This window comes from Anaerolineae bacterium (assembly GCA_013178165.1).
Classification (GTDB): domain Bacteria; phylum Chloroflexota; class Anaerolineae; order Aggregatilineales; family Ch27; genus Ch27.
Genome location: JABLXG010000019.1, coordinates 1 through 57671 on the forward strand (window position 1 = coordinate 1; position 57671 = coordinate 57671).

The following is a 57671-nucleotide window of genomic DNA, read 5'->3' on the forward strand; positions in this document are numbered from 1 at the left end:
AGCCGAGTGCGCTGAGGGCATGCATCGCTGGGCGGATCAGCATCGTATCGCGCGGGCTTACAAGAAGAACGAACAGGCTTTCATTGAAGCCTTCAACGGCACGCTGCGCCGTGAGGAGTTTGGCGCTCTCAAGTTCCGGGGCGATGAATTGGAGCTGGCCCAGCAGTATGCCGATGCTTTTCTCGACTACTATCACCACCGGCGCCCCCATCTCTCACTCGGCATGCTCACGCCCGCTCGTTTCGCTGAGTCGCATTTGCCTTGAGAGAATGCGCCTCCTTGTCGTTTGGCTGCCATTGTCCTACATTAGAGTTTCACATGCGATTGCCCTACTGCTTGGGCTGCTTAGGCCGTGTTTGATCGTACTTGCATTACGATGGTATAATTTTGACGTTGCCCGATTCCGCCCCTGGAGTGTCGTATATGCCTGAGAATCTCGCCCCGTCGAATGACGTGTCATCAGTCCCTGATCTTGAACCGGTTCAGCCGGAGGCTGATGTCACCAGCGAAGTCCCCGCGCAGCCTGAGGAGGAGCCAGCTACCGCGCCAGTTGAAGAGATGCCACTGCCGCAGCCTGCTGAGCCTGAGTCCAGCAGTGCGGAACCTGCCGAAGCCACGGTCGCCACTGAAGCAGGCGCCCCCGTACCGGAAAGCACCCCGGCTGACGAGGGAGAAGCGGCTGAGGCAGAGCCAGGGGAAGCTCCCTCCGGCGAGGAGGAGGGCAAGCTCAAGCGTGGCGATATCGTGGAAGGCCGGGTAATCCAGCGCTCGCCGACCGAGATCATTGTTGAGCTTGAGGATGGTGTCATCGGCATTGTGTCCGGCCGTGAGCTGGGCCGTATGGATCGTAAGGCGCTGGACGATCTGGAGATCGGCAAGAATGTGCTGGTCTATGTCCTCAACCCGTCCAATCGCAACAACCAGGCCGTTCTCTCCCTCACCCGCGCGCTGGAGGAACATGACTGGCGTGAGGCTCAGGAGTATGCAGAAAGTCAGCGCCTGTACCACGGCAAGGTTTCCGGCTATAACAAGGGTGGCCTGATCGTCCGCTTTGGCCGCGTGCGTGGCTTTGTCCCGGCCAGCCAGGTCAGCGAAGAGCGTCGTCAGGCTGCCGCGGGCGAAAGCCCGATGGAGCGCTGGGGCAGCATGATCGGCGATGATATCGTGGTCAAAGTGGTCGAGGTTGACCGCGCCCGCAACCGCCTGATCCTCTCCGAACGATCGGCCATCAAAGAGTGGCGCGACCAGCGTAAGGCTGACCTGCTGGATAAACTGGAAGTGGGTTCGGTACGGACGGGTCGCGTGGTGAGCCTGACTGATTTTGGCGCCTTTGTCGATCTTGGCGGGGCTGACGGCCTGGTGCACCTGACGGAGATGTCCTGGAAGCATGTCACCCGCCCGGACGAGATCGTCAAGGTGGGCGATGAAGTCCGGGTGAAGGTGATCAGTCTAGACCGGGAGCGCCGTCGCATTGGCCTGAGCATGAAGGCGCTGGAAACCGATCCCTGGGATGAGGTGGTCAAGAACTTCCGGGTCGGCCAGCTGGTCAGGGGCACGATCACCAAGCTGACCAAATTTGGCGCCTTTGCCTGCCTGGAAGGCGCGCCAGAGATCGAGGGCCTGATCCACATCTCCGAACTGGCCGATCACCGCGTGGGGCACCCGCGCGAGGTCGTCAACGAGAATGAGGTGCTGACCCTGCGCATCGTCAAGATCGACCGGGCGCAGCGCCGCATGGGCCTCAGCCTCAAGCAGGTCAACGCGGTGGATTACCTGGAAATCGACCTGGCCACGTACAACAATGATCAGACTCCTCCGGTGGCGGATACCCCGGCAGACGAAGCCACCGGGCCGGAAGAGGACACGGAGTCCTGACGTTTCCTGAGCGCGTGATGGGCGCCGGCTTAGAGTTCGATAAAAATGGATAACCCTGCTCGTAAAAGCGGGGTTTTTCCCGTTCTTTGTGTATAATGGTGGTGACAGTGATGGGGTTCCGGAGCGAGGTTCATTGGCACGGTGTGGTGCTGTCGCAAACATGGGCCGCCCTTGCCTGGGGAGATAAAGCCGGTTGCTGCGTGGTGCATCGCTCCTGAGCTGCTCTGTCGTTTTCTGCCGCGTTTCTTTCACAATATCTATGGTGTTGATCGCTGTGATGGGGTAAAGTATACGATCCAATCCCGGCAGTGATGGGGATGGATCAGATCGGTCGTTATCGCACGTTTCGGGTTTCAGGTGTTGAGGTAACAGGTGACCAGGCGCTGCCAGCAGTAAGCAGGATGAGGGGATGGAGGACAGACCATGTCCAAGAATAGTATGGAACGTTTTACTCAGCGCGCCCGCCGTGTGCTGAGTTTGGCCCAGGATGAAGCTGAGCGGATGCAGCACAACTATATCGGCACGGAGCATTTGCTGCTGGGCCTGATCCGCGAAGAGGGGGGAGTGGCCGGTCGCGTCCTGCGCGACCTGGGTCTGGACCCGCGCCGGGTCGAAGACCTGGTGATGCGGATGACCCAGGCGGGCAAGCGTACCAGCCCGGATGAACGGCTGGACCTTTCACCGGGGACCAAGCGCGTGCTGGAACTGGCGGTGGACGAGGCGCGCCGCCTGGAACATCATTATATTGGCACGGAGCACCTCCTGCTGGGTCTTGTCCGCCAGGAAGAAGGTGTGGCGATTGACGTGCTCAAGCGGCTGGGCGTTAGCCCGGAGGAGATCAAGCGCCACACCCGGCGGGTGTTGCAGGATAGCTCCTCCCCGTCGTTGCCCCGCCGTAGCTCCTCTGAAAGCGCCGGCAGCGCCAGCAGCAGTTCCGCCAGCACACCGCCCGGTCTCAATGCCCCCGAAACCCGCCCGGCCAAGCGGCGTAGCGGGGAGAGCAAGACCCCGCTGGTGGACCAGTTGGCTACCGACCTGACGGCCAAAGCCGAGGCCGGGGAACTGGACCCGGTGATCGGGCGCGATATGGAGATCGAACGGGTCATCCAGATCCTCAGCCGCCGCAACAAGAACAACCCCGCCCTGATTGGCGAACCGGGCGTCGGCAAGACGGCCATCGTTGAAGGGCTGGCTCAGCGGATCGTCAACCACGAGACTCCGCGCTCGCTGGAAGGTAAGCGCGTCCTGCAGCTCGATGTCGGCAGCCTGGTGGCCGGCACGATGTACCGCGGCCAGTTCGAAGAACGGCTCAAGCGGGTGATCGAGGAACTGAAGTCCTCCGATAGCATCCTCTTCATCGATGAGGTGCACATGCTGGTTGGCGCTGGCTCGGCGGGCAGCAGCGTTGACGCGGCCAACATCCTCAAACCGGCGCTGGCACGCGGCGAACTGCAATGCATTGGCGCCACGACATTCGACGAGTACCGCAAGCACATCGAGAGCGATGCGGCGCTGGAGCGGCGCTTCCAGCCGGTCAACGTGGATGAGCCGACAATTGAGGAGACGATCAGCATCCTGCAGGGCCTGCGGCCCAATTTTGAGGAGCATCACACCGTCGAGATCACCGACGAGGCGATCAGTGCCGCCGCGCACCTAAGCGCCCGCTATGTCACCGATCGCTTCCTGCCGGACAAGGCCATCGACTTGGTGGACGAAGGCTCGGCCCGTGTGCGGATGTACAAGAGTCCGGAATCGATGCGTGTGCGCAAGCTGGAAGCGCGCATCAATGACCTGCGGGAAGACCTCAACTACCCGGACGATTACACGGAAGAACAGCTTGCCGCCATGCGCAAGGAACTGGCCGACCTGGAGAAGGAATATGAAGGCTACCGCAGCCACTGGAATCCGGAAACCGGTCGCTCCCGCCTGACGGCGGAGGACATCGCCGAGGTGGTCTCTATGCTGACCGGCATCCCGGTCACACAGATTGCTGGCGAGGAAAGCGAGCGTCTGCTGCACATGGAAGACGCCCTTCGTCAGCGGATCATCGGCCAGGAGGAAGCTATCCAGGCGATCAGTAAGGCAGTGCGCCGCGCCCGCGCCGGGCTGAAGGATCCGCGCCGCCCGATTGGGTCGTTCATCTTCCTGGGTCCGACGGGCGTCGGTAAGACCGAGTTGACCAAGGCTCTGGCCCAGTTCCTCTTTGGCAGTGAGGACGCCCTGATCCAGCTCGACATGAGCGAGTTCATGGAGCGCCACAATGTGGCCCGTCTGGTCGGAGCGCCGCCCGGCTATGTCGGCTACGAAGAAGCCGGTCAGCTGACGGAAGCCATCCGCCGCCGTCCCTACAGCATCGTCGTCTTTGACGAGATCGAAAAGGCGCATCCAGAAGCCTTCAACATGCTCCTCCAGATCATGGAAGAAGGCCATCTAAGCGACGCTCGCGGGCGCACGGTGGACTTCCGCAATGCCCTGATCATCATGACCAGCAATATCGGTGCAGATACGATCAAGAAAGGCCCGTCGCTGGGCTTTGGCCTGCCAACGGCGGACGAGCAGAAGGAAGCAGAGCAGGGCTACGAAGCTATGCGCAAGACGCTGATGGAGCAGCTCCGCCGCGCCTTCCGCCCCGAATTTCTCAACCGCCTTGATGCGGTGATCGTCTTCCGTGCCCTGAGCAAGGAAGACATCACCAAGATCGTCGATCTGCGGCTGGACGAGGTGCGCCAGCGCGTGAAGGAACACGCGCTCAACCTGGAAGTGACCGACGCCGCCAAGGCGTTCCTGGCCCGCGAGGGCTTTGACCCGGAGTATGGTGCGCGGCCCCTGCGGCGGGTGATCACCAACCTGGTGGAAGACCGTCTGTCCGATTTCATTCTGAGTGGGCAGTACACCCTGGGCGGCACGGTGCTCATTGACTACGATGAGCAGGCTGGCGAGCTGACCTTCCGCGAAGTACAGCCGGAAAGCGCGGGCGAGCCGCAACCTTCCACCTGACCGGCCAGATAAGACTGAAGAGAATAGCAGCGGCTCCGGAGAGGCCAAACCCGGAGCCGCTGTTGTTTGCTGGCCTGTTGGCGCCTTGTTTTCCTGTTGGGAGCGTGAGGGCATACCGTGAGGAAGCAGAGGGCGGGTAACGCTCGCCAGCGATCCGTTTGCCTGGCATCCCTGCCCTTGCCCCTGGCTTCCTGATCTCCTGGTCTTCCGGCCTCCCGTCTCTTTTTCTGCCTCTGGCGTTCACGGCCGTTAGCAAGACCTGCCCCTTTCCGCTACAATGGGAAACCGCACTCCCTCGCTGTCAGCCTGTGGCTGCGCGTGCCGGGGGGCTGCCGAATGCGCCTGTGATCGAGCGCGTGGCCCCGGGCGCATTCTGCGCCTCTGGCCCGGTGTGATAGCGATCTATGACCCAGGATTTTGAAGCGTTAGTCAGCCACCTGCATTTTGTGGGCGGGCGGCCGGTCAATGCGCCGCCGCCCGGCGCCCTGATCCAGCTTGCTCCACGCAACACAGCCCGCAACCGGGAGCGGGATGCGTTTTTTGTGCTGGTCTTGCCCCAGAGCGGGCGGGCAGCCCGCCCGGTGTTCTACGAGCAACTGGCCCGCTGGGCGGCAGCTCGCTATTTTGAGAGCGAGGGCGGCGTGACTGTCGGGCTGCAGCGTGTGTTAACGACGCTCAATGATAATCTGCTGCAACACAACACCCGCCACCCGGAACAGCCGTTTTACGCGCATGCGATCTGCCTGGTGCTGCGTCAGCAGGAGGTGTACGTCGCCCGCACGGATGGGGCGGCGGCGTTGCTGTGGCAGGCGGGCGGCCTGCGTGCCTTTCCAGAGGATGTCCGCGCGGCCAGCGGGGCGCAGCCGCTCGGCCAGGCGGCGCAACCCTTCTTTCAGGTCACCCGTTACGTGATTGAAGCGGGCGATGTGCTGGCGCTGGCCAGCAGCAGCGTGCTGCACCTGGGCCGGGAAGCGCTGGCCGGGGCCGGGCAGCGCGGCAACGTTCAGGCCACAGTCAACCGTCTCAAGGAGCATACCCTGGTGGAGGCGGCGGCGATGGTCCTGCAGTTCGTGCCGCCGGGGGAACCGGTCCCGCTGGCGGTCGAAACTGCGCCGGTGGAAGAGCCACCGCCGGGTCCTGTAGCGGAACCTCCGGCGACCGGGCGAGGGTCGTCCCGCCTGTGGCGGCGCAGCCGTGCGCCTCAGGACTCGCTGGTGGAAGCGGCGGCGGCAGTGCGTCCGCGCCTGGATGAACTTCAGCAGGAAGGACGTACCCTGCGCCTGCGGCTGGGCCAGCGCCTCCTGCGCCTGTTGCAGCGGGGTATGGTGAAGATCGTGGCCGCCCTGCATGCCCTGCGCCGCGCCCTGAACCACCTGTTGCCGGAACCGGAGCCGGGCCGTCCGCCTTCGCTGCCGACGCCGATCGCGGCCAGCGCGGCGGTGCTGATCCCGGTGGCGGTGGTGCTGCTGGTGGTGGCTTATTCGCTCAATACCCGCGACGAGACAGCCTTTGAGCGCTGCCTTTCCCAGGCGCAGGAAGCCGCCGGTGCAGCAGAGCTGGTGGAGCAGAGCAGCCCGGAGCGCGCTCAGGAAGCCTGGTTTGGCGTGCTGGAGGTGACCAACCGTTGCCTGCCGCGTCGCCCGGATGACCCGCTGCTGGTCAGCATCCGGGAGAAAGCGCAGCGGCGGCTGGATGCCTTCGGCCAGATCGTGCGCTGTCCGATGGTGCCGCTGCAGCGTTACGAGCCGGGGGCGCGGTTGCGTGGCCCGATCCTGCGCAGTGATGTCGATCTGTACGTGCTGGACGCCACCCGCAGCATCCTTTACCGGGAGCGGCTCAACCAGGCCGGCAACGCTGTGATCGGTGATAGCGAGATTCTGGTGCAGCGCAACGCGGCGGTTGGCCAGTACATTGTGCGGCAGCTTGTGGATATTGACTGGCTGACGGAGACCGGCGTAGCTCGTGGCAGCGTACTGGTGGCCCTGGACAGGCAGGGGCTGCTGGTTACCTACTCGCCGACATTCCCGCCGGCGACGGCTCAGGCGCTGGTGGGGGCTGACCGCTGGGTTGACCCAGTGGCTATCGCGACCTGGCAGGGCCGCCTGTACATCCTGGACCCGGTTGCCAATCAGATCTGGCGTTACCAGCCGGAAGGCGGTACCTTCCCCGCCGCGCCGGAGGAATACTTTGTCGGCGATAACCGCCCTGATCTGCGCAATGCCGTTGACATGGCCATCGACCAGACCGGCAATGTCTACGTCCTGCGGTCGGATGGTACCCTCAGCAAGTATTACAGCGGCGAGGCGCAGTTCTTCCAGTTTTCCAACCTGCCCAGTGGCGCGGTCGGTAGCCTGGGCAGCGCCAGCAGCATGTACCTGGACACCGGCCTGATTTCCCCTGGCTTCTACATCCTGGATGCGCCCAACCAGGTGATGTACGAAACCACCCTGGGCGGGACGTTCATCCGCGGCTATCGCGCTCCATCCGAGTTCAGCTTCCGCGACCTGAGCGGTCTGGTAGTCGACTCTGCGGCGGAAAACCTGTACCTGCTGGCCCGCGAAACGCTGTACCATGTCCCCAAGTGCCAGTGAAGGAGCGGGGTGATGCGCGGGGGCGGCGTGCTGATGACCTGTTCGGTCTGGCTGATCGGGCTAGGCTTGCTGGCTGCTGTCTTTTACTATGGCGCGATTCTGCTGGGGTTCTACAAGGATTCGATGATGGCGCACTTCCGCGAGTATGGGGAGGAGCGCCGCGTGTACCCGCTGGCCCGCTTTCTGCTGGCACTGGGGTTGCTCTGCCTGGTGCTTTCGCCCCTCCTGCCGGGGAGTATGACCGGGCTGACCTTCACGGCGCTGGCCCTGATCATCATCGTCAGCAGCTATGCTGTCACCCGTGTGGAGCCGTTACAGGCGTCGCTGCCGCGCTGGTACTACCGCCTGCTACGCGAATTGACGCGGGAGGAACGGCGGGCCATCGCCTATGCCTGGCTGCGCCTGCCGCTCCGGACTCGCCTGCGCCTGAATGGCGATGATCATGCCTTCTGGATCTTTATCGATGAGGTGCGCCTGACGGTGATCTACGGGGCGCGCGACCCGGACGACCCCTGGGCGGCCTGGCAGTGAAGCTGCATAGCGTCAGGCGGGCGTAAGGCAGGCGTGTAGGGCGGCCAGGGCCGGCGCGGTATAATCGCGGCGGATCAACGACATTTCAGGTTCATGAGGCAATAATCGTATGCGACTTTCCCCACCGCTGGCGCTGGCCGGCGTTGTCTTGCTGATGATCTTCACTGTTGTGGCTGCCGTCGCCGTCTATGGCGGCGTCCGCCTCCTGACCATCCAGGCGGGCGATATTGCCGCACTGCCGGCTTTTGACCCGCTGCGCCTGCGTCCCAGCCCAACGCCGATTGGTGTGGTGAGCGTGGCCCAGGCCACGCCTACGGCCATCGCTGCCGCCATCCCGACAGCGGTTGGCGGTGAGCCGGAACCTACCGCCGAAGTGCAGGTCGACCCTGCCGCTGGCTACAGCGCCTGGTCTGACCCGAACCGGGTCAACATCCTGCTGTTGGGGATCGATCAGCGGCGGGGAGAACAAGGCCCGTTCCGCACGGACACTATGATTGTGCTTAGCGTGGACCCCGTCCGCCGCAGCGCTGTGATGCTCTCCATCCCACGCGATCTGTGGGTGAGCATCCCCGGCTTTGCGCCGGGCCGGATCAACACTGCCAATTCGCTGGGCGATTCGTATGACTTTCCGGGTGGCGGCCCCGCCCTGGCCGCCCAGACGGTGGAGCGCAACCTGGGCATCCGCATCCACCATACGATTCGCGTCAATTTCGACCTGTTCCTGCGGGCGGTGGAGGCGATCGCCCCGGTGGAAATCTGCGTGACTGAGACGATCCACGACGAGGCCTATCCTGACGGTAGCTACGGCATCATGACTGTACACTTTGACCCCGGCTGCCAGCCGATGAACGCCGAACAGCTCCTGCAGTACGCCCGTGTCCGCCATACGCAGGGCGGCGATTTCGACCGTGCTCGCCGCCAGCAGCAGGTGATCACCGCGGCTCGCGATCGCATTTTGAGCCTGGGCGGGGTGCAGGCCTTGCTGGCGCAGGCCCCGGCTCTATGGGAAGCAGCCCGCCAGGACATTCAAACCACGCTCTCATTTGAGCAGCTGGTCAGTCTGGCCCTGCTGGCTCAGGATATCCCACAGGAGAACATCACCCAGGCCGTGCTGGACGCCAATTACGTCTACTTTGAAACTACCGCCAGCGGCGATCAGGTGCTGCGGCTGCGCGGGGACGCCATGCGGCGGCTGGTCAGCGACCTGTTCAACCCGGTGAAGATGGAGCAGGAGGACCTGCGTGCTCTGGCTGCTTCGGAGACGGCAACGCTGAGCGTGGTGAACGGCACCACGACGCAGGGCCTGGCCGCGGAAGCACGTGACTGGCTTCAGGCGCGGGGCTTCAACGTCGTCGAGATCGGCAACGCTACCAGTTCTGGTTATGCGCACACCGTGATCAAGGACTACACCAACAAGCCTTATACCGCCCGGTTGCTGGCTTCCCTGCTCGGGTTGCCGGTGACCGCTGTCCAGCCCGGCAGCGATAACGCAACAGTGCAGGACATCCAGATCGTGGTGGGCGAAGACCTGATCCCGTTGCTGCGCGGCCAGTAGCCGCCCGGCAGGAGCCAGGATCAGAGGAACGGGGCGCTTTCCGGCACAGGAAGCGCCCCGTTGGTGATGTCTCAAGCAGTAGGCTAGCGGACAGTCAGGCCGCCGACGCCGCCTTGGAAGATGATCAGGATGCGCTGCGTAGCGGTGGCGTAATCGGGGGTCTCCCAGACCTGGTTGTTGTCATCATCCCGAATCTGGGGCACATTGCCCGCGATACTGACCTCACCGAGGCCGGTATCAGCTTCCAACCGCAGGGCGACGCCCTCCGGCACGTCCACGGTGAAGCCGCCCACGCCGCCCTTGATCCGGATTGTCGGTGTAGCGCCCTGCGGCACGTTGACGCGGAATTCGCCCACACCACCATTCAGTGTGACCTCATAGGCGTCGCCGGTCGGCAGATCGATGGTCATTTCCCCCACGCCGCCATCGACAGTCAGGGCGCTGATCTGCAGGCCATCCAACGCCAGGCGGGCTTCCCCGACGCCGCCATGAACGGTGATCGCCAGCGGTACTTCCGGGCTGAGGCGGATATCCCAGCGTAACTCCAGCGAGTCGTCGCCGGGGAACAGAGGAGCGAACGGCCAGGTGCTGATGTTGGTGACCTCCCCCGTCTGGCTCAGGCTGATGCTCTTGCGCGTTGTGCCCTGAGCGCGGAAGTCGATCTCGCCGACGTAGTTGAGATCAGCTTCGATCAGGTTGGTGGAATCGCTCAGGGTGTCGACCGTCACCTTGCCCACCGACAGGTTGAGCTGAATATCGGCGGCGGTGGCCTCCCCCAGCGGTTCGCTAAAGGACGCCTGCTTGATCTCCGGCAGGGTGACCAGGCCCAGCGACGGCCCGGCGAACATCAGGACGACGGCCAGGGCGATTGTGCCGAGGGCGATTGCCGCGCCAACGACGGGCGACCCACGGCCAATCAGCAGATCAAGGCCGATAGCGATCACGAAGATCGGCCAGATACGGAACAGCACTTGCAGATTAGCGGCTCCCAGGACGCCGATGTTGCCCAGCAGCCAGATCAGGCCCACGCTGATCAGCGCGATCGGCCAGAAAAGTGAACGGTAGCCGCGTTGTTGGTTAGCCATGGATTTCCCCCACTTGATGAATTGGCAGCCTGATGATGCCCGACTGCGCATGTCGGTACATTATGCTATACGCCGCAGGTGGTCAGAAGTTGCAGACGGTATCCCCCTCTAGCGACCCGGAAAAACCGTTCCAACGCTAACTCCAGGTGGGCTGGCCGGTTCCAGCCAGTAAACGCCTGATGTGCCTTCCGCCGCCCAGCCGCTTACGCCCGTTGGTAACGCCAGGCGGTACCAGTAGTAGCCGGTGTTGCACAGCGGGCCATCCAGAACGGTGAAGGTTGCCCCGGAACGCAGCAGACCGATCTCGCCAGCGCCGATTGCTGGCAGCAGGCGCAGCCGTAGACCGTCGACAGCCGTAGATACACGGCCTTCCTGGCCGGGGCGCAGCCGGGGAGGAGGGACAGTCAGGCACAACGTATCAAGCGTCGGAGAGGGCGTGAGCGTCGGGCGGGCGGTGAGGGTTGGCCGGGGTGTTGGGGTGACCGAGGGTGTCGGTGTGGCGGTCGGGCGGGGCGTTGGGCTGGGTGTTGCTGTGACGGTAGCGGTGAGTGTTGGGGTGGCAGTAGCGGTTGGAAGTGGTGTTGGGGTTGGCGTTACGACTGCGACGTAATGCTGCACGCTATCCCCGGCAACGATCCAGGCGGGTTGCCCATCCGGCTGGATGATGCGCCACCACCAGCTTCCGCCACGGCAGAGCGGTCCGGCCACGATGGTAAGCAGGCTGTCTGCCTCCCAGCGCCCGCGCAGGGCCGCCCCCGCCTCCGGGAGCACCCGTGCTGCCAATGGGGCGCCGACATGGGTTACACGCAGTTGCTTGCCAACTTCGCCCGGCGGGGGCAGAGCCAGGGCACAGGTGATATCCGCCGGGTCAGGGGAGGGGGCGGGCAGACGTACCGGTTCCAGGTAGTAAACACGATCCTGACCTTCCGCTGCCCAGCCAGTCAGCCCTTCGGTTGCCGCAACCTGCCACCAGCGGAAGCCGTCGGCGCAGATCGGCCCGGCTATCACCCGTACCTGCGTATCACCGGCCAGCCGCCCGACACTGGCCGCGCCCAAGCCGGGTGTAACCCGCAGGCGCAGGGTCTGGCCTTCGGCGGCGGTGGTGCGGGCGTAGGTGCCGATCGCCAGGCGAGGCGGAATCATCCCGCACGGATCGCCCTGAGCTGTTGTCATCCCTGGCAGCAGCGCCAGGATCAGCAGGATCAGCGGCAGGAATCTCCCAGGGCAGCAAAGGGAACGGGCTCTAACCATCCGGTGAACCTTTCTCCGGCAACGGTGTTCTCAAGTGTGTCATAGTAGCGCCATCGTGGTTATGATTATCGGACAAAACGACCCTGGTGGCACGAATCTGATTGCTTCGATGGGGAGCGATTCGGGGTACGGCAACTTGCTGGTATTCTTTTGACAGGCAGTGGCGCACGGATTCTTCAGGCACGGATCAGCACAAATGAAAGGTGCATTTTTAATCCGTGAGAATCGGCGAGTCGTCCGTGCTCCATTAGAATTGCGAACTAGAGGGGCTGGCAGGGGGACGCGATGCGCATCAAACTGGCTTACGGTGTCGATGGCCTGTGGCTTGATCTGCCGGACGCGCTTGACGTGACTGTGCTGGAGCCACACTTTGTCCCGGCCCTGGCGGAGTCGGAGGCGGCGCTGCGGGCGGCGCTGGCCGCGCCGCTGGAATCGCCGCCGCTGCGAGAGTGCGTCCGGGCCTCTGACCGCGTGGCGATCATCTTCAGCGACATCACCCGCCCGACGCCCAATCATCTGATCCTTCCGGCAGTGCTGGAGGCTATCGCCCATGTCCCCCCTGAGCAGATCGTGCTGTGTAATGCGCTGGGTACGCACCGCCCCAATACGTCGGAAGAACTGGTGCGCTTGCTGGGGCCGGTGATCGTCAGCCGCTACCGTATTATCCAGAACAATGCCTTTGATCCGTCGACCCAGCGTTACCTGGGGCAGACCTCGCGCGGACACGAGTTGTGGATCAACCGGGAGGTTGTAGCTGCTGATTTCAGAATCCTGACCGGGTTCATCGAGCCACACTTCTTCGCCGGGTTTTCTGGGGGCGGCAAGGCGCTGATGCCCGGTATGGCTGGCTTGCAGACCGTCCTGGGTAACCATGACGCCGGGATGATTGACGATCCGGGTGCCACGTGGGGTGTCAGCTACGGCAACCCGATCTGGGAGGAAGCGCGGGAGGCCGCGCAACGGGTGGGGCCGAACTTTCTGCTCAATGTGACACTCAACCGCGATCAGGCCATCACCGGAGTGTTCGCCGGGGCGCTGCCCACCGCCCATGACGCCGGGATCGCTTTTCTCCGCCAGTCGGCGCTGGTTCCGGTGGCGGCTCCGTTCGATGTCGTCATTACCACCAATGCCGGTTATCCACTCGACCAGAGCCTTTACCAGTCAGTCAAGGGTATGAGCGCGGCGGCCCGGATTGTCAGGCCGGGCGGGGCGATCATCATTGCCGCGGCTTGCGCGGATGGCATCCCCGATCATGGGCTGTACGGCGAACTGCTGCGCTCGGCGGGCAGCCCGGCGAATGTGCTGGCGATGGTGCGCGCCTTCGACCCGCCGCGTCAGGATCAGTGGCAGGCTCAGATTCAGGCACTGGTTCAGCTCAAGGCCGATGTATACGTCTACTCAGACGGCCTGACCGATACGCAGGTGCGTGACGCCCTGCTGCAACCCTGCCATGACATCCCGGCGCTGGTGAGCGACCTGGCGGCCCGCTACGGGCCGGGCGCACGCATCGCCGTCCTGCCGGAAGGCCCGCAGACGATCGCCTGTGTCGGCGCGGTCTGAAGAACAGGCGGGGGGCAGGTCGGCGTGTGCAATTCGGCACCCGATAGAGGATAATCTGTATACCTTTTGAAGCCATTGCAGCCACCCGCAGGGTGGTCCTGACCGGATGAGGGTACCCGTGAGCGCCGGATTTGATCCCGATTTTGACGACGCCGTATGGACGCTGGACTGGCTGCGCATCCCCGTGCGGCAGGTGCCGGTGGGCGACTATGAAAGCGGCTACCGGGTGGTGCGGGAGTTTGTCGAGCAGATCGATGTCTTCGGGCAGTCTTACCAGCTGGACCCGCCGCTGGACGTGCGTGGCCTGTTTGATCCGGCAGGCGTGCTGTGGATGTCCGACACGCCGCAGGAACGGATGATGATGTACAACAACGCCAGGCGCTCGCAGGGACATATACTGGTCGGTGGGGCAGGGCTGGGCCTCTACCCGCAGTATGTGACTGGCGCGGCTTCTTTCACCATCATCGAGCGTAGCCCGATCGTCCTCAAGGTGGTTGGGCCGATGTTGCAGGAAGTTATGGCCGAGCGAGGGGTACAGCTACGCTTTCTGGTGGGTGATATCGAGACTTTCCTGGCCAGGGCCGAACCGGGCGGCTACGACACGATCTTCCTCGATACCTGGGAGCGCCTGGACGCCGCCCTGCTGCCATCGATCAACCGCCTGCGCAACCTCTCCCTCCGCCATCTGGCTCCGGGCGGGCAGGTGCTATTGTGGGGGTACCGCTGGATGGTGCGCCTGTTTGAGGAGGCATGCGCTACCTTGCTGATTATGCCGCCGGAGGAGCGCGAGCTGTGGCTGGCGGAACAGCGTCCCGCTAACCCGCGGGCGGCGGTCCTGCTGACCCCGATCGCCGATGCCTTCCGGGGGCGGACGATCCAGCGCTGGGAACTCGATGAGGCCGTGCGTTACTGCCGCGAGTGGGTCCGGCAGGTCACGGTCTAGGAGTGGGATGGATGGCGACGACCAGGCCCGGATCGCTGCAGACACCTTTGAGCGCCGACATTCATCTGCTCGGCGACCTGCTCGGCCAGGTTATCCGCGAGCAGCACGGTGAGGAAGCTTTCGCCCTGGTAGAGCGGGTGCGGCTGGCCGCCAAGGCCCGCCGCACCGACGATCCGGATGCGCTCCGAATGCTCACAGCGACCATTGAAGCCCAGTCCCCGGAAGCGCTGCGCATCCTGATCAAAGCCTTCAGCCACTACTTCCAGTTGATCAACATCGCCGAAGATCAGCAGCGTATTCGCGTCCTGCAGGCACGGGAGGCGGCGGGTAGCCTGCACGAGTCGGTGGAGGAGGCCATCGGTGTTTTGCGCGGGGCCGGGCTGGAGGCGGACGCCGTGCGCGAATTACTGGGGCGGCTGCGGGTGCGCTTTGTGCTGACAGCTCATCCTTCCGAAGCCAAGCGTAAGGAGGTGTTGCTCAAGCTACGCCAGATCGCCGGGCTGATGGCCTACCGCGACCGGCAGCGGCTGCTCCCCCGCGAGGAGCGCACCCTGGAAGCGGCGCTGGTTGAGGAGATCGAGGAACTGTGGCAGACCCGCCTGACGCGGGCGATTTCCCCGACGGTCATGGACGAGGTGGATTTTGGCCTGTACTTTCTGACCGCGGTGATCATGGATGTGGTGGTCGAGGTGATGGCCGACCTGCGGGCGGCGCTGGCGGCGGCTTACCCCGGCGCAGCCTGGGACGACCTGCCGCCGATCCTGCGCTATGCTTCATGGATCGGCGGCGACCGGGACGGCAACCCCAACGTCACGCCGGAGGTGACTCTGCGCACGCTGGCGGCGCTGCGGGAGGCGGCGCGGAGCGTCTACCTGGGCGAGATCGCCTTCCTGCGCGACCACCTGACTCAATCCACCGATGAAGCCCCGGTCTCCACGTTTCTGCGCTATTCTATTCCGGTCAGCGACACCCTGGAACGTCGCTATCCCGGCGAACTGTACCGCCAGAAGCTGACCCTGATCCACGATCGCCTGGCCGCCGACGGGTACCCCTCCGGCGCGGCGCTGCTGGATGACCTGCGCCTGTTGCAGGAAAGCCTGCGCCAGAATCGGGGGCGGCATGTCGCTTCCGGCGCGTTGCAGCGCCTGATCGAGAAGGTGCGCCTGTTCGGGCTGGGGCTGGCCCCGTTGGAGGTGCGCCAGGATGCCCGCCTGCATCGCGCCGCACTGGCTGAGATGTTCCGCGCTTATGGCATCAGCGCCGACTACGAGACCCTGCCAGAGGCGGAGAAGCAGGCTTTGTTGACGCGGGAGATCGCCAGCGGGCGACCGCTCTTCCCGCCGGAACCGGCCTTTTCGCCGGAGACCAACGATGTGATCGCCACCTGGCGCATGATCGCCCAGGCCCAGCGCCGCTATGGCCCAGAGGCGATCGACACCGTGATCGCCAGCCGTTCGGAAGCGCCCAGCGACGGGCTGACCATGCTGCTATTTGCCGCCGAGGTTGGCGTGGCCGGGCAGGTCGATCTGGTTCCGCTGTTCGAAACGATCGACGATCTGCGGGGCGCGGCGGAGGTTGTGGCGGCGTTGTTCGACAACCCGGCCTACGCCCGCTATCTCGAGGGACGCGGGCGCCGTCAGCAGGTTATGCTCGGCTATTCCGACAGCAACAAGGATGGTGGCTACTTTGCTTCCAACTGGCAGCTGTACTCCGCCCAGCGCGCTCTGGCGGAACTATGCCGGGAGCGCGGCGTGCTGCTGGAGTTGTTTCATGGGCGCGGCGGGAGCATCGGGCGGGGCGGCGGGCCAACCAGCCGGGCCATCCTTTCCCAGCCGCCAGCGGCGATGCGTGGCCCGATTAAGATCACCGAGCAGGGAGAGGTCATTGCCTACCGTTATAGCAACGCCGCAATCGCTCGCCGCCACCTGCACCAGGTGTTGCACGCGGCATTGCTGGCAACGGGCGGCCAGGCCCAGGTGGAAGTCAGGCCGGCCTGGGCGGCGGCGATGGACACTCTGGCGGAGGAGGGCCGCCGCGCCTATCGCGCCCTGGTTTACGAGACGCCCGGCTTCCTGGACTACTGGCGGCAGGCCACGCCGATCGAGCAACTGCCCCACCTGCCAATTGCCTCCCGTCCGGTACGGCGGACGCCAGCCGGCGGCTTTGAGGCTATCCGCGCCATTCCCTGGGTGTTCTCCTGGATGCAGAGCCGGGCAATCATCCCCAGCTGGTATGGCATCGGGACGGCGCTGGAAGCTTTCTGTGCCGGAGAGGAGGGCGGGCTGGCGTTGCTGGTGGAGATGTACCGCGAGTGGCCGTTCTTTGCCGCGCTGCTGGACAACGTGGAACTTGACCTGGCCAAGGCTGACATGGGCATTGCCGAGCGGTACGCGGAACTGGTGACCGACGGCGCTCTGCGGGCGCGGGTATTCAGCGCGATCACTGCCGAGCATGAGCGCGCCTGCCAGTACGTCAATCGCATCATCGGGCAGCAGCGCCTTCTTGATCACTCGCCGGTGATCCAGCATAGCATCGAGCGCCGCAACCCGTATGTGGACCCGCTGAACTTCATCCAGGTGGCGCTGCTGCGCGCCCTGCGCGACCCGGCGACGGAATCCGGCCAGCGCAGCGCCCTGCTGGAACTGGCGCTCTCCACGGTTAACGGCATCGCGGCGGGGATGAAGACAACGGGATAGACGGATCGATGGACGGCAGTAGTGTGGTGAATGGCGATGGGTGAACTGCTTAAGGGTACGGTTGAGCGTGTCACTTACTACAACGCGGAAAATGGCTACACGGTCCTGCGCATGAAGCCGGAGCAGCCCCGGCTGGGCATGTCCCGCGATGGCCTGATCACGGTGGTCGGGGAATTGCCGGAACTGCAGCCCGGCGAGTCGGTGGAGTTCGACGGCCAGTGGGTGGAAGATGCCCGTTACGGTCACCAGTTCCGGGCGGAAAGTGTGCGGCAGATCATGCCCGCGACCATCGAGGGGATGCGCCGTTACCTGGGCAGCGGCCTGATCAAGGGCATCGGGCCGCGCACCGCCGAGAAAATCGTCGATTACTTCGGGTTGGACACGCTCAGCGTACTCGACCGCGATCCGGAGCGTTTGCTGGAAGTGCCAGATGTGGGCCAGAAACGGATGCAAATGATCGCCCGCGCCTGGGCGGAACAACAGGCGATCAAGGAGGTCATGCTTTTTTTGCAGGGCCATCGTATCTCCACGGGCTTGGCGATCAAAATCTACAAAACCTACGGCGATGAGGCCATCCACAAAGTGCAGGAGAATCCCTACCGACTGGCCCGCGACATCTGGGGCATTGGTTTCCTGACCGCCGACAAGATTGCTCGCGATCTGGGCCTGCCGGAAGATTCGCCGCACCGCATGGCGGCGGGCGTGATCTATGCCCTCAACGAGGCCACCAATGACGGGCATGTCTTCCTGCCGCGTCCGGAGCTGGTCCGGCTGGCGGGCGAATTGCTGCGGCTGGAGGGCGCAGCGGATGGCATCGAGGCGGCCATCGACCGCCTGCACGCCGCTGACGAGATCGCGATCGACATGGTCCCGGATATGGCTGGCCGGGAGAAGGAGGCCGTCTACCTGCCGGCGCTTTACCACGCCGAAGTGGGCGTGGCCCGGCGGCTGCGCCAGATGCTTGATGCGCCGGATAGCCGCCTGGCCGATCTGGGTTCGGTACACTGGGGGCCGTTCCTGGCGGCGCTGGGGGCGGAATCACCGCTGGCGCTGACCGGGCAGCAGCGCGGCGCTGTCCGCCAGGCGCTCAGCAGCAAGGTCAGCATCCTGACTGGCGGCCCCGGTACGGGTAAGACCTTCACCATGAAGACGGTCATCGCCGCCCTGCAGAGGACCGGCCACAACTTCCTGCTGTGCAGCCCGACTGGCCGGGCGGCCAAGCGCCTGAGCGAAACGACCGGCCAGCCCGCCCAGACCATCCACCGTCTGCTGGGCTACAGCCCGGCGGAAGGCTTTGCCTATAACGAAGAAAACCCGCTTGACGCCGACATGATCATCGTGGACGAAGCATCCATGATCGATCTGCCGCTGTTCTACCACCTGCTCAAGGCCATCGCTCCGGAAACGCACTTGCTGCTCGTTGGCGATGCCGACCAGCTTCCCAGTGTGGGGGCGGGGGATGTCCTGCGCGATCTTATCCGTAGTGGCGCGATCCCGGTCACGCGACTGGAGACGATCTTCCGCCAGGTGGGCGGCAGCCTGATCATCCGCAATGCCCACCGGATCAATCACGGCGAGCAACCCGATACGCGCAACGAGGGCGAAGACTTCTTCTTTTTTGGGGCTGAAGACCCGGAAACCGCGGCGGCGCTGGTGGTGGACATCGTGCGCAACCGCCTGCCGGAGCGCTTTGGCTTTGACCCGCTGGAGGATGTGCAGGTGCTGGCGCCGATGCATCGCGGATTGGCTGGCGTGGCGGCACTGAACCAGGCCCTGCAGGAGGCGCTCAATCCACGGGGCCGTCCCGCCGAACGCTGGATCATGGGCCGCCTGTTTCGTGCTGGCGACAAAGTGATGCAGGTGCGCAACAACTACGACAAAGAGGTTTTCAACGGCGATATCGGGCGGGTGCAGGCCATTGACTTCGACGAGCAGTCGCTGATCGTGCGCATGGAGGATCGGCTGGTGACTTACGACTGGTCGGAGTGCGATGAACTGGTGCACGCCTATGCGATCTCGGTGCATAAGAGCCAGGGCAGCGAGTATCCGGTGGTGGTCATGCCCATCCTCACCCAGCACTACATGATGCTCCAGCGCAACCTGCTCTATACCGCCGTGACGCGGGCGCGGCGGATGGTTGTCCTGGTCGGGACGCGCAAGGCAATTGCCATCGCTGTGCGCAACGGCCACATCGCGCAGCGCTATAGCGCCCTGGCCTGGCGGCTGGGGGCGGGGCGGCTGAGGCTGTGAGCACTCCTCCGAGTTTGTTCGACCTGGCTGAAGCGTTCAGGAAGCCGGGCTGGCCGGTGTGCCGTTGGCACAAAGCGAGTTTACTATGGGCACTCCTCTGAGTTTGTTCGACCTGGCTGAAGCGTTCAGGAAGCCAGGCTGTCCAGTGTGCCGCCGGCACAAAGCGAGTTTGCTATGAGCACTCCTCTGAGTTTGTTCGACCTGGCTGAAGCGTTCAGGAAGCCAGGCTGTCCAGTGTGCCGCCTGATGCGCCGTGACGTGGAGAAGTACATCCACTCGCTGCTCTTTGAGGGCTACAAATTCCCGGAGAGCCACGAGCGTTTTCAGGCTTCGCGCGGGTTGTGCAACGCCCATGCCTGGCAGATGGCCGAGAGCTTCAAAGGGGCGCTGCTGAACATCGGCACGTACTACGCCGGGGCGCTGCGCCAGTTGTTACGCGACCTGGACGCGTCTGATCCGGGCGGGGCGGCACGTTCCGGTTTGGCTCGTCTGCTGGGCGGGGGGGCGGGCGGGCCGGTTTCCGCGTTGGCCGACCGTCTGGAGCCGCGCGGGCCGTGCATCGCCTGCACCATTCATCAGACTTCGGAGCAACTCTACACCCGCACCATAGGCGAGCAGATCGCCGATCCCCGCCTGGCTGAGGCTTACCGCGCCTCAGAAGGCGTTTGCCTGCCGCACTTCCGCATGGCCCTGCGCCAGGCGTCGGCGGCTGGCCAGCGCGAGTTGGTCGCCATCCAGCGGGGCGTCTGGGAGGCCCTGCTGGCCGACCTGGACCTGTTCCGCGAGATGCACGATCACCACCACACGGGCGAGTTCATGGGCGAGGAGGGCGATAGCTGGCTGCGTGTCCTGCGCGGCATGGCCGGTGAGGAGGGCATGTTCGGCGTTGGCGATGGGAGGAAGAAGTAGGAACCCCCTTCTTGACTCATACAGAGGAAAAGTGGCGACCCTCGCCAGGTGGTGAAGGTCGCCGCTTTTCATGTGAAGCTATCATCGCTAGGGATGGTTGCCAGTATTTTCGGTGACGTACAGTGTCCCGCCTACGGATGTGCCCTGGGCGAAGCTGCCGATCCAGATGTCGTAGCGGCCCGAAGCCGGGCTGTTAAAGTCGATCGTGGGATGCAGGGTGCCAAAGGAATCGTCCACGCAGACATATGATCCGCCTGGCGTATTGATGACCATTGTGCTATCGACGTTGCCAATGAAGTAGAAGCGGAGGGTCGGGAAGGCCCCGGCGGTGTAGTTGACCGAAAAACTGGGTGCGGACGTGGCGAACCCGGTGCAGCCGCCGCCCAGGTAAGAGACATTCGCATTGCCGCCGCCGGTGATCCCAACGGTGAAGGGATCCGGTACGAAGCCCGACGTGAGGGCAGTACTGCCGTAGGTAGGTGGCAGGGAGAAGTTCAGGGTCGCCACTACCGGGCTGGTCGGGGTAATGGTTGGCGTTGCAGTGGCGGAGGGTGTTGACGTGTAGGTTGGGAGCGTCGTCGGTGTACCGGTGGGGGTGACCGTCGCAGTGGGCGGCGGCGGGAAGCTGGCCTGGGGAATGGCGCTGCAATCCCCCTGCGTCACCACCGCGGCGATCTGGTTGGAAACCCAGGCAGCCAGACCATTATAGTTGACCTGCCACCAGGTGCTGTCAATGTTGCGCCCAATGACGTTGAGCACCATCCCTGGTGTTCCTCCGCCGAGGATGATGTGGGCGGTGCTGGGGCCATTGCGGATGTTTGCTGCGCTGGCAAAGGAAACCTGGCATGGCCCGGCGGCGATCGGAGTCACCGGTGTGCCTGTGATCGCGGCACTGACAGACGGAGATGTGGGGAGTTGAACACTCGGAACCTGGCCTGTCTGCGGCCCGCTATCCGCTGCGTGGCCCCAGTGAAGGCGTAACACCAGGGGCATGCTGGTTGGCTGAAAAGTGAGGATAAATGGCGTCTGTGGCGGCAACGTGATCGCAATTTCCGGCAGCATCCCAGCACTAACCGCCAGGGCTATCGCCCCGGACTCGGCTGTTTCCAGTGTGAATTCAGGCAACAGTGGGAGCATCTCCGTTCTGGCGACGCCGGGCGGCTCAACAGAGATAGCCAGGATGGTGCTACCCGGCAGATCAGGCGGTGGTGTTAGGTGGTAGCGCAATGCACTTGCCTGCAGGCTCACCCGGTTTTCGCCGATGATCAGGGCAGGCGGCTGTGTTGTGATGCTGGAGATCTGGATCAGCAGGTCACCAGTGCCGCTGCTGGTCTGGATCACCAGCGAGTAGAAGCCGCTCTGGGGCGCGTCCGGCTCGTCGAAGATGTACATGCCGTCTGGACCGGGTGTCAGCAGGGTGACTTGCTGGGTTGGGTCAAGCAGGACGACAGTACAGGTGAACTCTGCCAGGCGGGTAAGCCGAATCTGAAAGCTGTCGCCCTGGATGACGGAGAAGGTTCGGATGGCAACCTGGCCGGGCGTGAGGCTCACGATAGCCGGGACGTTGTATTCGAGCGGCGGCTGGTCACCACCCTGGGCATGGACGATCACACCGGTTGCTGGCAAACCAAACAGGATAAGGATGCTCAGCAAAGCGGTGAGGGGGCGCAGAAATCGGATGGCCACCTTGATTGCTAGTTGAAGACGTTCATGCTGCACTCGTTAGAATGGTAGTTGCGAAACGACCACTGGACGAGGAGGCAGCATGAACGACACCTACATTGTAACGGTATATGTCGTGCTGGATGATCTGTTGTGCGCTCTGCGGTATAGCGACGACGGGCGCGCGGAACTGAGCGCAGCGGAAATCCTGACAGTGGCAGTGGTAGCGGCCAAGTACTTTCAAAATCATCACGAACGTGCGTTGTATCTGCTGGTCCAATTGGGCTACCTGCGTGCGTTCAGTGTGTCGCGCTTCAACCGGCGGCTGCACGCGTTGAGGGAGTGGCTGTGGCACGTCGCCGGGATCATGGGTGAAGTGTTGGCCAAGGGCAAGGTCTTCATCGTGGATACGCTGCCCATCCCCATCTGCAAACGCGTGCGAGCCAAACGCTGCCGCAAGGTGCAGGGGGCGGCGTATGCCGGGTACTGTGCGGCTAAACAGGAGCACTATTTCGGTTGGCAATTGCACTTGGTCTGCGATGCTGCGGGTGTACCCGTCGTTTTTGAGCTGTTGCCAGCGGCGTGTGATGAGTTGGTCCCGATTCAGGAGTTGTTGGCGGCCTTGCCGGAGGGCAGCCAAGTGGTCGCCGACAAAGGCTATGTCAGCCAGAAAGACGAACTGATCGCCTACTGCTATGGTGGTGTGCGTCTGATCCCCACCTATCGCCGCAACATGCGCGGCAACAGCCAGGAAGATGCCCGCCTGATCCGTCAACACCGCTCGATGATCGAGACGTCAATAGCCAGTTGGAGAAGATGGGTCTGCAACGCCTTCATGCTCGTACCAATGCTGGTGTTGCCCTGAAGGTCTTGGCCTCGCTCATCGCCTTGGCCTTGACCAACGCTAACTAGCAATCAAGGTGGATGGCCATGTCTGTATCCTATTCACTAAGTGAATGATATAGATACAGTACTGTATTTATCCAAATTAGGCAACGGCTGTTCGATGAGCTGAGGGGCCATGAATCGGGTGTCTACACGGTTTGCGGGGGAGATCGTCTTGCCTCTGTTATACTTGTCAGAGATAGCCCGGCGAACTATAAAAAATTCCTAAAAACTCTGGCTGTTCATCATCGAAAGTTGGTTTTTGGTTTGCTTATCGTCGGAATATCGCTATAGTCAGGGCAGGGGACTCTGCATCTGCATGCGTACATGAGGGCAGGGCGTAGCGTCGGGGGGGCCGCGGTTGCGGTGATTCCAGCGTGATCAAGCAACTGGTCAGTTTCTTCCAGAAATTCCAGGAATTTCTGGCGCCGATGTTCGATCTCGCCCGGCATTTCCGCGGCTTTTTGGCCTTTGGGGCCTTTGTGATCATCGCCATCATTGTGCTGGCCATCCTGCTTTTTCCTCAAGGCAGCTTTGGCAGCGTTGTTGAGAATTTCAGCCGCCTGTCGCCGGACCAGTTTTTTATCATCGTCCTGGTCGTGATCATGGTGTTCCTGGTGGGTTTTTTGTTGATCGCGCTGCTGTATTCGCGGGATGTCACCCTCAGCGCGACTTATGTCCTGACCGTACTTGTTCATGAGGCGGGCGACCCCACCCGCCCGATACCGGGGGCGGAAGTGTCCCTGGTGCTGGATGAAACGATCATCCGGCAGACGGACCCGCATGGCGCGGCGACTTTTGCCTTTGACCGGCGCTGGCTGGGCAAGACGTGTGAGGTGAACGCCCGTCACCCGCGCTACGCCGCCCGCCCGCACCTGCGCGTTCCGCTTAAGCCCTCTGACCGGGTGCTGATCCCGCTGACGCCGGCGGGAGGGGTAGCCGCCGGGCCAGGGCAGGAGATGGTCTATGTGAGTTTCAGCCCCGGCAATCGCCGGGCTGCCGAGGCCATCAGCGCGCAACTGGCCCGCGAAGGCTTTGCCGTGGTCAAGGTCGAGCATGGCCAGCGCGATGCGGCCATTGATCTGGGGGTCGAGCAGGGGATTCGCCGCGCTGACGCTGTGGTGGCGCTGATGTCCCCCGGAGATGCCAGCGAGCCGCTGGTCTCCGGTGAGGTCGCTTTTGCCAGCGAGATTCGCAAGCCAGTGATCCCGGTGCGGCTGCACCCCGCCGCCCCCATGCCAGCTACGCTCGGCATCACAACGCCGATCGATATTTATACCGACTGGGGAGGGGAGAGCGAGCGCTTGGTACATACCCTGCGGGAGGTTCGACCTCCCTCGCGTCCTCCGGAGCCGGAAGTCGTCGCCCCGCCGGGTGGCGGCAGTACGCCTGCCAATCCGTTTGTTTATGGCGGGGCCGTCCGCGATGATCTGTTCGTGGGGCGTAAAGAGGTGATCGAGGCCATCGTCGGGCGGATTGGCCCGGAACTGCAGTCGGTTTCGGTGGTGGCCAACCGGCGGATGGGCAAGACATCATTGCTCAACCTGATCTGGCGGCGCTACAAGCAACTGCTGCCCGCCGAGCATACCTGGATTGTGGCCTACCTGGATATGATGAGCGCCCGGATGCACACCCCCGCTGACGCCATGCGCCTGTTGCGGCAGCGGATCACCGCCAGCATCAAGCGCGACCTGTGGCCGGAGCGCTACGATGGCCAGGTGGCCGTCATGGCGGAGAAGTTTGAGGAACTGGCCGAATCGAACATCCGCCTGGTGCTATGCCTGGACGAATGGGAGAGCGTGATGGCCCACCGGGAGATGGATGTCTTCCTGGAGCAACTGCGTTCGTCCGGGTCGCTGGGGATGCTGGGCATGATCGTGGCGACCGCCCATGAACTGATCGATCTCAAGCGCAGCGGCCAGCTGGGTTCGCCCTTCGACAACATCTTCGAGACTGTTTACCTGGGCCTGATGCCCCAGGAAGAATGGCATGAACTGGTGCAGCGCGCCTACCGGCGTAGCCGGCGCGAGGTGCGCCCCCAGGAACTGGCCCTGATCGGCGCGCTGGCCGGCGGTCACCCCTGTCTGACCCAGATGGCCGGGTATGTGGTCTGGGCGGCGCGGGAGAATGGCTGGAACCGAGCCGAAATCTGGCGGCAGTACAGCCGTCGTGTGGAACCGGTCTTTGTCAGTCTGTGGAATCGCCAGACGGCTATCCAGAAGGCGGCGATCCGGCAGGTCGTCGGCATCGACTCCGGAGAGCCGATTCCGCCGGAAGTCTGGGAGAAGCTAAAACTGCGAGGTGTGCTGACGGCTGACGGCGAGATTTTCTGCCGTCCGTTCGCCGATTACGTGCTGGCCTGCGAATTGTGATGCCAGATGTGCTTCGGGAGCCGCAATGCGTCTTTTCGTCGCCTGTGCTGGCCCGGATGAGCCGGTCCGGGAACTGATCAACATCCTGGATGATTTTGACCACCAGGCCCTGCTGGATCTATGGTTGCTGGCCGGACCGCGCTACCCCAGGAAACGCCTCCGCGCGGTGATCCAGCGTTCCGACGCATTGCTACTGATCATCACGCCGGAATCGATGACTTCCGAACGATGTCACTGGGAGGTCGCCGAGGCCAAGCGGCAGGGGGTGCCGGTAGTGGAGGTGCTCTTTGGCGGGGAAGCAGCGGGCGCGGGGCTGGTGGAAGACGCCTCTAGAGACGGGATGCGAATCAGCTTCGCTGATGGCTTGACGCCGGAGGCGGTTGGTTCCCTGCTCCGGTTGCTGGACAAGGTGCGCCCCCTGATGGCAAACCGACGTCAGGAGCCGCAGGCGCGCGGGCAACAGACCGGCCAGGGCTGGGTGGAGCGCCTGACCGGCCAGACCAGCGCGGCGGTACTGTTGACGCTGGCATTCATCCTGCTGGCCAACCTGGTATCTTCGCTGGGGGTGACGGTGATCGTCGCTGCTGAGCCGGTGGTTATCACCTTTCTGGCGGCGCTCCTGCAGGCCGGGGGTGGGCCAATCTTCGCTTTGCCGCTGGTTCTGGTGACTTTTCTGCCCCTGCGCTTCAGCATGGTGGTTCATGTCCTCCTGCAGAGCGCCCTGCTGCTCGGCTACCTGCTGACGCCCGGCGCTGGGTTCTGGTCGTATGCTACACTGGCGCTTGTGGGTTTGCTGGGCGTCGTGCTTGGTCGGCTGCGGCTGTTGTTGTGGCCGTGGCTGACTTATCGTATGATGACCGAACATCGTCGCCTGGTCGAGCAACTCGAAGCCGGCGTTGCCGATTCTGAACGCATTGACCGGCTGGTGCACTTGCTGGATCAGCCGTTGGCCATCCCTCCGGGCGGGTCAACAGCGGCTATGCTGTCACTGGCGACGGCCGGTCTCAGCCCGGAGGAGTTTGTCGCCCGGACGGAAAATGTGGCCCGCCAGCAACGCTACCAGGCCGTGGTTGGCGAGATGGGGTTGCGCAAGTTGCGCCAGGCCAGCGGCCTGGAAGACGCGCTGAGCGTCATCGAGAGGCACAATCTGGTTCCTGATAGCAGCATCTGCATGCGCTCGATGCTGGAAAAGGTGCGCTACGCTGGTTCCGGGCTGGAGAAACTGCGCATCTACGCCCGTTTCTTACAGCAACTGGAGGATGGCCGGCAGGCTCTACGTCGGGAGCACCAGCCAAACTGGCAGCAGACCCTGCAGATCTACCAGTTCATCAGCGACCTGATCTACCAGGCGATCGACTTTAGCCAGGTACAGGCTTACTGGGCGACGTATGACGCGCTGGAAGCTGCAGTAGGCAACATCCGGGTGGCGCTGGCGGCCCGCCGGGAGGCGGATGGCGACCCTCATAGCGCCGTGGAGCGCGCCCTGCAACAACTCGGCCAGGCTATCGATGGTGTGCAATGCCTGCGCCTGGATATGGGCAGCTTCTCCGCCCGCGAGCAGCGCTGGCAGCAGGCGATGCTGGAAACGGCGCTTGACCCGCGCCAGTTTCTCTCTATGGACTATCAGGAGCGCCAGGCGCTGGTGAGGCGCGAGGTGGAGCGCCTGAATGCGCTGGCCTACAGCCAGCCGGCAAGCTGGCTGGCCATCGACCGCAACGCCGTCCAGCTTACCGAGCATCATAACCCCTGGTGCGTGCTGGCTGTGCTGCTGGTCGATCTGCTGCGGGATATCCACCGGCTGGATGCGGCATATGTCGGCTGGGCGGCTGGCGAACTGACCCGCGTGCTCAACCGCATCCGCTCGGTGCAGGATGTGGCTGAACTGGAGCACCGGCTGGTCAACCTGATCATCTCCGGCGATAGTTACGGTTCCCTGATCGATAGTACCCTGCAATCGCTCCTGGATATCAGCGAGGCGGCCAGCACCGCCCTGCGCTGGCCCGGCGAATCGTTGCAGCATCAACAGTCGGTGATCGACGCGCTGGAGAAGTGCAACCAATTGCGCCTCCGGTTGCAGACCCGCTATACACACCAGCGGGCGAGCCAGTGGGCGGTAGCCGTGCAGCATATGGCCGAGGTGCTGGAGACGCATATAGGACAGTTGCAGGCCCGGACTGCGGTTCGCTACCGCAACCCGTACATCGTCGGCAAACCCATCCCGGCCCGCAACCCGACGTTGTTCAAGGGGCGTCTGGAACTGGCGCGGGAGATTGTTGACTGGCTCAACAGCGCCAACCGGCCCACGCTGGTCCTGCACGGTCCCCGGCGCATGGGCAAGACCAGCTTCCTGCTCCAGCTACAGAACCTGTTGCGCGGCTGGAACGACACCTATATCCCCGTGTTTCTGAGCGGCCAGGAAGCGGGCGTGCAGCAGAACGACGCCAGCTTCTTCTACTTCCTGGCTCGCGCCATCTACTTCCGAATGGTGCAGCGCACCGGCGCCCAGATCGCCCGGCCCACGCTGGAACAGTACACGGCCAACCCGTATGCCACGCTCAGCCCCTGGCTGCAAGATCAGATTTACCCCCTGCTGGAAGAGGGGCAGGTGCTGCTGGTGACCATTGACGAGTTTGAGAAGGTCGGGGCGGCTATCCGCAGCGGCTCGCTGACCCTGCGCATCCTGGACTTTCTGCGGGATACGATGCAGCACAGCGAACATATGTTGTTCCTGTTCTGCGGGGTGGAGACTCTGGACGCGCTGGGGCCGAACGCCGCTTCCTACTTCATCAGCGTGCAAACGGTCGAGATCAGCTATCTGAGCGAAAAAGCCGCTCAGGAACTGATCCGCATGCCGACCAACGAGCCGGGCGATGTGCCCACCTACGAGCGCGAGGTGGTTGCCGAGATTCTCCGCCTGACCAACTGCCATCCTTTCCTGATCCAGGCGATCTGCTACAAGATCGTGGACATCGCTAACCATCGCCACCTGCAGCGCATCCGCCGCCCGGTGCTGGAGGAGGCGGTGAACTGGCTTTACGGGGCGCATGGGTTGTACTTTGAACACCTGTGGGAGGATGTGGGGGAAGAGGGGCGGCGGCTCCTGGAATTGCTGGCTGAGGGGCCGGTCGCCCTGACACGCGAACAGATTGGCAGCGTGGGCGGGCAGGCGCTGCTCAAGCGGCGGCTGATCAGCCAGGACGCGGAGGGCCGCCACCGGATTGCGATCCCGCTGGTGCAGGAATGGGTCAGCCGGCGGGTGGTGGGTATAGTGCAATAATTGGAGTGAAAGTGTATTAATTGATAATTGGATTGTGACGTGATACTAACACTACTTGCATTGTTTTCGCGGTTTCGAGTACAATGGTTATAATTCACTAACTTAACGTACTCTTTGCAGAATATATGTTCTATGGCCTTATTCGTGTGATCTGGAGCCGCTGAACTTATTATGGCCCACGCACAGCCGGTTTACCTGAGTTACGCCGCCAGCGATGCCGCCTTTGCTTTGCACTTGGCCGCCGCTCTAAAGATCCGCGGGGTGAACGTCTGGCTGGATCGCCTGGATCAGGGGACGGAAGAGCGGAGCCTGCGCACGGTGCAGGGGCGGATGGCAGGCTGTGCGGGGGTGCTGGCGGTGCTCAGCCCCGCCTACCTGGAGTCGCGCTATTGCCAGCAGGAGATCGCGATCGCCGAGCAACTTGACCGGCCGATCGTGCCCGTTCTGTTGCGGCCCATCCCCGCCATTGCCGGGACGAGCGATCTGCAGGTGGTTGACTTTGCTGGTTGGTCGCAGCCGGACCTCTTCGCCGCCCGGCTGGATGATCTGCTCGACGAACTGGGAAGCTCTGTCCCTACTGCGATGACGACCGCGCCCGCCCCGCGCGAGCAGTATCTGATCCGCCTGATCGCCCGTCTGGAGGCGCGGTGCATCGCTGTCGAGCAGACGATCGTCCCTGCCCGGCAGCGCCGCCAGGCGGAGCAGGCGACACTGCGCCCGGAGCCGTTCGGCGTGGAACGCTGGCTGAGCGACGGATTGTTCGAAGTACAGGACGATCGCCAGCCGGCGGGGGCAGGCTTTCGCCGCCAGTCAACGCGTCTGGAAGGCATCGCCGCTGTAGCTCGTCAGTATCCGCGTTTTGTGCTCATCGGGCCGCCAGCGGTGGGCAAGACGACGCTGCTCAACTACCTGGCGCTGGGAGCGGCCCGCGCCAGCCTGACCGCGCCGGAATCCACACCACTGCCGATTTTGTTGCGCTGTGTGGACTGGGCTGCGGGCCAGACGGCTGTCCAGTTCGTCCGGGCCGGCTGGCCGCTGGAAACCGACCCGGTAACCCTGTTGCAGCAGGGCCGGGCGGCACTCTACCTGGACGGGCTGGGAGAGACTGATCCGGCCATCGCTGCCGCCCAGGCTGAAGCGTTGCGGCGCTGGCTGGAAGGGGATGAGGCCCCTCAGCGGCTGGTGGTCACCTGCGAGGAGCAGACCTATGCGCGTGGCCTGACCCTGGAGTTACCGGTCGTCCGTCCGGTGCCCTGGGACCGCGCCCAGGTACAGGCTTACGTGGCCGACTACCTGGATGAGGAAAAGGCGCGACGGGTGCTCCTGCGGTTGTTGCCGGATGAAGAACACCCGACCCTGAACAGCCTGACCTCCTTCCTGCATCATCCCCTGTTGCTCAGCATTTTCTCCCACATTTGCGAAATCCTGCCCGAAGACATCACCGCTTACAGCCTGGGGTTCCTGCTGGAGCAGTATGTGGTTGAGCTGTGGGAGCAGCGTGCGGCGGCGGCGACCGTCACCTTCCAGGAGATGGAGGCGGGTCTTTCCGCCCTGGCCTATGCCGCTGTGGTTGAGGAGATGCCGGTCTACCTGCCGGAAGCGTACGTTCAGGCTCACGTGCGTGACCCGCACCTGCTGGCCCCGGAGAACAGCGCCGCTTTTCTGGAGTTCAGCCGGGGTAACGTGCGCTTCATCCACGGCCTGATTCGCTACTATTTCGCCGCGCTGCACCTGATGAGTCTGGAACCGGCAGCCTGGCTGCAGCCGCCGCAGTTTGACCCCAGCGAGAACCGCATCCCGCAGCCGCTGGATCCGGTGGCGATCATCGCCGCCGGGTTGCTGCCGGATGTGGCGACCTACCTGAGGTCCATCGCGGCGATCGATCCCTACCTGGCGCTGGAATGCGCTGCCAGCGGCGTCCAGCTGGCTGAGGAGGCTTATGCCCGCCTGGTGGAGACTCTGCTCAACGCGCCGTCGGTGACTGCTGGCGGCGGGCGCGTAGCGGCCCTGCGCCTGTTGCCGCCCCGGATGCTGCAGGAACGCTTGCCGCTCCTGCTGGCGGTGATGCGTGATGGCTCCTGGGATGCCCGCTGGGCGGCGGTGGATGCCCTGCTGGAACCGGGCCTGCCGCTGGCGCTGGAAGTGGTGGAGTCGCTGCAGGATTTCAACCCCGCCCTGCGGGAGGCGGCAGCCAGCGGTCTGCGCCAGATCGGGGAATCAGTGCTGCCCACGTTGATGGCGCTGCTGCGGAATGGTGAGCCGGATGTGCGGGCCAACGCGGCCTGGGCGCTGGGCAGCCTGGCTGATCGCGCAGCCGTTCCGGCGCTGGTGGAGGCGCTCTACGATCCAGATGAGGGCGTTGTAGACCGGGCAGCGACCGCCCTGGGGCTGATCAAGGACCCGGCGGCCATCCCCTGGCTGGCGCACCTGCTGACTCATGCCAGCGTCGGGGTGCGCCGCGCTGCGGCAGAAGCGTTGCTCTGGCTGGGCGGCGAGGCGATCTCGGCCATGCTCGATGCTGTGCGTGAAGGCGATGGGGAGACGCGCGAACTGGTCATTGCGACTCTGCGCGCGGCTCCGGATAAGGCGGTCCGTCAGGCGTTGCTGGACGCGACCGGGCACCCGGATGTGGAAGTACGCAGCGCAGCCGTCGAAGCTCTGGGCGAAGCGGAGGATGATGTGACGATAACTCACCTGATCAGGCGGCTGCGGGACAAAGGTCAGTCCCAGTGGCGTTCCGAAACTATCTCCGAGACGGCCCGTCAGATGCTCCAGCGCTCAGGCCAGCCGCGCGCCCTGCAGGCAGTGGCCGATTGGGAACATGAGGAGGCCTACGCCCGCCAGATTGAAGGGTTGGATGACACCATGCCGGACGAGGAATTGCATGAGCTGCGCGGCAATCACCTGCCGGCCCGCGCCAACGGTAGCAATGGCTCCCAGAAATCCGCGGCCCGGGCCAAGGATCGGCTGCTGCACATGACCGGCAGTACGGCAGAAGCGCCCGATGGGCTGGCCAGCGCCAGCTGGGAAGAGCGCCGTGACGCTGTGGCGGCACTCGCTCACCGCGACGCACGAGTGGCCCTGCCGCTGTTGAAGCAGGCGCTCGACGACGAAGATCCGTACGTGCGCATCGCCGCCGTACGCGCCACTGGTGCCTTCAAGACGCGCGAGGCGCTGCAGTTGCTCCTGGTAGCCCTGGCCGATGAAGAAGTCCTGGTCTGTGACGCGGCGGCGGATGTGCTCCGCCAGATCGGTCGGCCAGCCATCCCTGGTCTGATCAGGGCACTGGGGGCGGAGAGCGTGGAGATGCGCGCCGCAGCGGTGGAAGTGCTGGGGGCGATTGCCGATCCGGAAGCCATCCCTCACCTGGCCCGGCTGCTGGAAGATACAGCGCGACCCTGGCTTTCGGACAAACGGGTATGCGACCTGGCTGCACAGGCCCTGCGGGCGATCAACACACCTGCGGCGCACCGCATCGTGCTGGAATGGCAGGCACGCCATGCACCGGACCCGGCGCAATTCGCCCGCCTGACCCAGGCCCAGATCGATCGGCTGACCGCCGGCGAGGCGACCGTAGAAGAATTGCTGGAAACCCTGCCGGAAAGAGAGGAACAGCCTGCGGCATCCTCCGAGACCACACCAGAAACTGACGGCAGCGATATTCTGGCCGGTCTGCTGGCCGAGCTGCAGCAGGACGGCTGGGCGACCCGCCAGGAAGCGGCCAAGGCGCTGCGCGAATACGCCAAGCTCAACCAGGGCAGCACTGATGCCGCCATAATCCGCCAGCTTACCCACGCTTTGCAGGACCCCGACTGGGTGGTGCGCTGGGCAGTCGCCGAGGCGCTGGCCTCGATCGGCACGGCAAGCGCTGTGCCTGCGCTTGTTCCGCTGGTGGCCGATCCGCATTGGCTGGTGCGGGTGGCGGCCATCCGGGCGATTATGATGCTGGGTGACGCGGAGGTCGCGCCGGAATTGGTGGGCGCCCTCAGTGATCCTAAGGAGATGGTGCGGGAGGCGGCGGCGGAGGCGCTCGGCATGATCGGCGATCAGCGGGTGGCGCCCGCGCTATTACCGCTGCTGGATGACCCGGAGGAGTTTGTGCGGATGGCGGCCATTTACGCCCTGGGCCGCCTGCGCTATGCGCCTGCCCTGGAGGCGCTGGGCCGGGCGATCGCTGATCCCAGCGTCAACATCCGCTGGGCAGCGGCGGTAGCCGTCGCCGATGTGGGCGACCCGGCGGCGGTCCCGATTCTGGCGCCCGCGCTGGCCGATGCCAGCAGCCCCAGCTGGGGCGACGGGCGCGTGTGTGACGTGGCCGCCCGCGCGCTGGAGGCGCTTGATACGCCTGAGGCGCGGGAGGCGTTGGAAGCGTGGCGATCCACGTGTAGTCTGGTCTGAGGGGGAAAGCGACAGGCAGGATAGGCGGGCGGCGCGCCACAGGGGGATGAGCAGGGGGGTGCGCTGGCAGCGGCGCTGACAATCCGACCGGCCCGCGAGTGTTTCTGAGCAATCGTGTTGTCCAGCAGTTCATGCGCGGGTTTTCATAGCAAGCAGGTCTCACATGCGTCTATTTATCAGCTATGCCAGAGTCGATCGACTGTATTGCCTCAAGATCGTCGATTTACTTGACGTGCACGAGACGTGGCTTGACCACCGGCTGTACGCTGGCCAGAACTGGTGGAAGGAAATCCTCCGCCGCCTGGAATGGTGCGAGGGCTTCGTCTACTTGCTGTCGCCCGATTCGCTCGCCTCGGAGTATTGCCGCCGGGAGTACGAACTGGCCGTCAGTATGGGCCGCGCGATCATTCCTGTGCTGATCCACGAGCAGGTTTCCCTGCCGGAGGAACTGGCCAACATCCAGCATGTGGACCTCAGTCACGGGATCACGCCGGAAGGCGTGCGTATGCTGCTCAACTCTATCCATCTGGCCGAACGGCACATGCGCAGCCAGCCCGCCCGCCAGCCGGGCCGGATCTCATCGGAGGCACTCAAGCCGCCCGCGCCTGAGCAGGCACAGGTGATCTTTGCCGCCGCCGAAGCCATGGAAAAGGGCCAGTTCGATCGGGCAGTCTTTCTGCTCAAGCAGGCCAAAGAGAATAACTTCAAGTCCAAGTTCATCGATCTGGATGTCCTGCTGCGGGAAGCGCTGATCGGGCTGGAACAGCAATCGCTCCAGCGCGAGGCCGAGCGCGAGTACCGGCAGATCGCCGAATTGATGAAATTCAGCCGGACTCGTCGGCTGGGTTGCCAGGCGTTTCGCGCTTTCCAGCAGGAGTTCCCCAACCACGATCCGGACGGCATTGCTGAGATCTGTGCGGAGATGCAGGCTCAGGCCCGACAACCGGCGCAATCGATCGGGGGTAGCGCCCCCGCGCCTGCCGCCCTGCCCGCGACTACCCAGACGGCCCGACCTGCGCCGCAGACTCCTCAGCCTGTAGCCCGACCCGCGCCTCAGCCAGCCACGGCGTCCGCTGCTACGAACCGTCCGACGGGGGCGCCGCCAGTCTCACCGCGAACCACAACCGGGGCAACTGCCCCATCGCCGGGTTATGGCAGCGCGGCAGGGACAGGTGGGCGCAGCAGCACATCGCTGGCGCAGTCGCTGCCGACGGTAGCGCCGCCACGGCCTCCATCCGCGGTAGCTACGCCTCAGCCGCGCACCAATGGGCCAACGGGGCCAGCGACGCCGCCCCGTCCGACGCCCCGCGCGCCCGCGCCCTTCCGCCTGCGCCTGCTGCAATGGTGCGAAATCCCCACCGGGCCGGTGCTGCTGGGCAACAACAGCCAGGAAACGATGGCGCCGGAGGTCGTGGTTGACCGTTTTTACATCAGCAAGTACCTGGTCACCAACGAGCAGTACCAGGCTTTCCTGGATGCTCCCGACGGCTATGCCAATGAGCAATGGTGGGCATTTTCGCCGCACGCTCAACAATGGCGGGCGGAAAACCCGACTTCGCGCAGCTCCAAATTCAAGGGCGATGAGCGCCCGCGGGAGATGGTCAACTGGTTTGACGCCATGGCCTTTTGCGGCTGGCTGGGCAGCCGTCTCGGCGCTACCGTGACGCTGCCCACCGTGCGCCAGTGGGTGCGCGCCGCCCGTGGCAGCGACAGCCGCACCTATCCCTGGGGCAATAAGTTCGATGAAGACCGCTGCAATACCAGCCACAGCCGGCTGAAGATGACCACGCCGGTCACGCGCTACCCGAACGGGGCCAGCCCGTTCGGCGTGTTCGATATGGCTGGCAATGTCTGGGAGTGGTGTCGCAACCCCAAAGGCGATGACAGCGATGTGCCGGAGATCACCAGTGCCCAGGAACGCGCCGTACATGGCGGCTCCTTTATCGGGCCGGCGGAACGGGCCAGCATCGTGTTCCAGTACTATTTGAATCCGCGCCTGTATTTCTCCTCGATCGGGTTCCGCGTGGTGTTGCTGCGCTGAACCGACCGATCCGGCGTTTCGGCCAGATCGCAGCCGGGGCGGCCTCGAACCGTCCCGGCTGTTGTTGTCGGTCAGTCCCTTCGCGCCGGGACGTCTGGCCTGACTGAAAGCGACTGTTCTGTTACACTTGAAAGCACGCGCATATTGGAAAGACTCTGGCGATGAGCGGGGAGAACTGGCACAGTCTGTACATTCCAACCGGCGAAAGAGAAGCGCAGGATGTAGCGCGGACGTTGAGGGAAGCGCTCATAGCCTGTGGCTATCAGCCTTACGACCCCTTTCCCGGCGGGTCAGGGCTGTCAGCGGTTGGCTGGACGGAGCGGGTGCGACACTTTGTGGCTCCGGTCCGCCAGGGTTGGATGCGCGTACTGGGCCAGCCGGATCGCCAGGCATTGCCGCTGCTGGCGGCAACGCTGGGCGGACCGTTGCTTCACGCCTGGCTGGAAGGCGAAGCCGGCGGTGTGACCGTCTGGACGGCGGAGGGCGCGAACGAATCGGCGGCGGCGCTGGAGCCGTGGCGGCGGGCGGACTGCCCGGCGGAAGCGCTGGCGCGCGCGCTGAACGGCTCGCTGGAGGCAGCGGATGCTCCGCTTGAGCCGGACATACCATTACCTGCCGAGATGCAGGCGCTGGCCCGATCGGTAGACCCGGCGCAGGCGCGCCGGTTGATCGATCGCCTGACCCGGACGGTCTTCGACAAACTGGGCGGCGCTGACCCGGCGATCCGGGCCGGGGCGATGGCCTTGCTACCGGGCGGCCCGGCCTGGGCTAGCGCCGGAGGGCGGCGTTTGCAGGCGGTGATGGCCTGTCTGTGCGTCCCTCAGGATTGGCGCTGGCCGGATGAGCGCGATCTGCTGGCGGCTTATCAGGTTGCGCGGGCACGCCAGCATCGCCCGGATGGCCTGCGCCTGCCGGGAGATGATGAAGCGCTGGCCCGCCTGCCGGAGGCGCTGGATTATCTGCCTGTTTACGCCGGGCGGCGCTGAAGTTGCCGCACCATGCATGGAGCAGCGATGGCGGTGAACGATCGTGTGCACTGGGATGGTGTGTATGACCAGCAGGCAGGGCGGGCGTATCCACCGCCGGACGCGCTGCTGGTGGCCTATGCGCCACGTCCCCTGGTGGGGGGCAGCGCCCCCGTCGCGCTGGATGTGGCGGCGGGGTTGGGTCAGAATGCGCTCTGGCTGGCCGCGCGGGGCTACCGGGTACGGGCGCTGGATATCAGCCCTGTGGCGCTGGAACGTGGACGGGCAGAGATGGTTCGGCGCGGCCTGAGTGGGGTGGACTTTGTCGTGGTCGATCTGGAGGACCCGGCGGCGGTGGCGGCCTGTCTGCCGCCAGAGTCCGCTGACCTGATCTGCTGCTTTCGCTACCTGAACCGGGCGCTATTCCCCGCCTTGCGGATGGCGGTCAGGCCGGGCGGACTGATCATCTACCAGACCTATAACGTGCGTCACCTGGAGTCGCGGGCGGGCATGAACCGCGCTTACCTGCTGGAACCGGGGGGGCTGGCGGGTTTCTTCCCTGGCTGGGAGGTGTGGCATAACGACGAGGTCGGTGATCTATCGCGTTTTGTAGGGCGGCGACCGATGCATGCGGAACGCTCAGGAGGATCATGACGGACGGATACGAGCGGGAATCTGGCGTGAGGGCATGGTTGACCGCCTGGGGAATGCGCCTGCTGGCCGGGCTGACGCTGCTGGTGTTCTCCGAACTGGTGTGGCTGAGCCATGACCTGTTGGCTGTGGAAGCCGGAACGTGGGCGACCCTGGCGGCTCTCTACCTGCTGCTGGGGGCGCTGGTGGTTGACCTGTTGGCGCGCTTCCGGGTGGGGGAGTTGTTCGGGTGGCTGGCAGTGGCCGGGCTGTACGGCCTGTTGCAGGGCGCGCTGGTGACCGCGACGGCGTTTCAGAGTCTGCCTTTCAGTCTGGTGACGCGCCCGCTGGGGCTGCACACGCTGGGAAGCGGGATGCTGGGGCTGGCTTTTGTGTACTGGCAGCTACGCGGCGGCTGGACGGCCCGGCGCGCCGTGCTTCTGGCGGCGGGCGGACTGGCCTGGGGCGTGTGGGTGCGCTGGTCGCCGCTGTTGCCAGCGGGGAGCTTCCCGGTGCCAGCGTTCCCGCTGGCGGCGGCAGTGGCTGGCGGTGGGCTGGCCGTCCTGGGCGGGCTGGCCCGGCTGGTCAGGCGGCTGGACGTACAACCGGCGGATTATTGTCTGCACCCCTGGGAATGGCTGCTGGTTGCCGCGGGGTTGCTGGCGGCCTTCTGGCGGGCTGCTGGCCTGGCGGAGATAGGCATTGCTGAAGCGGCGATTCTGGGCGGCCTGGCGGGCTATCTCCTCGTGCTGCTCTTCCTGCTGCGAGGGGAAGCGCGGGTTCCGTTTTTGGAGCGCGCTTTACCAAAGCAGGGGGGTGGCGGGCAGGTGCTGGTGCTCGCTGTGGTGATCTGGCTGGCAGCGGGCTGGCTGGGGTATGCGCTGCCGGGTGCAGGGCCGGATGGCCTGCCCCTGCGCGCCCTGACGACCGGGCTGACCCTGTTCGGGATTCTGTGGCTGCCCGCCCTGTCAGTGGCGCTGGGACTGCGCATTTTCACCCGCCTGTTCCGCGAAGGAGGGTAGACACCAATGGACATTATCCTGCAGTTACAGGCAGGCGCGGAACTGGTGCTGGCCGGGATTCTGAGTATGTTGATCGGCCTGGATCGGGAACGGCGTCACCGCCCCGCCGGGATGCGCACCCATATGCTGGTCGGCATCGGCGCCTGTCTTTTCACCGTGCTTTCCATGCACGCTTTCCCCGGCGATGATTCGAGCCGTGTGGCAGCCAACATCGTGACCGGCGTCGGCTTTCTGGGCGCGGGGACGATCATCCAGCACAAGCGTGATGTCTTTGACCTGACAACAGCGGCCAGCATCTGGGCGGTAGCGGCGGTGGGCATGGCGGTTGGGTCGGGCTTCTGGTTCCTGGCGATCCTGGCCACGCTGATCATCTGGACGGTGCTGGCCGTGTTGCGCCGTTTCCAGGCCAAGGATGATGACTGGCGGCGCTACTCCCGGCCCGGTACGCCTGCTCAGGGACGCCCATCAGTCGCCGACCGGGAGCAGCAATAGCCGGCGGATGGCAACCGGCCAGTGTCCCGTAGCCATCCGCCAGAACTGGCTCTCCGGGTGTCCGCTGGCAGGATTCCAGCGTGTCCAGCAATTCCGGGGATCATCAGCCTAACGCTCCCCTACCACCAGGGGGACTTCCAGCGTTTCACCGCCGCGGCTGATGGTGACCGTGACTTTGTCGCCGGGGCGGGTATTGCTCTCCAGGTAGAGCGTTAGCTCATCGCGGGAGCGGATCGGCTGGCCATTGATGGCGATGATGGTGTCGCCGCCGCGGAAGATCGTGCCCCGGTAGGTGCGTTCAATGGTGGCAGCTTGCAAGCCAGCCTGGGCCGCGCTGCCGCCGCGCTGGATGTCGACGATCAGCAGGCCGTGTTGTGGCCCACTGGCCGCCGGGCGTACCTCATAGCCCAGTTCGACGGCGGTCAGGCCCAGCGAGGGATGCGGGTAACGCCCCTGCGCGATCAGGGCCGGGACAACGCGGCTGATGATCTCGATCGGCACGGCGAAACCGATGCCTACCGAGCCACCGGAAGGTGACTGGATACTGGTATTGATCCCGATCACCTGACCACGTGTGTTGAGCAGCGGGCCGCCGGAATTGCCGGGGTTGATGGCTGCGTCCGTCTGAATCACATTGCCCACCAGTAGCCCTGACGCCGATTCGATGGTGCGGCCCAGTGCGCTGATGACGCCGGTGGTGAGCGTCTGATCCAGCCCGAACGGGTTGCCGATGGCCAGCACAGTCTGGCCGACGCGCAGGACGGCGTCCGTCGCCAGGGGCAGCGGTGCGGCGCTGACTGCCGCTGCATCGACGCTGATCACCGCCAGATCGTAGTATTCATCTGCGCCGACCAGTGTCGCCGGTAGCGACGTGCCATCGGCCAGCAAGACCTCGACTTCCTCGGCCCCTTCGACCACGTGCCAGTTGGTCACGATATGCCCCTGGGTATCATAGACGAAGCCAGAGCCGGTGCCTTCCTGGGGTACAATGCCGCGCCAGAAGTCCATAACCCGGCTGCGGCTGGTGATGTGTACCACGGAAGGGCTGGCCATTTCGTAAATCGCGCCGGTGATCGCTTCCTGAGCATCAACCAGCGCCAGCAGGTTGGGGTCCAGCGTGGGCAGGGGGGTGGCAGCGACCTGAGCGGTGACGGAGGGTGGCGGCGTTCCCACTGTCCCCAGCAGGTAACCGCTGATCAGTCCGGCGACCAGCAGCACGCCGCCCAGTAACAGTCGCAAGCAGGTTGTATGTCTCATCTTGCGCTCCTTTTCCCATACCCGAATCATACCGCGGATGGTGATGAGTGGGCGGTGCATACAGGGAACTGGCGTTTTGACAGACCTGCCGGGAAGCGCCATAATTCAAGCAGATCAACCACATCAGCAGCGATGAGGCTCGCTAGAGTCGAGGCTTCTCGACCGAAATGTCTTCCGGACTAATAGCCTCTACCCCGCGACTGGGCGGACGGTAGGGGCTTTTTGTATCGGAAGTCGCGACCGGTGCCGGATTTTTTCTGCCTCTATGGAGGCCACCGTGGTCACACCTTTCACCTATTTCGATCTGGTTGACGCCTTCACGCAACCGGGATGCGCGATCTGCCATCTGCTCCAGCGGGATGCCGAGCGTTCGCTGGACGCCCTGCTGTATGAGTACGTCAACGATCCTGAGGTGCGCGCCGCCTTCCGCGCTCGTCGGGGCCTGTGCAACGAACATAGCTGGCAGCTGGCCAGCCATACGGGCAACCTTCTGGGGATCGTCCTGCTCTATCGCGGGGTGATCGATGAGGTGCTGACGGCTTTCAGGCAGACGCTGCCGCAACCCCCGCCAGCGGAGGATGCATCCGTCGGCTGGCTCCGTAACCTGCCCAGACAGGCTATCCACGCCCTGAACCGGGCTTTGCAGCCCGTCAGGAAGTGCACGATCTGTGAGTCCCTGGCCGGGGCGGAAGGGCAGTACCTGCAGGTTCTGAGCGAGTATGCCACTGACGAGAAGCTCCTTAAAGCCTACCGGGAGTCTGATGGGTTATGTTTGCCTCATTTCCGGAAGATGCTCAAGACCACTCAAACGCTGGATCGATCGGCACTCCTGGTTAGCGTGCAATATTCGATCTGGTCACGCCTGTACGCCGACCTGCAGGAGTTCATCGACAAGAGCGACTACCGGCGGATCAGCGAAGCCAAAGGCGTCGAGGGCGACAGCTGGCGGCGGGCCATCCGCGGCACGGCGGGCGAAGAGGGTGTGTTCGGCAAGGATACCTGACGTAGATCCGTTACCCCTGAGGACAGTATACCAAGCAGAGTGCACGACCCATGAACCATCTGATATCATCTTCTGAACCCCTGCCAACTGGCAATGATCCTGGCTTTAAGTCGCTTACTGATGATTTTGAGCGCACCTTCTTTGAGGGAGACGAGCAAATCCATCTACAGGTCACGCTCATGCGGGAGACCGGAGAAACCATCCGCCCGGTCATTGAAGAAAACGGCTGGAAGATCAACGACGGCCTGATCATCCTGCTGACAACCGGCATGGCTTATCGGCGGGCGGAACGCGCCCTGCAGGTGGCCCAAGGGATCGATGACCTGTCAAAGGAGGATGTTAGAAAACTGCTTGAGCGTTTGGCCGTCATTGAAGCGCGTTACGCCTCCATCAAGAATTTTGCCTTCAGCATCATGCGGGACCACCGGACGCTGGAGATGCGCTTTACCCCTCTGGAGATCAAACACCGTGCATTCAAGAACATGCTATGGCCGCTGCAGGAGGAGAACGAAGCGCTGAAAAAAGAAGTAATCCGGCTGAAAGCCGCGCTGACAGCCCCGATCCAGGATTTTCCACTCCCTCCTGTCCAATCTTTGCACGTCCCCTGGTGGCGTCGGGTATTCAACTGCTTGAGCGGCCACCAATGAGATCAGGGTAACCCCGACCAGTCAAAGTTCCTTCCGCACCACGGCTGTTGCAAAGTCCGGTAGTGTATCTTTCGCGGTTGAAATTCAGATGCCGGTTGAAGGTTGCCCATCTAAGCACCAAATCGCATGTGTATTTTCTCTCAAAATGACACGCGACTTCATTCTGTTGCAGGAACATGAAAACCATTCCACGAATTTCAACCGAAAAGGATACAGTACCCAAAGTTCCAAGACAAAAAGGCCTTTCCTGGTTAAGGTAGTGTTGTGCGCCACGAACCCTGCACCAGGAAAGGTCAACATGGACTATACCATAGCCGGAAGCGGACAGATAGAGGCACTTTGCGGGGAGGTAGGCGGGCTCTATGAGCGACTGAAGGAGTTAAAGGATCGGCGGGACCGGCGCGGGGTACGCTATCCGTTGGCGGCGGTGCTGATGATCATGGTGTTAGCCAAGCTTTCGGGAGAAGATGAAGCGCGGGGGATAGCGGAGTGGGCGAAGTGGCGGGCCAAGCTCTTGGCGAAGGCGCTGGGGCTCAAACGGGAGAGCATGCCCCATCACACGACCTACAGTCGGATTATAGGGCAGGCGGTGGAGGTGGAGCAGTTCGAGGCGGTGGTACGGGAATACTTCAGCCGCCACCAGCCGGCCGAGGCTCACATTGCGCTGGACGGCAAAGCCATGCGGGGGACGATCGAGCCAGGACACACCCAAGGGGTGCATCTGCTGGCTGCCTATCTGCCAGCGGTGGGGGTCGTGGTGGGACAAAGTGCAGTGGCCAGCAAGGAAAACGAAATTGTGGTTGCCCCTGCGCTGTTGGCCAGTCTGGACTTGCACGATGCCGTGGTGAGTGGGGATGCCCTGTTGGCTCAGCGGAGCTTATCGAGCCAGATAGTGGCGGCAGGGGGAAACTATCTGTAGATCGTCAAGGACAACCAGCCGCATTTGCTGGCGGACCTCGAGCGCCTGTTTGCCCCCGAAAGCTGCTTGCCAGGCCATGGCCCGCTGCCCGTCGATTTCGCCCGTGCCAGCACCCTGGACAAAGCGCATGGGCGGCTGGAACGGCGTACTCTGACGGCCAGCAGCCTGCTCCAGGGCTACAGCCAGTGGCCCCATCTGGCTCAGGTGTTCCAGCTTGAACGGCAAACCCTCACCCTCCGCAGTGGCCACCTCACCTATGAAGTCGTCTACGGCGTAACCAGTCTCTCTCGCGCCCAGGCCTCGCCGAACCGCCTCCTTCACCTGGTCCGTCGTCATTGGGGAATCGAAAACGAGGCTCATTACTCCCGTGATGTGACCTTCAAGGAAGACCGCTGTCGCTTAAAGACGGGCTGCGCCGCTCATGTCATGGCGATCCTCAACAATCTGACCCTGGGGCTCATCCGGTTGTTGAAGTTCGACTTCATTCCCCAAGCACGCCGCTTCTTCAATGCTCGGCTCGACCTGGCGCTTGACCTGCTTCTGGCTCCTCCCTGACAACTTTGCAACAGCCGTGCCTTCCGCACCACGGATGTTGCAGCCCGGCCCAACCCATGCCACAATCATCGGGCCTGACGGCCTGTCCACCTGCCCAATAAGGACGACCGACCATGCGTTCGTGGTTCTCACTGCTTCTGCTCAGTCTGCTGCTCGCCGCCTGCATCCCGCCGGGCCTTGCCCGGCTGCTGCCCCCGGCGGCGACGGTTGCTGCAACCACCACACCTGTCCCGCCCACGTCCACACCTGGCCCAACGCCAGAAGGCGGGGCGGGGCCGTACATCTTCCCGCCGGGCATCAACCCGCTGACTGGCCTGCCCCTTGACGATCCTGCCCGCCTGACCCTGCGCCCGGTGGCCGTCAAAATCTCCAATGCACCGCCGCTGGTCCGCCCGCAGGATGGCATCGGCCAGGCGGATGTCGTCTTTGAACATTACGCGGAAGGCGGTCTGACGCGTTTTACTGCCGTGTTCCTCAGCCAGCTGCCGCGCCGGGTAGGATCGGTGCGCAGCGCCCGGCTGATCGACGTGGAAATCCCGGAGATGTTCGAGAGTTACCTGGTCTACGCCGGTTCCAGCGGCGGCGTGCGCGAGCGGATCGAAGCCAGTCAGTTCGCGGAGCGGGCCTTTTACGGCGTAGAGGTCGGCCCGCCTGCCTACTACCGCGACGAGGCCATCCCTATCCCGCATAACCTGTTCGCCGACCTGGTGGCCGTCCACGATCTGGCCGCCCGGCGGGGCGTCAACACGCCGCCCGCCCCCAACTACAGCGCTCTGGCCTTCTCCCCGGCGCCGCCTTTCCCCGGCGAGCCGGCGACCAGCATCGACCTGCGGTATAACGCCTCCGGCGTCTACTGGCAATACAACTCCCAGGATGGACTGTACTACCGCTGGAGCGATGGCCAGCCGCACTTCGACCGGACGCTGAACCGCCAGGTCAGCGCCGCCAACGTGGTCGTGCTGTACGTCCACCATGTCGAAGACCCGACCATCGTCGAGAGCGAATCGGCGGGGCACCAGAGCTTCTCCATCCAGATCCAGTTCTGGGGTGCGGGCGATGCGCTGGTCTTCCGCGATGGGCAGGTATACCGTGCCCGCTGGGAACGGCCCATCGAGCATTACTACGACATGTTTGTGCTGCGCGACGAGCGTGGCGAGGTTATGCGCCTCAAGCCTGGCGTGACGTTCTTCCAGTTTGTCCCGCTGGATTTCGACGCCCTGACCTGGGAGTAACCGCCGATTTGCGCCCGCAGCATCTCACCCTCGGCGCCGATCCCGGCCAGGGGAAGGGCTGGCGGCTGGCCAACCCGTGCCGCCTGCCGGAGCCAATCCCAATGAGCGGCGCGCGCGGCCTGTATGACCTGCTGGAAGCGATCGCGACGGCGATACGGCGGCAACTTGGCCTGTGAGCCTGCCCCGCCTGGAACCCTGTTTTCCCCTCAAGCGTCTTCATGGTGATGGAACCTGCTCGGTATGCTGCCTGCCAGCCGGTAGCCGGGGCTGCTTTTGTGCTTGTTACCCGCAACGCTGCCCGGATGTTTAACGTATTACACGGCAGGGAAACACACAGTCAGATAAGAGGGGAAACAGCGGATGTCGTTCGCCAACAACCGCAAGTCATTCAGCCTGATTCTGTTGCTGGTGAGCGTTTTGCTCTCCGTGGGTCTGTTGCTCAGCGTGGCGGCGCAGGCCGGGGTGGGCCTGTAGTCGGGCGCGCTAGCCGGGGTTGCGCCCCTGGCGGCGCAGTGCGTCGGTTATCTCTGGCCCCCAGATTCCCAGCGCCGTTAGAATGGCCATCACCCCGAACAGCCACACCTGATCCGGGGAACGCAGGAAGATCAGCGCGTCGGTCAGGCCCTGCATGTTGAGGAACCAGGTTGCGTACAGCGCGCCGAACAGGGTCAGTGCCGAGGCGCCCAGCCGCGCCACCAGCGGCCAGCGGAAAGTCCCCGCCAGCGCCGGGCCGAGCGCCAGTCCCAGCCCGCCCAGGGCAACGATTTCCAGCCGGGGATCAGCGAACTGCAGGGCCAGCACCTGGAAGTTGAGGAAGGCGATCGCTCCGGCCAGCCCGCCGAGCAGGACGCCAGCCAGCAGCCGCGCCCACCACGGCCACAGCGTCGCCCCGTCGGCGCGTTCAGCGCAGCTCCCCGCCAGCCTGAGCGGCAGGGCCGCCGCCAGTGTCCCGCCCAGACCGGCCACCAGCCCGAAGGTCTGGCCGTTGCCGACCACGCGGTACAGATGAGCCAGTGCCAGCAAGGACGCCGTCGGGAACATCAGGTGGACGTACAGACCTAGGCCGATCCCGGCGCCCAGCAGAGCCAGGAAGTAACGCAACCCCAGCCGCCCCAGGTTTGCCGTCAGCCGCTCCAGCGTCAGACGGGTGAAGGCCGCTGCCCGCAATCGGCCCGGCACCTCGTCCGGCAGGGCGTCAGCCTCATCCCGCGCCCAGGCCAGGGCGCGGCGAACCTGTTCCGGCTGCTGGCCGGCGTGAGCGACCAGATGCCGTACCGCCGCCCTGGAACGCAGGCGGCCGATGTCCCGCGCTGCCCGTTCGGCGACTGCCGGGGTATCGTCGCGCAGGGCTTGCTCGGCCAGCAGCAGGTCGATGTCCTGGCCGTAAGCCTGCTCACGCCAGCCATCTGGCCGCTCGCCGCGTGCATCCAGCAACTCCACCACCGCCAGCCGCACCTCTGGATCGGTCTCAGCGTGGAGCAGCCGCCCGGCGGCCAGGGCAATGCCCGGCCCGTCGGCGTCGGGGACGGTCTGCAACAGGCGTACCGCCCGCGCGCGCGCCGCCGCCGCGTCGCTGCGCAGGCCATGCAGGAAGACAGCCCGCCGCAGTTCCGGCTCCGGGACCTGTTCCAGCCAGAAATCCAGAGCATAGTCATGTTCTACCGCGCCGCGCAGCATGGCCTCCCGCCCGGCGTCGCTGATGGCCAGGCCGTATTCCTCCGGGGCGCTGTAGTAGGCGTGGATATTGGCGAAGGGCGTCGCGCCGGTCAGGAAGCGGCCCTGCCCCCGCGCCCAGACGCGCACCATTCGCTGGAACGCCACCCGTGCCTCCAGCAGTCCAGCTTCTGGCTGGGCTATCGTGGCCGGATCGTAGGCCGCCAGCGCTTCCTCGGTGACCGGCGGCAGCGGGCCACTGACCGCCGGGCCGGTCCCGGCCAGCGGCAGCGTCGCCAGCAGATCGGTCTCCGTCGCGCCGGAGAGGGTGACAGCCAGCTCCTCCTCCACGGCGGTCTCGGTCGGCGCTCTGGCGGGGGTGGCCTCCTGCGGTATCTCCCGTTCAGCCCTGAAGCCAGCGGCGGCCCTGCCTTCCCCGCGCAGCGTTGCTGCCAGCTCCGCCATCAACACGGTGGCCCGATTGTAGCGGGCGTCAACGTCCATGGCTGTCGCCGTGCGCAGGACAATGGTGACGCCCGGCGGCAGGTCATGGCGGTACTGGCGGGGATCGGGCAGTTCCTCCCCGAACTGGGCCTGGCGCAGGCACAGCGCGCCCTGCCCCTCAAAGGGGAATTCCCCGGTGATCATCTGAAAGAGTGTGATGGCGAAGGCATAGATATCAGCGCGATGATCAACCGCCCGGCCAAACATCTGCTCCGGCGGCATGTAGATCAGTGTTCCGGCGGTGACGTTCTCCTCATCGCCCACACCGATCACCGCTGCCAGCCCAAAATCGGAGAGATACGGCGTACCAAAGCGATCCAGCAGGATGTTGGCCGGTTTGAGGTCGCGGTGGACAACGTTCTCGGCGTGAGCGCGCTCCAGCGCCTGGGCGACGGCCTCGCCGATGCGGATGACCTCGTCATCCGGCAGCCCGCCCCGGTCGACGATCCGATCCAGCAGCGAGCCACCCGATACATAGCGCATGACAATATAAAGCTGGCGCTGAAACTCCCCGAAATCGTAGATTGGCAGGATGTTGGAATGCTCCAGCGCAGCGATGATCCGCGCCTCATGCTCGAACTGGGCGCGCATCTGCTCGTTGGACAGATCGGCCATGATCGTCTTGATGGCGACGGTGCGCTCCAGCCGCGCATCCCGCGCCGACCAGACGTCGGCCATCCCGCCGCGCCCGATGTGCTCCACAACCGTATAGGGGCCGATCTGATCCCCGACCTGCATCGCCGTTCCGCCCCGGCTGCCTGTGATTCACACCCTCAGTATACGGGATTTCTGCGGCGGTGGTACTGCGCAGCTATACCGGAATGCGCTACACTCCCTTTCCCTTTCACCGCATCCCCTGCAGAGGAGGTCTACCATGCGGCAGATGACCCTGGCGATCCTGATCCCGGCCCTGAGCCTCCTGGCCATCCCGGCGGCAGCACAGAATAGCGGGGGTGCCAGTGTCTTCACCATCGGCGCGCTGACCTACACCTCCAATTATCCGCTGGGTATGACCTGGACGATTGAGGCGGCGAGCAGCGCCGGGTCGATCGTCCGCGCGACGCTGTTCTACGACTTCGGCGGTCCGACGACGGGCCGCGTCCAGGCTGAATTGCCGCCCGGCGCGGATGGCGTCATCACCGCCACGCTCAACCGCTACGACGCCGATGGCCTGATCCCCTGGCTAGACGTGCATTACACCTGGCGGTTAACCGACGTAGCGGGCAATAGCATCGAAGTCCCCGGCCCGCCCGCTATCTATGAAGATACCACGCGGGAGTGGCAACACGCGGAAAACAACCTGGTACGTGTCTACTGGTTTGGTCTGCCAGACTGGGTCGGCAGCGAGGCACTCGACGCCGTCGAGCAGGCCCGCGAACGCTGGGCGCTGGGTTTCCCTGGTGTCGCCCTGGAATCGCGTCCGCTGGTGGTGATTTACCCCGATCTGGAGTCCTTCCTGGAGTGGCGGGGTGAGGCCGGGGCGGAGAGTCTCCGCTTTGTTGGCACGTTGCGGGAGGAATGGAACGGGACGGTACAACGCGTTCCCGATCAGGCCCGTCTGGATCGTGAATGTGGCGGACTTGACCTGGTCCGCGATTACGACTACATCGTTCGCGCTCTGGCCCGTTCTACCGTCGTTCACGAACTGACTCACTTCCACCAGTACGCCATGAATTCGGCCAGCGGCCCGGCCTGGTGGGTGGAAGGCCAGGCGACGTTCTTTGAAGACCCCATCCGTCCCTACGATATCAACGCGCGGGTGCGCCGTCTGGCGGCGATGGGCGCGCTGCCCTCGCTGGCTTACGGGGATACGCTCTCCGGGGCGGGGACGCTCGGCCCGGACGGCTGTACGCACCTGGCCTATGACGTTGGCGCGGCTTTCCTGGAATTCCTGCGGGAGAACTACGGCGGGTATGAGGCGCATGGTCAGATCACGGCGCTGGTCGCCCGCAACACAGGTATCTACGCTGCCATCGGGCAGATCACAGGGCGGTCGTTCGCCGAACTGGAGGCCGAATGGCGGGCGTCGATCGGCGCTGGCCCGGCTCCCACGCCTTTCCCCACGTCAACGCCGTTCCTTTTCACCCTGCCAACGCCGATCTTCCAGCCGCCGGGGAGCGGGACAGGATCGTAGAAAAGCGGGCGGGGCGGCCAGTCGGCCGCCCCGCCTGTCGTTAGATCGTCACTTCACGTAGGCGTTAATCCGCAGCCGCAGCGCCTGCTCCGGCAGCGCACCGACCAGCCGGTCAACCACCCGCCCATCTTTGACGATCAGCAGGGTCGGGATACCCTGCACGCCGTATTGCCCGGCGTAGCGCGGGTTCTCATCAACATTGACCTTGGCGATCTTGACCCGCCCAGCGAAATCTGCCGCGATCCGTTCCAGCGCCGGGGCGATCATCCGGCACGGGCCACACCAGGGCGCCCAGAAGTCGACCACGACCGGCACCGGGCTATTCAACACTTCCTGTTGAAAGGTGGCGTCGGTCACCGTCACCGGGTGGGTGAGGTCCGGACTGCCCGCCGTCTGGGTCGCCGCACCCGCCATCTTACCATTAGCGGATGCTGGCCTGGGCCGACGACCCAGGGCGTAGTCCACATAAGCGAGCAATGTTTCCGCCGTAAGCGGCGCAACCGGCCCCGCCAGCAGCTGCCCATTATTGAAGAGCGTCAGCGCCGGTAGTCCCGCTCCTCCCCAGCGGGCTGCCGTCCGGGGGTTATCCGCCGCGCTGAGGCGGGCCACCAGCAGGCGGCCAGCCTCGGCCCTGGCGATCCGGGTGAGCGCCTCCTCCAGCGCCGACGGGAGTGCCCCCCGGCCATCCCAGATCACCAGCGCCACCGGCAACCCGGCGTTCAGGACGCGATCGATGCTCTGATCGCTGGTATGCAAAGGTGAATCAATGACAGGCATTGTTGCCTCCAGTTATCATCAGTGGTGTTTTTCCTTACCCTTAGACGCGGCAATCAGGCGCAGCGTTACATCGTCATGGCTTCGCCTGTCTATCCCCGGCAGGGGCGGCGGTATGCTACAATCAGCGGCAATCTGAGGGTGGGCTGGACGCCAGCAATGATCGCCACACCGCTTTCTGATACGTACTACGAGCGCTTCCGCAGCCTGATCCTGACACGCACCGGTCTGGATTTTCCCCCGCCACGCCGGGACGATCTCACCGCCTGGCTGTGGCGGGCGGTGGAAACCCTGCAGGATGCTGTGCGCTACCACCCGGATGTGCGCCTGCCCGGCGGGCCGCCGACCAGCCTGGAAAGCCTGTACAACCTGCTTCTGGCGGAAGAGCCGCTGACCTGGGAACGGGTGATCGATGCGCTGACCGTCAGCGAGACGCACTTCTTCCGCTATGCGGCGCAGTTCGAAGCCCTGCGCGATCATGTCCTGCCGCCACTTATCGGGGAGCGGCGGGCTGCCGGGCGGCGGATGCTCCGCCTGTGGAGCGCCGGATGCGCCAGCGGCGAGGAGCCGTACTCGCTGGCCATCCTGCTGCGCGAAATGCTCCCCGACTGGCAGGACTGGCGGCTAGAGATCATCGGCACGGATATCAACCGCCTGCTGATCGCCCAGGCCCGCCAGGGCGTCTTCCGTGATTGGTCCTTCCGGGAGGATTACGCCCTCTATGTGCGCGATGTCTACTTCACCCGGACCGATCACCGCTACCAGCTGCATGACTCGGTGCGCGCAATGGTGCGTTTTGAGGTGTGCAGTCTGCTGGAAAAGTGCAGCCCGCTCGATGACATCCTGCGGGATGTCGACCTGATCCTGTGCCGCAATGTCACGTTGTACTTCGGGGAGAGCATACGGGACTGGGTCTACCAACAGCTTCAGCAGCGGCTGATCCCCGGTGGCTGGTTATTCCTGGGCCACGCTGACCCACCGCCACCGGGCTTTGCCGCCTTTGACGTCTATCATTTTCGGGGCACAACGGCCTACCGCCGCCCGCTGGCGGCTGCCCGCCCCGCTGAGCCGCGAATTGCGGGCGCTGGCCGACGCCATGATACCGCGCCGCTGGCGATGCCCCCTGGCCCTGCGGAGCCTTCACCGGCGGAGACCGACCGCCTGAGCGCTGAAGCGCAATACCGCCTGGGGCGCTGGCACGCCGACCGTCAGCACTGGGATGACGCCCGTTATCACTGCATGAAGGCCATCGCCCTGGAGCCAACCTACACCGAGGTCTACTACACCCTGGCTCTGATCCATCAGGCTCTGGGCGATAGAGACAACGCCATCGGGGCGTTACGGCGGGCGATCTACCTGGAACGCAACTGGGCTTTGCCGCGCTTCACGCTGGCCGGGTTGTATCACGCCGCCGGCCAGGACGACCAGGCCCGCCGCGAACTGCGCAATGTGATCGCGCTCACCCGCGATTTGCCACCCGATACGCCGATCCCCGGCGGCGACGGCCTGACCGCCGCCCGGCTACGCAGCGCCGCTGAGCGCCAGCTGGCCGGCCTATCGGCGAACGCTGTCAGCGCCCCTCCGGCCAGCTCTGAATGATCACGGGCGCAGCTACCGCACCGCGCCCGTTCGTGTACACGCCTCGTATGTTCTAGAACCGGTGGCTGAAGTAGCCGTGCAACAGTCGCAGCGCTTCCAGCGCGGAGCGCGGCTCGCGGCGGGCGGTCTCCAGGCTGCGGCCCAGACCGCTATCTGTCAGCGCCTTGGGGTCGCCCCGCTCGGTTATCAGCAGGATCACGGTCGCTAGCGTCTGCAGGTCGGCAGCCAGATCAACCTGCAACCGCTGCTGGTCTTCCAACCGCAGGCTGTGCCACAGGCTCTCAATCTCGGCCCGGAAGGCCGGCAGGGTCAGGCGCGGCGGATTGGCGGGGAAAGCCTGCCGCAACCGCTCCAGCAGGCGACGGGCAATCGCCGCCTCTTCCTGAAACATGTTGATGGAACGTTGCCCGACAATATGGGCGGTAGATTCGCGGGCGATACGTCGCTGTAGCACTTTGCCTTCAGTCAGGTAGCCGCCGATCCAGATCAGCGCGCCCACACCGGTGCGCGGCACGTCCTGGTTGGCCAGCAGTTTCTCGTGCTCGCGGTCTCTACCCCGGCCTCGCCCGGCCTGATTGCCCAGCTCGTAGACCAGCCGTCCGATCGCCAGCAGGTCGGCGGAAAGCTGGGCCAGCCCGCGCTCATTGGCGCTACCGGACATGGCATCCAGATCGCTGCGCAGATGATTGAGCGTGGGATAGGGCTTTTGCTCATAGGCGGCGGCGACATCCCTCAGCAGCGCGGTTGTGATCTGCACCTCCTGCGCCAGGGCAGCCAGATCGGCCCCGCCGGTGACCACATTCATGACCGCGGTGGCGCGCAGGGTATCAGCTACCCAGTCCCCCAGGCGGCGGCGTACCAGCTCCGGGATGCGCGCTGCACGCTCCGCCGGGACCTGGCGCACGTACCGCCGCATCAGTTCGAGCGCCGCCTCGCGCACATCGTGGTTCCAGTTGAGCGCGGCCCAGATACGGCCCATGATGGCCAGGCCTTCTTCCACCCCCTCCAGGTTGTTGGTGATGGCCGCCGCCAGGCAGACGGCACCTTCTTCGTCGCGCCGCCGGGCATATTCCTGCATCAGGCGAAGAGCAACTTCGAAGCCGACCAGCGGCACCAGGTACTGGTCGGTGCACAGGTATTCCATCAGGCGGGCCATGATCGGCTCCATCGCCTGCCCGAAACCCTTGCTGATCAGCGCCCCGCGGTAGGCCATGACCGTGGGCACTGGCTTCAGACCGTGGCGGGCGATCGCCTGCAGCGCCTGCACCAGGGCGGCTTCTTCCAGGGCGCTCTTCTCAAAGACCTCGCTCACCCAGGCGGCATAGCGCACCTGCGCGTCGCCGCGGTAAAGGGTTGTCGAGATGCGCTCCAGCAGGGTGACTGCCGGGCGGTACTCGCCCAGCGTCAACAGAATCTCCACCAGCAAGCGCGGGCCGGGGGCCTGCAGGGTTGCCAGTGTGGCGGGCTGGCCGACCTGCAGCACTGTCTCGCGCAGGACCGGTTCCAGCCTGGCGCGTATCGGCGAGCGGGCCAGCTGAAGCAGGCGTTCCAGGACGGGGGTGTCGATCAGGTCGGGCCGCTCCATGGCTAAAGCCCATTCGACCAGCCGTCCCAGCAGGAGCACATCGTACGGCCTGGGGATACCGGTTACCGCCTGGATCAGCCCGCCCGCCGGGATTGTTGCCGGAGAGCCAGGCCGGAAGTGCGCCAGCGCCGCCCGCAACGCCGGAGGCAACTGGCGGGCAAACCCTTCCCGCATCAGCAGGGCACGGAAACTCGCTGCTGGCAATTGCTCCGCTGCCAGCGTCAGGACGCGCATCGCCAGTTCTGGCGATTGTTCAGCCAGCGGCAGGGTGCTTTCCAGCAGTCCGGGCATGATCCCGGCGATCATCATCGGCTCGCTGACCGCCTGCAGATCGTCCAGGAAAGCAGCGGCCGCAGCCCCCGCGCCGGTCTTGACCAGCGTACCCAGGTAAGCTGAAGCTGCCGTATGCCCGCGCCGGCGGATATTAGAGCCGGTCGGGCCGCCGGGCGTGGTCATCCACTGGCGTACCAGCCGGTAGACCGCGCCAGTCTTGCCCTCCAGCGTGGCCGCGTCCAGCATGTTCAACACCGCTGAAGCTACATCCTCGTGCTCCTGCATCAGCTTGCCTACCACGTCGGCGTGGCGGAAATCCTCCAGCGCCAGCATGAAGGCCAGCAGATGGCGCACGTAGCGGACGCGTAACTCGTCGGAAAGCGTCGGGTCCTCGCGCAGGATGGCGGCCACCTGTTCGGTATCGGCTGGCTGGCCATCCGTCACAGCAGCATCCACGGAAGCGCGCCGGGCTGCCCAGGCCAGTGCCTGAGCCAGTGTTTCCCCGCGCTGAAAGCGCCAGGTTGCCGTCTGGGCCAGTGTCTGCAGTTGACTAACAGCGATTGATGGGTCAAGGCGCAACTGGCGGGTGATGAAATGGCTGTAGGGCTCTTCCGGTGGCCTGGGGCCGGCTAACCGACCAGCCTGCCAGTCGTAGACAACTGCTTCCGGCGGCAGGGCGTCTGGCGTCCGGAAAGCGATCTGCACCGGGATCGCGTCCAGGCCGCCGGAATCGGTGGCAAAGGTGACTCCGTAGCGGGCCGGGACAGGCAGGAGCGCCAGTAATCCCTGCAACAGGGCCAGGCGTGCCGCCAGGTCATCCGGCCCGTTGATGATTGCCACCGGGCGCCCGGCTACCAGGGCCGCCAGCAACCCCTCCACCACAGCGAAATTGTCGCTGACCATCAGCATAAAGGCCGACAGGTCCGATTCGTGTTCGCGGGGGGTGGGCGGCGCGGGCAATTGCCAGGCCAGCGGCGGGATAATCCCCCCGGCGCCTGGCGCGGGCGTGATGGCCGCAGATAGCAGGTCAAAGAGCAGGGTCGGTCGCCCGGCAAACTGGCGCAGTTGATCCGCCGTCAGGGGGACGTAATGGACAACGCCCTGCCCGCCGGTCAGGTACGCATGGGCCAGGATGAACTCGGCGGTTTCCCCGTGAAAGAGGCCGATCGCCCCGGCAGCCCGCTGCGGCGGGGCCAGCGGCGCCAGCCGGCGGCATTCCTCCCACAGCGCCTGCTCGATTCCAGCTGAGGCGGCGATCATGACGCTGACCGCCCCCTGTTCCGCCGGACGGCCATACAGATGAGCCAGCATGATTCGTGAGCCGTTCACCAACGCTCCACCTTCACTTGTCTCAGGTCACGGCGCGCTTGACCACGCCGGATCAGGCGCGCTCCGGAATGCGTGTTTTTCAGGTCTCACTCTGATCAAACTCGATTATGAGCAAATGCGCAACTCGCAACTGTATTAAAATCCTGGCTGCCCTGTATCGCCAGGCAAATGCCACAATTGACAACTCTCTGCCCTGCGACTACAGTGGGAATGCCATCACAGCCGACAATTCCGTTGGCCCGGTCAGAGGCAGCCGGGCGCTCATCCGTCACAGAGTTCTTTCAGGACATGGAAAAGAGTTCTGCCATGATTCGTCATACTACGTTTTTAGGGTTCGTATTGGCGTTGTTCTTGCTTCTAGGGAGCGGGCAGGGGCTTGGCGCACAGGGGAACGGCGATTTTCTTTGCGTTCACGCCCCGACGGAAATCGCCAAAGGCAATACGGAAGCGATCGAGATCGAGATCGATCTAAGTACGCCCACACCGCAGGGCTGGACATGCGCGGCGCTCGGCGAGACCCAGCCGGTGATGGGCGTTGGCATCCACGGTACGGGCACCAATTTTTTGCTCGATCCCATCGCCGATCGGGAGTCAGCCACTGTCCGCAATCCAGGCTCCAACCAGTGGAACTGGAGCATCAACGCCATCGGCGACGAGAATACTTCCCATAACCTGATTGTCTATGCTTACGTGCCGGACGAGAGCCGGGTTACCGGCATCCGCTCGGTGGGGCGCGTCCCGCTGCGCATCACGATCCTGCCGCCGACGGGCACCGTTTTCGACCAGATTATGCGCTTCGTCAACAACGCCAAGGAGTTGTTGCTGGTCATCTCGGCGGCGATCGTCACCGTCATCGCCCTGCGCAACCAGATCGCCGGGCTGTTCAAAGGCGGCGGAGGGAGCACACCACCTGCACCGGGAGGTTAAGCCCGCACCCAGAAGAGGTAGACCAGGGGCCAACCAGGGGCCTAAAAGCACCTGGTCTGGCCTCTTGTTGTTCTCCTGATCGTGAGTCCAGCTGTTTCCCGGTCTTGCCGCGGCTTGTGGAGATCAGCCTAGGCCCCCGGCTGGCGGGGAGAATCGTCGATCTCGGCCATACGCAGGCCATAGGCTTCCGCCACCAGCATGACCGGGTGGAATGTTTCCGCGCCGGTCAGCGAGCGGATCTGCCAGCGGCAGGTTTCGGTGTCACAGACCACCTGTTCGTGTCCGCCTTCACGGACATGCTCAACAATCGGCTGGCCAACTGCCTCGGAAATGGCCCGTTTTTCCGCCTTGAAGCCATACGTGCCGCAGATGCCGCAACAATCGGCGTCGATTTCTTCCATCTCCAGCCCCGGAATGAGGGCCAGTACGTCCAGCGCCGGGCGGCCTATGCCGTGCGCCTTGAGCTGGCATGGGGCGTGGTAGGGCAGGCGGCGATCGATCCGGCGGAAGTTAGTGTCCAGCCGTCCGATCGTGTGCAGGTGGCGCAGAAATTCCATAAAGTCCCACACTCCCGCGGCAACGGCCTGTGTTGCTGCGTCGCTCATGTTCAGGATGTGAATGTAGTCGCCCTTGAGAGCCATCATGCAGCTCGCTGCTGTGCCCACAATCGGGATGCCACGCCGGGCGTATGGTTCCAGCCAGGCTACGTTTTCCCGCGCGTAACGGCGCGCCGCTTTAAAGTCTCCGTTGGATTGCATGGGCAGGCCGCAACAACGCAAGGGCGGCACGATCACCTCGAATCCCAGGTGCTCCAGGACGGCGACTGCCGTCCGGCCCACGTGCGGCTCGTAGGCGTTAGTGGCGCAACCGTGAAAGTAGACCACTGTCCGCGCCGGGTCGCAGGCTTCGGCGGCTTTTTCCCCCCGGATACCACGCCGGGCCTGGCGGCGTACCCACCAGCCGCGGAAGGTATAGCCCGCCCAGCGCGGCAGCGGCGCGCGCGCCGAGACGCGGAAGGTCTTTTCCGCTGCCCAGCGCAGCACGCGGTTGCCCGTGCCAAAGTTGAGCAGCGGCGCAAAGGGCGTCCCCAGCCGCCCCCAGACCTCATTGCGGCCCAGGAACCAGTTGCGCAGGCTGATTCCGTGCGTTTCCACCATAGCCGCCTTGGCCTGAGTGTTGATCTCCATCACGCGGACGCCGTGCGGGCAAACCAGCGTGCAAATCCCACAGCCGGAGCAATAGTCCACGCTGTGGTCGACCGAGGGCGCGCCCGGCTGGCGCATTCGCTGGGCCTGTGGGCCGACATGCTTGGGGCCGGGGAACAGGTCGGTATGGGGGGCTACCGTGCAATGCGCAGTGCAGATGTTGCATTTCACACACAGATCGGAGGTAAACGGTGTGTTCTCCAGCAGGTGCAGCAGATCAGACATAGGTAATCCCATCCCTCACTGGAACGCCTGGCAGTTCCCCGCCGACGCCATCACTGGGCCACAGGCAGGTAGATCTTGAAGGTGGTGCCCTGCCCTGGCACGCTTTCCACTTTGATCCAGCCCCGGTGCGCCTCCACGATCTTGCGCGCGATAGTCAGGCCAACACCCATGCCGCCGGTGCTGACATCGCGGGCGGGATCAACCCGATAGAAGCGGTTGAAGATGTAAGGTAGATCGGTGTCCGGGATGCCGATGCCGGTATCGGCAACTGTGATGCAGACCTGGCGGCCTTCGGATTTCACTCCAAAGGTGATTGTCCCGCCGTAAGGGGTATAGTTGACCGCATTGAGCAGGATCACATCCAGCGTGCGCTTGAGCCGGCTGAAATCCCCGAAGACCGGAAAGCCCATATCCGGGCGCTGCCATTCCAGGGTGTGGCCTTTTCCCAGCGCCATCGTCTGCCCGCTGCGCACCGCCGCGTCGATCAGATCGCGGGCATCCAGGCGCTCAAGTTCCAGGGTCAGGTCGCGGTCCAGCTGGATCAGGTTCAGCAGGTCGTCCAGTGTACGCTCCAGGTAATCCACCTGCAGGCTCAGGATGTTGAGATGCTCGGCCACTTTCGCTGGATCATCCGTGCGTCTCAACACCCCCAGGCTGACACGCATCGTGGTCAGGGGGGTCTTGAAGCTATGGGAAGCATCCCCGATGAAGCGCTCCAGCACAGCGGTGCGCTCCCGTTCCATCTCCAGTTCGTATTGCTGCCGTTCCGCCGCTTTCTGTTCGGTGAGGTCCTGGTTGATGAAAGCCAGCCCGATCATGGTGCCCTGCTGATCGTAAAGTGGGAACTGCGTGGAGCGGATCCAGTGCTCATCGCCATCGCTGCGGATGACCCCTTCCTCATGGACCAGCTTGCGCCCGGTGCGGATTACCTGCTGTTCCAAGGCATCCCATTCGGCGGCCTTCTCCGGGAAGAAATCCGCCGTCACCTTGCCCAGCGTTTCCTCCTGGCTGCTAACCCCCATCCGCCGCAATGACTCAGCGTTGTTCAGCAGGAAGCGCCCCTGCAGGTCCTTGACGAAGACGCTATCCGGCAGGTTGTCGATCAAGGTCCGCAACAGGGTGCGCTCCTGCGCCAGCGCCGCCTCAAAGCGCCGGCGTTCGGTGATGTCGCGGGAAACACCCAGCACGCCGATCGGACGGCCGTCAACGTTGCGAATCAGGTTGACTTTTGTTTCCGTCCAGATCGTGGAGCCATCTTTGCAGGGTTGCTCCAGCACGTAGCGGCGATCAGGATCGAGCAGGTCGGGATCATTGCTCCCGGCCCGCAGCGCCTGCAGGTAGTCTTCCACCTGGGCCAGCGAAGCCGGTGTCAGCACCTGGTCGAGCGACTGCTGCATCACTTCTTCCGCTGTGTAGCCGCGCAGGTATTCGACCGAGGGGCTGACATAGGTGAAGCGGCCGCTGGCATCCATCGTCCAGATCACATCACGGACATGCTCGGCCAGCATCCGGTAACGTTCCTGGGTACGGCGGAGCGCTTCCTGGGCCGCCAGTACCTCCGTCAGGTCGCGGATCACGGCCAGACGGGCCGCCCGGCCCCGGTACAGAATGGGGCGGCCGTTGATCTCGATCGGGAAAGTCGAACCGTCGCTGCGCAGGCCGGTGCCGGTATAGGCCCCGGCAAAATTCGCGGCGATTTTCTGGGCAACGAGCGGGCGAGTATCCGGTGCAGCCAGTATCAGGGCGTCCTGGCCGATCAGATCATGGACAGCGTAGCCAAACATGGCTCCAAGCGCAGCGTTAGCATCCAGGATGATCCCTCGCTCGTGGATCAGGATACCTTCCAGCGCGGCATCAGAGAGC

38 protein-coding genes (1 of these 38 running past the window's edge) are annotated in these 57671 nt (G+C 64.3%); 29 read left to right on the forward strand and 9 right to left on the reverse strand.

All coding sequences use genetic code 11. The features are described from left to right. The 6 genes from HPY64_11610 to HPY64_11635 all read left to right on the forward strand — a co-directional run. Positions 1-265 (forward strand): transposase (locus HPY64_11610; protein NPV67784.1); only part of this gene is annotated, 265 nt, incomplete at its 5' end. Positions 266-423: 158 nt separating this feature from the next. Then, entirely contained in the window at positions 424-1875 is a 1452-nt protein-coding gene (locus HPY64_11615) for a S1 RNA-binding domain-containing protein (protein NPV67785.1), read from the forward strand. A gap of 438 nt (positions 1876-2313) precedes the next feature. Then, positions 2314-4872, forward strand: a complete 2559-nt coding sequence (locus tag HPY64_11620; protein ID NPV67786.1) for an ATP-dependent Clp protease ATP-binding subunit — start codon at positions 2314-2316, stop codon at positions 4870-4872. 404 nt (positions 4873-5276) lie between these two features. Beyond that, on the forward strand, positions 5277-7463 hold the full coding sequence (locus tag HPY64_11625; GenBank protein ID NPV67787.1) for a hypothetical protein: 2187 nt from the start codon (positions 5277-5279) through the stop codon (positions 7461-7463). 12 nt (positions 7464-7475) lie between these two features. Further along, positions 7476-7994, forward strand: a complete 519-nt coding sequence (locus tag HPY64_11630) for a hypothetical protein (protein NPV67788.1) — start codon at positions 7476-7478, stop codon at positions 7992-7994. 109 nt (positions 7995-8103) lie between these two features. Next, positions 8104-9549, forward strand: coding sequence for an LCP family protein (locus HPY64_11635; GenBank protein ID NPV67789.1), 1446 nt, complete (start codon positions 8104-8106; stop codon positions 9547-9549). Positions 9550-9632: 83 nt separating this feature from the next. Here HPY64_11635 and HPY64_11640 read toward each other — a convergent pair whose 3' ends face one another. Together HPY64_11640 and HPY64_11645 are read right to left on the reverse strand one after the other, a co-directional pair. Beyond that, positions 9633-10634, reverse strand: coding sequence for a hypothetical protein (locus HPY64_11640; GenBank protein NPV67790.1), 1002 nt, complete (start codon positions 10632-10634; stop codon positions 9633-9635). A gap of 108 nt (positions 10635-10742) precedes the next feature. Further along, complete coding sequence (locus HPY64_11645) at positions 10743-11885, reverse strand: SH3 domain-containing protein (GenBank protein ID NPV67791.1); 1143 nt, start codon at positions 11883-11885, stop codon at positions 10743-10745. Positions 11886-12170: 285 nt separating this feature from the next. On the opposite strand from HPY64_11645, the gene larA reads away from it, so the two are divergent. The 5 genes from larA (at position 12171) to HPY64_11670 (ending at position 20243) form a co-directional block, all read left to right on the forward strand. Beyond that, positions 12171-13445: a nickel-dependent lactate racemase gene (gene larA, locus HPY64_11650; GenBank protein ID NPV67792.1), complete on the forward strand. Its 1275-nt coding sequence runs from the start codon at positions 12171-12173 to the stop codon at positions 13443-13445. A gap of 118 nt (positions 13446-13563) precedes the next feature. Further along, a complete protein-coding gene (locus tag HPY64_11655; GenBank protein NPV67793.1) occupies positions 13564-14388 on the forward strand; it encodes a class I SAM-dependent methyltransferase in 825 nt (274 codons plus the stop codon). An 11-nt stretch (positions 14389-14399) separates the two neighbouring features. Then, positions 14400-17084 carry a phosphoenolpyruvate carboxylase gene (gene ppc / locus HPY64_11660; protein ID NPV67794.1) on the forward strand — a complete coding sequence of 895 codons (2685 nt, stop codon included), beginning with the start codon at positions 14400-14402 and terminating at the stop codon, positions 17082-17084. Positions 17085-17129: 45 nt separating this feature from the next. Beyond that, positions 17130-19334 carry an ATP-dependent RecD-like DNA helicase gene (locus HPY64_11665; protein NPV67795.1) on the forward strand — a complete coding sequence of 735 codons (2205 nt, stop codon included), beginning with the start codon at positions 17130-17132 and terminating at the stop codon, positions 19332-19334. Positions 19335-19508: 174 nt separating this feature from the next. Beyond that, positions 19509-20243, forward strand: a complete 735-nt coding sequence (locus tag HPY64_11670; GenBank protein NPV67796.1) for a hypothetical protein — start codon at positions 19509-19511, stop codon at positions 20241-20243. A gap of 87 nt (positions 20244-20330) precedes the next feature. Here HPY64_11670 and HPY64_11675 read toward each other — a convergent pair whose 3' ends face one another. Continuing rightward, positions 20331-21929: an SH3 domain-containing protein gene (locus HPY64_11675; GenBank protein ID NPV67797.1), complete on the reverse strand. Its 1599-nt coding sequence runs from the start codon at positions 21927-21929 to the stop codon at positions 20331-20333. A gap of 79 nt (positions 21930-22008) precedes the next feature. Here HPY64_11675 and HPY64_11680 point away from each other — a divergent pair, with 79 nt between their 5' ends. From HPY64_11680 to HPY64_11720, 9 genes are all read left to right on the forward strand, one after another. Beyond that, positions 22009-22770: an IS982 family transposase gene (locus tag HPY64_11680; GenBank protein NPV67798.1), complete on the forward strand. Its 762-nt coding sequence runs from the start codon at positions 22009-22011 to the stop codon at positions 22768-22770. A 397-nt stretch (positions 22771-23167) separates the two neighbouring features. Continuing rightward, positions 23168-25162 carry a TIR domain-containing protein gene (locus tag HPY64_11685; GenBank protein NPV67799.1) on the forward strand — a complete coding sequence of 665 codons (1995 nt, stop codon included), beginning with the start codon at positions 23168-23170 and terminating at the stop codon, positions 25160-25162. A gap of 25 nt (positions 25163-25187) precedes the next feature. Then, entirely contained in the window at positions 25188-28439 is a 3252-nt protein-coding gene (locus tag HPY64_11690; protein NPV67800.1) for a hypothetical protein, read from the forward strand. A gap of 171 nt (positions 28440-28610) precedes the next feature. After that, the gene (locus tag HPY64_11695) at positions 28611-32837 is read left to right on the forward strand and encodes a TIR domain-containing protein (protein NPV67801.1); all 4227 of its coding nucleotides are present in this window, start codon (positions 28611-28613) and stop codon (positions 32835-32837) included. 163 nt (positions 32838-33000) lie between these two features. Next, positions 33001-34878 (forward strand): SUMF1/EgtB/PvdO family nonheme iron enzyme, encoded by a 1878-nt coding sequence (locus HPY64_11700; protein ID NPV67802.1) that lies wholly within the window; start codon positions 33001-33003, stop codon positions 34876-34878. 161 nt (positions 34879-35039) lie between these two features. Next, positions 35040-35864 carry a hypothetical protein gene (locus HPY64_11705; protein ID NPV67803.1) on the forward strand — a complete coding sequence of 275 codons (825 nt, stop codon included), beginning with the start codon at positions 35040-35042 and terminating at the stop codon, positions 35862-35864. A gap of 27 nt (positions 35865-35891) precedes the next feature. Beyond that, complete coding sequence (locus tag HPY64_11710; GenBank protein NPV67804.1) at positions 35892-36497, forward strand: class I SAM-dependent methyltransferase; 606 nt, start codon at positions 35892-35894, stop codon at positions 36495-36497. After that, a complete protein-coding gene (locus HPY64_11715) occupies positions 36494-37495 on the forward strand; it encodes a hypothetical protein (protein ID NPV67805.1) in 1002 nt (333 codons plus the stop codon). Before HPY64_11710 ends, HPY64_11715 begins: the two co-directional genes overlap by 4 nt. Positions 37496-37501: 6 nt before the next feature. Then, positions 37502-37987, forward strand: coding sequence for an MgtC/SapB family protein (locus tag HPY64_11720; protein NPV67806.1), 486 nt, complete (start codon positions 37502-37504; stop codon positions 37985-37987). 108 nt (positions 37988-38095) lie between these two features. Here HPY64_11720 and HPY64_11725 read toward each other — a convergent pair whose 3' ends face one another. Continuing rightward, positions 38096-39244: a PDZ domain-containing protein gene (locus HPY64_11725; protein NPV67807.1), complete on the reverse strand. Its 1149-nt coding sequence runs from the start codon at positions 39242-39244 to the stop codon at positions 38096-38098. 277 nt (positions 39245-39521) lie between these two features. On the opposite strand from HPY64_11725, the gene HPY64_11730 reads away from it, so the two are divergent. From HPY64_11730 to HPY64_11755, 6 genes are all read left to right on the forward strand, one after another. Beyond that, the gene (locus tag HPY64_11730) at positions 39522-40247 is read left to right on the forward strand and encodes a hypothetical protein (protein ID NPV67808.1); all 726 of its coding nucleotides are present in this window, start codon (positions 39522-39524) and stop codon (positions 40245-40247) included. Positions 40248-40297: 50 nt separating this feature from the next. After that, positions 40298-40894 carry a hypothetical protein gene (locus tag HPY64_11735; GenBank protein NPV67809.1) on the forward strand — a complete coding sequence of 199 codons (597 nt, stop codon included), beginning with the start codon at positions 40298-40300 and terminating at the stop codon, positions 40892-40894. Positions 40895-41192: 298 nt separating this feature from the next. Beyond that, positions 41193-41813 (forward strand): ISAs1 family transposase, encoded by a 621-nt coding sequence (locus tag HPY64_11740; protein NPV67810.1) that lies wholly within the window; start codon positions 41193-41195, stop codon positions 41811-41813. Positions 41814-41837: 24 nt separating this feature from the next. Then, on the forward strand, positions 41838-42368 hold the full coding sequence (locus HPY64_11745) for an ISAs1 family transposase (protein NPV67811.1): 531 nt from the start codon (positions 41838-41840) through the stop codon (positions 42366-42368). A 113-nt stretch (positions 42369-42481) separates the two neighbouring features. Beyond that, positions 42482-43600 carry a DUF3048 domain-containing protein gene (locus HPY64_11750; GenBank protein NPV67812.1) on the forward strand — a complete coding sequence of 373 codons (1119 nt, stop codon included), beginning with the start codon at positions 42482-42484 and terminating at the stop codon, positions 43598-43600. An 8-nt stretch (positions 43601-43608) separates the two neighbouring features. Then, positions 43609-43776 carry a hypothetical protein gene (locus HPY64_11755; protein NPV67813.1) on the forward strand — a complete coding sequence of 56 codons (168 nt, stop codon included), beginning with the start codon at positions 43609-43611 and terminating at the stop codon, positions 43774-43776. A 307-nt stretch (positions 43777-44083) separates the two neighbouring features. Here the strand turns inward: HPY64_11755 and HPY64_11760 are convergent, their stop codons facing one another. Next, positions 44084-46495: a protein kinase gene (locus tag HPY64_11760; GenBank protein NPV67814.1), complete on the reverse strand. Its 2412-nt coding sequence runs from the start codon at positions 46493-46495 to the stop codon at positions 44084-44086. Between the two features lie 136 nt (positions 46496-46631). Between HPY64_11760 and HPY64_11765 the strand changes: the two genes are divergently transcribed. Then, entirely contained in the window at positions 46632-47891 is a 1260-nt protein-coding gene (locus HPY64_11765; GenBank protein ID NPV67815.1) for a hypothetical protein, read from the forward strand. Between the two features lie 48 nt (positions 47892-47939). On the opposite strand, the gene trxA is transcribed toward HPY64_11765, so the two are convergent. Next, complete coding sequence (gene trxA / locus HPY64_11770) at positions 47940-48305, reverse strand: thioredoxin (GenBank protein NPV67816.1); 366 nt, start codon at positions 48303-48305, stop codon at positions 47940-47942. A gap of 438 nt (positions 48306-48743) precedes the next feature. Here trxA and HPY64_11775 point away from each other — a divergent pair, with 438 nt between their 5' ends. Beyond that, a complete protein-coding gene (locus tag HPY64_11775; GenBank protein ID NPV67817.1) occupies positions 48744-50264 on the forward strand; it encodes a hypothetical protein in 1521 nt (506 codons plus the stop codon). 52 nt (positions 50265-50316) lie between these two features. On the opposite strand, the gene HPY64_11780 is transcribed toward HPY64_11775, so the two are convergent. Further along, complete coding sequence (locus HPY64_11780) at positions 50317-53451, reverse strand: hypothetical protein (GenBank protein ID NPV67818.1); 3135 nt, start codon at positions 53449-53451, stop codon at positions 50317-50319. A 306-nt stretch (positions 53452-53757) separates the two neighbouring features. On the opposite strand from HPY64_11780, the gene HPY64_11785 reads away from it, so the two are divergent. Next, complete coding sequence (locus HPY64_11785; protein NPV67819.1) at positions 53758-54378, forward strand: hypothetical protein; 621 nt, start codon at positions 53758-53760, stop codon at positions 54376-54378. 128 nt (positions 54379-54506) lie between these two features. Here HPY64_11785 and HPY64_11790 read toward each other — a convergent pair whose 3' ends face one another. Both HPY64_11790 and HPY64_11795 read right to left on the reverse strand, forming a co-directional pair. Beyond that, complete coding sequence (locus tag HPY64_11790) at positions 54507-55808, reverse strand: anaerobic glycerol-3-phosphate dehydrogenase subunit C (GenBank protein ID NPV67820.1); 1302 nt, start codon at positions 55806-55808, stop codon at positions 54507-54509. A gap of 50 nt (positions 55809-55858) precedes the next feature. After that, positions 55859-57671: the 3' portion of a PAS domain S-box protein gene (locus HPY64_11795; GenBank protein NPV67821.1), read on the reverse strand. 122 nt of this gene lie beyond the right edge of the window; only the last 1813 of its 1935 coding nucleotides appear in the window; its start codon lies off the right edge, out of view; the stop codon is at positions 55859-55861.

Excerpts from the sequence above, each read along its gene's own strand:
- HPY64_11785 (NPV67819.1), top strand. The coding sequence starts at position 53,758 with ATGATTCGTCATACTACGTTTTTAGGGTTCGTATTGGCGTTGTTCTTG.
- HPY64_11765 (NPV67815.1), top strand. The coding sequence starts at position 46,632 with ATGCGGCAGATGACCCTGGCGATCCTGATCCCGGCCCTGAGCCTCCTG.
- HPY64_11630 (NPV67788.1), top strand. The coding sequence starts at position 7,476 with ATGCGCGGGGGCGGCGTGCTGATGACCTGTTCGGTCTGGCTGATCGGG.
- HPY64_11760 (NPV67814.1), bottom strand. The coding sequence starts at position 46,495 with ATGCAGGTCGGGGATCAGATCGGCCCCTATACGGTTGTGGAGCACATC.
- trxA (NPV67816.1), bottom strand. The coding sequence starts at position 48,305 with ATGGCGGGTGCGGCGACCCAGACGGCGGGCAGTCCGGACCTCACCCAC.
- HPY64_11680 (NPV67798.1), top strand. The coding sequence starts at position 22,009 with ATGAACGACACCTACATTGTAACGGTATATGTCGTGCTGGATGATCTG.
- HPY64_11670 (NPV67796.1), top strand. The coding sequence starts at position 19,509 with ATGAGCACTCCTCTGAGTTTGTTCGACCTGGCTGAAGCGTTCAGGAAG.
- HPY64_11750 (NPV67812.1), top strand. The coding sequence starts at position 42,482 with ATGCGTTCGTGGTTCTCACTGCTTCTGCTCAGTCTGCTGCTCGCCGCC.
- HPY64_11640 (NPV67790.1), bottom strand. The coding sequence starts at position 10,634 with ATGGCTAACCAACAACGCGGCTACCGTTCACTTTTCTGGCCGATCGCG.
- HPY64_11635 (NPV67789.1), top strand. The coding sequence starts at position 8,104 with ATGCGACTTTCCCCACCGCTGGCGCTGGCCGGCGTTGTCTTGCTGATG.
- HPY64_11690 (NPV67800.1), top strand. The coding sequence starts at position 25,188 with ATGCGTCTTTTCGTCGCCTGTGCTGGCCCGGATGAGCCGGTCCGGGAA.
- HPY64_11700 (NPV67802.1), top strand. The coding sequence starts at position 33,001 with ATGCGTCTATTTATCAGCTATGCCAGAGTCGATCGACTGTATTGCCTC.
- HPY64_11615 (NPV67785.1), top strand. The coding sequence starts at position 424 with ATGCCTGAGAATCTCGCCCCGTCGAATGACGTGTCATCAGTCCCTGAT.
- HPY64_11790 (NPV67820.1), bottom strand. The coding sequence starts at position 55,808 with ATGTCTGATCTGCTGCACCTGCTGGAGAACACACCGTTTACCTCCGAT.
- HPY64_11735 (NPV67809.1), top strand. The coding sequence starts at position 40,298 with ATGAACCATCTGATATCATCTTCTGAACCCCTGCCAACTGGCAATGAT.
- HPY64_11710 (NPV67804.1), top strand. The coding sequence starts at position 35,892 with ATGGCGGTGAACGATCGTGTGCACTGGGATGGTGTGTATGACCAGCAG.
- larA (NPV67792.1), top strand. The coding sequence starts at position 12,171 with ATGCGCATCAAACTGGCTTACGGTGTCGATGGCCTGTGGCTTGATCTG.
- HPY64_11620 (NPV67786.1), top strand. The coding sequence starts at position 2,314 with ATGGAACGTTTTACTCAGCGCGCCCGCCGTGTGCTGAGTTTGGCCCAG.
- HPY64_11720 (NPV67806.1), top strand. The coding sequence starts at position 37,502 with ATGGACATTATCCTGCAGTTACAGGCAGGCGCGGAACTGGTGCTGGCC.
- HPY64_11725 (NPV67807.1), bottom strand. The coding sequence starts at position 39,244 with ATGAGACATACAACCTGCTTGCGACTGTTACTGGGCGGCGTGCTGCTG.
- HPY64_11740 (NPV67810.1), top strand. The coding sequence starts at position 41,193 with ATGGACTATACCATAGCCGGAAGCGGACAGATAGAGGCACTTTGCGGG.
- HPY64_11715 (NPV67805.1), top strand. The coding sequence starts at position 36,494 with ATGACGGACGGATACGAGCGGGAATCTGGCGTGAGGGCATGGTTGACC.
- HPY64_11625 (NPV67787.1), top strand. The coding sequence starts at position 5,277 with ATGACCCAGGATTTTGAAGCGTTAGTCAGCCACCTGCATTTTGTGGGC.
- HPY64_11695 (NPV67801.1), top strand. The coding sequence starts at position 28,611 with ATGGCCCACGCACAGCCGGTTTACCTGAGTTACGCCGCCAGCGATGCC.
- HPY64_11645 (NPV67791.1), bottom strand. The coding sequence starts at position 11,885 with ATGGTTAGAGCCCGTTCCCTTTGCTGCCCTGGGAGATTCCTGCCGCTG.
- HPY64_11775 (NPV67817.1), top strand. The coding sequence starts at position 48,744 with ATGGCTTCGCCTGTCTATCCCCGGCAGGGGCGGCGGTATGCTACAATC.
- ppc (NPV67794.1), top strand. The coding sequence starts at position 14,400 with ATGGCGACGACCAGGCCCGGATCGCTGCAGACACCTTTGAGCGCCGAC.
- HPY64_11705 (NPV67803.1), top strand. The coding sequence starts at position 35,040 with ATGAGCGGGGAGAACTGGCACAGTCTGTACATTCCAACCGGCGAAAGA.